Annotated in this window: 40 protein-coding genes (1 of these 40 cut by a window edge); 18 read left to right on the top strand and 22 right to left on the bottom strand. The window is 70.8% G+C overall.

Translation table 11 applies throughout. The annotated features are described in order from the left end of the window. Both BJY17_RS18260 and BJY17_RS18255 read right to left on the bottom strand, forming a co-directional pair. Positions 1–2,839, bottom strand: a 2,839-nt coding sequence (locus BJY17_RS18260; RefSeq protein WP_179552626.1) for a UPF0182 family membrane protein, incomplete at its 3' end; no start/stop codon positions are given. A gap of 70 nt (positions 2,840–2,909) precedes the next feature. Beyond that, positions 2,910–4,043, bottom strand: coding sequence for a YlbL family protein (locus BJY17_RS18255; RefSeq protein WP_246303769.1), 1,134 nt, complete (start codon positions 4,041–4,043; stop codon positions 2,910–2,912). Between the two features lie 151 nt (positions 4,044–4,194). On the opposite strand from BJY17_RS18255, the gene BJY17_RS18250 reads away from it, so the two are divergent. Continuing rightward, the gene (locus BJY17_RS18250) at positions 4,195–5,565 is read left to right on the top strand and encodes a zinc-dependent metalloprotease (RefSeq protein WP_322789893.1); all 1,371 of its coding nucleotides are present in this window, start codon (positions 4,195–4,197) and stop codon (positions 5,563–5,565) included. 833 nt (positions 5,566–6,398) lie between these two features. Here BJY17_RS18250 and BJY17_RS18245 read toward each other — a convergent pair. Next, on the bottom strand, positions 6,399–8,240 hold the full coding sequence (locus tag BJY17_RS18245) for an ATP-dependent helicase (RefSeq protein ID WP_179552625.1): 1,842 nt from the start codon (positions 8,238–8,240) through the stop codon (positions 6,399–6,401). Beyond that, positions 8,237–9,187 carry an NAD(+) diphosphatase gene (gene nudC, locus BJY17_RS18240; protein WP_322789892.1) on the bottom strand — a complete coding sequence of 317 codons (951 nt, stop codon included), beginning with the start codon at positions 9,185–9,187 and terminating at the stop codon, positions 8,237–8,239. Before nudC ends, BJY17_RS18245 begins: the two co-directional genes overlap by 4 nt. Before the next feature lie 92 nt (positions 9,188–9,279). On the opposite strand from nudC, the gene BJY17_RS18235 reads away from it, so the two are divergent. Then, on the top strand, positions 9,280–10,497 hold the full coding sequence (locus BJY17_RS18235; RefSeq protein ID WP_179552624.1) for a phosphotransferase: 1,218 nt from the start codon (positions 9,280–9,282) through the stop codon (positions 10,495–10,497). On the opposite strand, the gene BJY17_RS18230 is transcribed toward BJY17_RS18235, so the two are convergent. Next, positions 10,422–13,727: an ATP-dependent DNA helicase gene (locus tag BJY17_RS18230; RefSeq protein WP_179552623.1), complete on the bottom strand. Its 3,306-nt coding sequence runs from the start codon at positions 13,725–13,727 to the stop codon at positions 10,422–10,424. The two genes, BJY17_RS18235 and BJY17_RS18230, sit on opposite strands and share 76 nt — an antisense overlap. Beyond that, a complete protein-coding gene (locus tag BJY17_RS18225; RefSeq protein WP_179552622.1) occupies positions 13,724–16,831 on the bottom strand; it encodes a UrvD/REP family ATP-dependent DNA helicase in 3,108 nt (1,035 codons plus the stop codon). The genes BJY17_RS18230 and BJY17_RS18225 overlap by 4 nt, the downstream gene beginning before the upstream one ends. A gap of 93 nt (positions 16,832–16,924) precedes the next feature. Between BJY17_RS18225 and BJY17_RS18220 the strand changes: the two genes are divergently transcribed. Together BJY17_RS18220 and BJY17_RS18215 are read left to right on the top strand one after the other, a co-directional pair. Then, complete coding sequence (locus BJY17_RS18220; RefSeq protein ID WP_056014418.1) at positions 16,925–17,149, top strand: DUF3107 domain-containing protein; 225 nt, start codon at positions 16,925–16,927, stop codon at positions 17,147–17,149. 1 nt (position 17,150) lies between these two features. Next, positions 17,151–17,456: a hypothetical protein gene (locus BJY17_RS18215; protein ID WP_179552621.1), complete on the top strand. Its 306-nt coding sequence runs from the start codon at positions 17,151–17,153 to the stop codon at positions 17,454–17,456. Positions 17,457–17,538: 82 nt separating this feature from the next. Here BJY17_RS18215 and BJY17_RS18210 read toward each other — a convergent pair whose 3' ends face one another. Continuing rightward, positions 17,539–18,255, bottom strand: coding sequence for a ferritin-like fold-containing protein (locus BJY17_RS18210; protein WP_322789891.1), 717 nt, complete (start codon positions 18,253–18,255; stop codon positions 17,539–17,541). A gap of 193 nt (positions 18,256–18,448) precedes the next feature. On the opposite strand from BJY17_RS18210, the gene BJY17_RS18205 reads away from it, so the two are divergent. Continuing rightward, a complete protein-coding gene (locus tag BJY17_RS18205; protein ID WP_179552620.1) occupies positions 18,449–20,032 on the top strand; it encodes a DEAD/DEAH box helicase in 1,584 nt (527 codons plus the stop codon). A gap of 64 nt (positions 20,033–20,096) precedes the next feature. Here BJY17_RS18205 and BJY17_RS18200 read toward each other — a convergent pair whose 3' ends face one another. Both BJY17_RS18200 and BJY17_RS18195 read right to left on the bottom strand, forming a co-directional pair. After that, positions 20,097–20,615, bottom strand: coding sequence for a DUF6326 family protein (locus BJY17_RS18200; RefSeq protein WP_218889953.1), 519 nt, complete (start codon positions 20,613–20,615; stop codon positions 20,097–20,099). A gap of 96 nt (positions 20,616–20,711) precedes the next feature. Then, the gene (locus BJY17_RS18195; RefSeq protein ID WP_179552619.1) at positions 20,712–21,680 is read right to left on the bottom strand and encodes an NAD(P)-dependent alcohol dehydrogenase; all 969 of its coding nucleotides are present in this window, start codon (positions 21,678–21,680) and stop codon (positions 20,712–20,714) included. 266 nt (positions 21,681–21,946) lie between these two features. Between BJY17_RS18195 and BJY17_RS18190 the strand changes: the two genes are divergently transcribed. Further along, positions 21,947–22,561 carry a TetR/AcrR family transcriptional regulator gene (locus BJY17_RS18190; RefSeq protein WP_322789890.1) on the top strand — a complete coding sequence of 205 codons (615 nt, stop codon included), beginning with the start codon at positions 21,947–21,949 and terminating at the stop codon, positions 22,559–22,561. A 54-nt stretch (positions 22,562–22,615) separates the two neighbouring features. On the opposite strand, the gene BJY17_RS18185 is transcribed toward BJY17_RS18190, so the two are convergent. Then, positions 22,616–23,056: a hypothetical protein gene (locus BJY17_RS18185; RefSeq protein WP_179552617.1), complete on the bottom strand. Its 441-nt coding sequence runs from the start codon at positions 23,054–23,056 to the stop codon at positions 22,616–22,618. A 113-nt stretch (positions 23,057–23,169) separates the two neighbouring features. Between BJY17_RS18185 and BJY17_RS18180 the strand changes: the two genes are divergently transcribed. Further along, positions 23,170–23,604 (top strand): MarR family winged helix-turn-helix transcriptional regulator, encoded by a 435-nt coding sequence (locus BJY17_RS18180; RefSeq protein WP_179552616.1) that lies wholly within the window; start codon positions 23,170–23,172, stop codon positions 23,602–23,604. 335 nt (positions 23,605–23,939) lie between these two features. Here BJY17_RS18180 and BJY17_RS18175 read toward each other — a convergent pair whose 3' ends face one another. Next, positions 23,940–24,809, bottom strand: coding sequence for a PHP domain-containing protein (locus BJY17_RS18175; protein WP_179552615.1), 870 nt, complete (start codon positions 24,807–24,809; stop codon positions 23,940–23,942). Positions 24,810–24,929: 120 nt separating this feature from the next. On the opposite strand from BJY17_RS18175, the gene BJY17_RS18170 reads away from it, so the two are divergent. Then, positions 24,930–25,946, top strand: a complete 1,017-nt coding sequence (locus tag BJY17_RS18170; protein WP_179552614.1) for an endonuclease/exonuclease/phosphatase family protein — start codon at positions 24,930–24,932, stop codon at positions 25,944–25,946. A gap of 86 nt (positions 25,947–26,032) precedes the next feature. Then, entirely contained in the window at positions 26,033–27,610 is a 1,578-nt protein-coding gene (locus tag BJY17_RS18165) for an aminopeptidase P family protein (RefSeq protein ID WP_218889951.1), read from the top strand. A 167-nt stretch (positions 27,611–27,777) separates the two neighbouring features. Here BJY17_RS18165 and BJY17_RS18160 read toward each other — a convergent pair whose 3' ends face one another. Further along, on the bottom strand, positions 27,778–28,119 hold the full coding sequence (locus tag BJY17_RS18160; RefSeq protein ID WP_246303768.1) for a TIGR02611 family protein: 342 nt from the start codon (positions 28,117–28,119) through the stop codon (positions 27,778–27,780). A gap of 65 nt (positions 28,120–28,184) precedes the next feature. Then, positions 28,185–28,928, bottom strand: a complete 744-nt coding sequence (locus BJY17_RS18155) for a general stress protein (protein ID WP_179552612.1) — start codon at positions 28,926–28,928, stop codon at positions 28,185–28,187. Between the two features lie 79 nt (positions 28,929–29,007). Here BJY17_RS18155 and BJY17_RS18150 point away from each other — a divergent pair, with 79 nt between their 5' ends. The 6 genes from BJY17_RS18150 (at position 29,008) to BJY17_RS18125 (ending at position 33,750) form a co-directional block, all read left to right on the top strand. Then, the gene (locus tag BJY17_RS18150; RefSeq protein WP_179552611.1) at positions 29,008–30,336 is read left to right on the top strand and encodes a magnesium transporter MgtE N-terminal domain-containing protein; all 1,329 of its coding nucleotides are present in this window, start codon (positions 29,008–29,010) and stop codon (positions 30,334–30,336) included. Beyond that, entirely contained in the window at positions 30,323–30,844 is a 522-nt protein-coding gene (locus BJY17_RS18145; RefSeq protein ID WP_179552610.1) for a DUF1003 domain-containing protein, read from the top strand. Before BJY17_RS18150 ends, BJY17_RS18145 begins: the two co-directional genes overlap by 14 nt. Beyond that, entirely contained in the window at positions 30,831–32,033 is a 1,203-nt protein-coding gene (locus tag BJY17_RS18140; protein WP_179552609.1) for an Mrp/NBP35 family ATP-binding protein, read from the top strand. Before BJY17_RS18145 ends, BJY17_RS18140 begins: the two co-directional genes overlap by 14 nt. Positions 32,034–32,037: 4 nt before the next feature. Next, the gene (locus tag BJY17_RS18135; RefSeq protein ID WP_179552608.1) at positions 32,038–32,961 is read left to right on the top strand and encodes a hypothetical protein; all 924 of its coding nucleotides are present in this window, start codon (positions 32,038–32,040) and stop codon (positions 32,959–32,961) included. Between the two features lie 58 nt (positions 32,962–33,019). After that, on the top strand, positions 33,020–33,307 hold the full coding sequence (locus BJY17_RS18130; RefSeq protein ID WP_179552607.1) for a hypothetical protein: 288 nt from the start codon (positions 33,020–33,022) through the stop codon (positions 33,305–33,307). 65 nt (positions 33,308–33,372) lie between these two features. Next, positions 33,373–33,750 (top strand): hypothetical protein, encoded by a 378-nt coding sequence (locus tag BJY17_RS18125; RefSeq protein WP_179552606.1) that lies wholly within the window; start codon positions 33,373–33,375, stop codon positions 33,748–33,750. A 2-nt stretch (positions 33,751–33,752) separates the two neighbouring features. Here the strand turns inward: BJY17_RS18125 and BJY17_RS18120 are convergent, their stop codons facing one another. Continuing rightward, a complete protein-coding gene (locus tag BJY17_RS18120) occupies positions 33,753–35,306 on the bottom strand; it encodes a pyridoxal phosphate-dependent decarboxylase family protein (RefSeq protein WP_179552605.1) in 1,554 nt (517 codons plus the stop codon). After that, a complete protein-coding gene (locus tag BJY17_RS18115; protein WP_179552604.1) occupies positions 35,306–36,682 on the bottom strand; it encodes an MFS transporter in 1,377 nt (458 codons plus the stop codon). Before BJY17_RS18115 ends, BJY17_RS18120 begins: the two co-directional genes overlap by 1 nt. Before the next feature lie 89 nt (positions 36,683–36,771). Between BJY17_RS18115 and BJY17_RS18110 the strand changes: the two genes are divergently transcribed. Further along, the gene (locus tag BJY17_RS18110) at positions 36,772–38,322 is read left to right on the top strand and encodes a succinic semialdehyde dehydrogenase (RefSeq protein WP_179552603.1); all 1,551 of its coding nucleotides are present in this window, start codon (positions 36,772–36,774) and stop codon (positions 38,320–38,322) included. 18 nt (positions 38,323–38,340) lie between these two features. Here BJY17_RS18110 and BJY17_RS18105 read toward each other — a convergent pair whose 3' ends face one another. Beyond that, entirely contained in the window at positions 38,341–38,736 is a 396-nt protein-coding gene (locus tag BJY17_RS18105; RefSeq protein ID WP_179552602.1) for a twin-arginine translocase TatA/TatE family subunit, read from the bottom strand. Between the two features lie 91 nt (positions 38,737–38,827). Between BJY17_RS18105 and BJY17_RS18100 the strand changes: the two genes are divergently transcribed. Then, positions 38,828–39,460: an O-methyltransferase gene (locus BJY17_RS18100; protein WP_179552601.1), complete on the top strand. Its 633-nt coding sequence runs from the start codon at positions 38,828–38,830 to the stop codon at positions 39,458–39,460. Between the two features lie 158 nt (positions 39,461–39,618). On the opposite strand, the gene BJY17_RS18095 is transcribed toward BJY17_RS18100, so the two are convergent. The 4 genes from BJY17_RS18095 to BJY17_RS18080 all read right to left on the bottom strand — a co-directional run bounded on the left by BJY17_RS18095 (position 39,619) and on the right by BJY17_RS18080 (position 42,975). Continuing rightward, positions 39,619–39,792, bottom strand: coding sequence for a DUF3117 domain-containing protein (locus BJY17_RS18095; RefSeq protein WP_067875042.1), 174 nt, complete (start codon positions 39,790–39,792; stop codon positions 39,619–39,621). Between the two features lie 141 nt (positions 39,793–39,933). After that, positions 39,934–41,166 (bottom strand): hypothetical protein, encoded by a 1,233-nt coding sequence (locus BJY17_RS18090; RefSeq protein ID WP_246303766.1) that lies wholly within the window; start codon positions 41,164–41,166, stop codon positions 39,934–39,936. 25 nt (positions 41,167–41,191) lie between these two features. Then, positions 41,192–42,289 carry a succinyl-diaminopimelate desuccinylase gene (gene dapE / locus BJY17_RS18085; RefSeq protein WP_179552600.1) on the bottom strand — a complete coding sequence of 366 codons (1,098 nt, stop codon included), beginning with the start codon at positions 42,287–42,289 and terminating at the stop codon, positions 41,192–41,194. A gap of 92 nt (positions 42,290–42,381) precedes the next feature. Further along, complete coding sequence (locus BJY17_RS18080; RefSeq protein WP_179552599.1) at positions 42,382–42,975, bottom strand: DUF416 family protein; 594 nt, start codon at positions 42,973–42,975, stop codon at positions 42,382–42,384. An 84-nt stretch (positions 42,976–43,059) separates the two neighbouring features. Here BJY17_RS18080 and BJY17_RS18075 point away from each other — a divergent pair, with 84 nt between their 5' ends. Then, positions 43,060–44,655, top strand: coding sequence for a LacI family DNA-binding transcriptional regulator (locus BJY17_RS18075; protein WP_179552598.1), 1,596 nt, complete (start codon positions 43,060–43,062; stop codon positions 44,653–44,655). Here the strand turns inward: BJY17_RS18075 and BJY17_RS18070 are convergent. Both BJY17_RS18070 and BJY17_RS18065 read right to left on the bottom strand, forming a co-directional pair. Next, complete coding sequence (locus BJY17_RS18070; protein ID WP_218889950.1) at positions 44,632–45,531, bottom strand: ROK family protein; 900 nt, start codon at positions 45,529–45,531, stop codon at positions 44,632–44,634. The two genes, BJY17_RS18075 and BJY17_RS18070, sit on opposite strands and share 24 nt — an antisense overlap. 135 nt (positions 45,532–45,666) lie before the next feature. Further along, a protein-coding gene (locus BJY17_RS18065) for a GH92 family glycosyl hydrolase (protein WP_179552596.1) crosses the window boundary here: on the bottom strand, positions 45,667–46,751 show its final stretch. Its footprint extends 3,589 nt past the window's final position; 1,085 of the gene's 4,674 nt are visible here — the last part of the coding sequence; its start codon lies off the right edge, out of view — the gene reads right to left on this strand; it ends in the stop codon at positions 45,667–45,669.

The raw sequence follows: 46,751 nt of genomic DNA, 5'->3' as shown, positions 1-46,751 counted from the left end.
CGGCGGCGCCGTACGCCGCCCAGTCGCCGGCGGCGAGTGCGGCCTGCTTGTTCTTCAGCGCCTGCGACGCCTGGTTCAGCAGTGCCTGCACCTCGTCGCTCGGAGCCGCGGGAGTCTCCTCGCCCTCGCCGCCCTCCTCGGCCGGCGGCGGGGTCGCACCCGGATCCACCTCGTTGTCGCCCGCGTCGGCGCCGGAGTCGCCGCCGAAGAGCACATCGAGCGCGAGGTCGAGCGTGTCCTGGAAGGCGATCTGGTCGCCGAAGGCGACGAGCACCTTCTGCAGCAGCGGGTAGCTCGTATTACCGGTCGACTCGACGTAGACCGGCTGCACGTAGAGCAGGCCGCCGCCGACGGGCACAGTGAGCAGGTTGCCGTTGATCACGTTCGACTGGCCCTGCTTCAACAGGTTGAGCGATTGCGAGACCGTGGGATCGGAGTTGAACTTCGCCTGCACCTGGCCCGGGCCGGGCACGTTGTCGTCTTCGGGCAGCGTCAGCAGCCTGAGCTTGCCGTAGCCGTCGGCGCGCTCACCGTCGGTCGCGCCCGCGTCGGCGTCGACCGCCAGGTAGCCGCGAAGCACGTTGCGACTCTGCTCGCCTCGCGCCTCGGGGATGAAGGTCGAGTAGAGCGAGTAGCTCGGTTCGTCCTGACCCGGCATCTGCATCGTGAGGTAGTAGGGCGGCTGCAGCAGCGTGCTCCCGGTGTCGGCGGTCGGGTCCTTCGGCGTCGTCCACGCGTCTTCGCGCGAGTAGAACGGGATCGCTTCGGTCACGTGATAGCGACCGAGCACCTCGCGCTGCACCTTGAACAGGTCGGACGGGTAGCGCACGTGGGCCATGAGGTCGCCCGACATCTTGCTCATCGGCTCGATCGTCGTCGGGAAGACCTTCTGCCAGGTCTGCAGGATCGGATCCTCTTCATCCCACGCGTAGAGCGTGACCGTGCCGTCGTACGCGTCGACGGTGGCCTTCACCGAGTTGCGGATGTAGTTGACGTCGTCGAAGGCGAGCGTCGGGGCCTGGGTCTCGCTGTCGGCGATCGCCTCGCTCATGCTGACCTTGTTGGAGTAGGGGTACTGATCGGAGAGCGTGTATCCGTCGACGATCCACACGACCTTGCCGTCGACGACCGACGGGTAGGTGTCGGTGTCGAGCCTCAGGTACGGTGCGACCTTCTGCACGCGCTCGACGGGGTCACGGTCGTAGAGGATCTGCGAGTCGGTCGTGACCTGGTCGGAGAGGAAGATCTGCTCGGACTGGAACTTCAGTGCGTAGACGAGCTTCGTGAAGGCGTTGTCGAGCTTCGGACCGCCGTCGCCCTCGAAGGTCGTCTGCGTCTGGTCGGCACCCTCGGAGCCCGACGGGTAGTCGAGCTCGATCGGCTTCGCATCCTTCGGCGCACCGACGATCGAGTAGGCCGGCGAGTTCTCGCCGAAGTACACGCGCGGCTGGAAGTCCCCGAGCACGCCCGACGACGGGATGCCCGACTGGAGGAACACCGGCTGCCCGTCGACCGAGCGCTGGTTGCCCGCCGCGGCGACGAGACCGTAGCCGTGCGTGTAGACGAGGTGCGAGTTGAACCAGGTCTCGGCGTCGCCGAGGCCGGAGAGGTCCACATCGCGCACCGCCACGACGGTGTCTTGCGAGGCGCCGTCGATCTCGTAACGGTCGACGTCGAGGGCCGACGGGAACTGGTAGTACTGGCGGAACTGCTCGAGCTGCTGGAACGCGGGGCCGATCACGAGCGGGTCCATGAGGCGGATGCTCGCAGTCGTCGCGGCATCGGCACGCAGCGCGCCCTGCTCGGCATCGGTCTTCGCCTCGAACGGGATCTCCTCGACGTCGGCGATGCCGTACGCATCACGGGTGAGGTCGATGTTGCGCTGGATGTAGGGCTCTTCGAGCGAACGCGCGCTCGGGTCGACCTGGAAGCGCTGGATGACCCAGGGGTAGAGCGAACCGATGAGGAGGCTCGACACCACGAGCAGCGCCGTGCCGACGAGCGGCAGGCGCCAGCGCCCGATGATCGCCGTGATGAAGAAGAGCACGGCGACGACGGCCGCGATGGCCGCGAGGATGCCCCGGCCCGGAATCGTCGCGTTGACGTCGGTGTAGGAGGCGCCCGTGATGAGCGAGCCCGTCTCGGTCACGGTCGCGTACTGGTCGAGCCAGATGCTGACGGCCTGCAGGAGCAGGTAGATGCCGGCGGTGACGGCGATCTGGATGCGAGCCGACTTCGAGATGACGACCTCGCGGCCGCTCACCCGGAGGGCGCCGTAGAGGTAGTTCGTGGCGATCACGAGCAGCAGCGACAGCAGCACGACCGCCGAGGCGAAGCCCACGAGCGATCGGTAGAACGGCAGCTCGAACACGTAGAAGCCGACGTCGAATCCGAACTGCGGGTCGGTCGTGCCGAACGGCGTGCGGTTCAGCCACGCGAGCGTGCCCTCCCACCGCGTCGAGGCCGAGACGCCGGCGAAGATGCCGAGCACGATCGGGATGCCGTACATCGCGAGCCGCCGCAGCGGCTCGAAGACCTCTTGGTACCGGTCGAGCTGCGAGTTCAGCTTCGCGTAGACGGGCCGCGATCGGTAGGCGATCTGGATGGAGCCCCACACGGGCAGCGCCATGGCCACGAAACCGATGAGGAACAGCACGATGCGTGCGATCCACTCGGTGGTGAGCACCGAGAGGAAGCCGAGCTGGTCGTACCAGAGCACGTCGGCGTAGATGCCGGCGAAGGCGAAGAACGCGACGACGAGCACGGCGACGACGCCGATCGTGATCGCGATCGGAGCGCGCCTGCGCTGGATCCTCGGTTCTTGCGGCTGTGCTGACACTCTCGGCCTCGTGTTCGGTCGGGATGGGATCGGGATTCCATCCTAGGGTCGAGTTCCTTTGAATCGCCTGTCACGCAGGGCAGGAGGCGTACGACCCCGTCAGCTCGCCGTCGGCGACGTCTTCGACGATCGCACGGGCCTGGTCGAGGGTCTCCACCGCGAAGACGGTGACGCCGTCGGGCACGTTGCCGCTCACTTCGTCGCAGTTCGACTCGGGGGCCAGGAACCAGTCGGCGCCGGCGCCCTCCGCGCCCCAGAGCTTCTGACGGATGCCGCCGATCGGTCCGACACGGCCGGCCGAGTCGATCGTGCCCGTGCCGGCGATGATCTCGCCGCCCGTCATGGCCCCGGGCGTGAGCTTGTCGACGATGCCGAGCGCGAACATCATGCCCGCGCTCGGGCCTCCGACGTCGTCGAGCTGCAACTCGACGTCGATCGGGAACTCGTAGACCATGCGCACGCCGATGCCGAGTACGGCCCTGTCGTCGCGCACGGTGGGCGTCACCTCGACGGTGAGCGGTCCGCCGTCGCGAATGATCTCGATCTGCGCCGGTTCATCGGCACCGTGCTCCCGCACCGCCGTCTGCAGCTCGTTGATCGAGTGTACCTCGGTGCCCTCGAAGCTGACGATGACGTCGCCCTCTTCGAGGATGCCGTCGGCGGGCGACCCGTCGAGCAGGCCCGCGACGGTCACCTCGCGCGGGAAGTCGTAGCCGAGCTCGACGAGCGCCGCAGCGATGGCGTCCTGCTGGGAATCGACCATCGCGGCCTGGTTCTGGGCGTCGCGGTCTTCACTGCTGATGCCGGGCGGGAAGATCGCCTCGAGCGGGATGACCGAGCGGGTGCGGTCGAACCAGGCGGCGAGCACCTCGAGCCAGCTCGGCGTCTGCCCGGGGCGCCCCACGACAGAGACCGTGAGCAGGTTGAGTTCGCCATCGGTGGGATAGGTGGTCTCATCGGGGATCTCGATGAGCGGCACCTCTTCGGCGTCGGCGTTCTCGGCGACGCCGAGGGTGTCGTACACCGGCCCGGGCTGCTCGATCACGTACGGCGAGGGGAGGAACGCGAAGAGCACGGCGATCACGATCGCGACCGTGAGCGCAGCCCATCCGATGCGCTCCCGCAGGGGACGCCGACCCGTGGCCGGATCGGACGTCCAGCCGGAGTCCTCCGACACTGGGGTCTCGTCGTCGAAGATGCTCAACCGACATCCTTCCGGGCGGGTGTTGGAACTCGCGTGCCGGCCCTGTTCGCGAAGGGCGGACACCCGGAACGCCCAGCCTAGGCCATTTCCCAGACACTCCGCCGTGCCCCCGCGTTACGGTGGAACCAGACGCGACTGGGAGGTGGCGAAAGTGGCCGATCGGCAAGACGAGCCCGACGACCGGAGCCCCGAAGACGAGTTCCGCGAGATGCTCCGCGAGATGCTGTCCGGCGGCGGTGGCATCGATCCCTCGAGCCTCGCCGGAGCTGCCGGCCTGCCCAACGACCCCGCGAGCCTCGCCGCCCTGTTCGCGCAACTGCAGCAGGCGATGAACAAGGCCGACGACGGCATCGACTGGAGCGTCGCCGTGCGCCAGGGCGAAGAGCGCGCCGCGACCGGGCAGCGCCAGATCGCCGACGACGAGCGGGCACGGTTCGACCAGGCCTTCCAGGTCGCCTCGCTGTGGCTCGACGAGTCCGTCGACTTCGGCGCGCTGCCGACCACGCCCGAGCTGCTGACACGACGCGCTTGGGTCGCCGCCACGATGCCCATCTGGTCGCAGCTGGCCGAGCCGGTCGCGCTCTCGATCTCCGATGCCCTCACCCGGGTGATGAGCGAGCAGGCTCCCGAAGAGATGCGTTCGATGATCGAGGGCGCGAGCCGCATGATGCGCGGCATCGGCGGGGCGCTCTTCGCGATGCAACTGGGTCAGGTCGTCGGCCAGCTCGCCACCGAGGTCGTCTCCGGCGGCGACGTCGGCATCCCCCTCCTCGACGACGGCCGAGCCGCGATCCTGCCGCAGAACGTCGCCGAGTTCGGCAACGACCTCGACATCCCCACCGACCAGATCGAGCTCTACCTCGCCGTGCGCGAACTCGCCCACGCGCGCCTCTTCCGGCACGCGCGCTGGTTGCGCCTGCACCTCATCACGGCGATCACGGCATTCGCACGGGGCATCGACATCGACACCGAACGCCTCGAAGAGCTCGCAGAGGGCTTCGACCCGTCGAACACCGAAGAACTGCGCAACGCCGTCGTCAACGGCGCACTCATCCGTGCGAAGAGCGAGTCGCAGCAGGCGGCGCTCGCCCGCCTCGAGACGATGCTCGCGCTGGTCGAGGGCTGGGTCGACGCGGCGACAGCCGACGCCACGGCTCGACTGCCGAAGTCCGTCGCCATCGCCGAGACGATCCGTCGCCGCCGCGCTTCGGGCGGTCCCGCCGAGTCCGCCTTCGCGACCCTCGTCGGCCTCGAACTCCGCCCCCGTCGTCTCCGCGAGGCCACCGCCATGTGGCGCGCGGTCACCGATGCGGTCGGCATCGAGGCGCGCGATGCGCTCTGGTCGCACCCCGACCTGCTGCCGACTGCCGAAGACCTCGACGACCCCGCCGCCCTGATCGCCCGCCTCACCGGCACCGAGACGACCGAGGCCGACGACGAGTTCGACCAGGCGCTCGAGCAGCTGCTCCGCGGCGAGACGCCGGCGGCGCCCGGCGAAGACGGCGAAGAACCCGCGAGCTGACCCGCGGCACCCTGACGATCTGAACCCCGCCGCAGCGCACCGCACGGACCTGGTTCGCGCGCGCACGGTCGCCTGTGGAGGGATTCCGCGCCGTGCTGCGCGAATCCGGCATGCTCTCGGCATGTCACCGCGCATCGACCCGGTCCTCCCCATCGTGTGGCGCACCCCAGCCGAGTTGCAGTTCGGCGCGAGACCGCGCGTCGTGCTGCGCGATCCCGGCGAGTTCGAGACCGGACTCGTCTCGGCGCTCCGACACGGCGCTTCGACCTCGACTCTCGTGACCATCGGCACCGCGCTCGGCGGCACCGTTGAGGCCGTGCACGCACTCCTCGAGCTGCTCGCACCGGCCTTCGAGCCGGCGACGGATGCCGCGGCATCCGTTCGATCGCCGCGATGCGTCGCCGTCGACGCGCCGCCCGAGGTCGGCGACCGACTCGCCGAGCATCTCGCACTGCTCGGCTACGAACCGGTGCCCGCCGCCGAAGCCGCGGTCGAGAGCACGGCGCTCGCGATCGTCGCGGCGACCTGGGTGGTCTCCCCCGGGCGGCACCTGCCGTGGCTGCGCGCAGACGTGCCGCATCTCGCGATCGTGTTCGACGACGAGGGCACCCGCGTGGGTCCGCTCGTCGAGCCGGGAGACGGGCCGTGCCTGCGCTGCCTCGAGCTGGCGCGACGCGACGACGACCCCGCGTGGCCCGTGATCGCCGCGCAGCTCGCCGGTCGGCCGGCCGCGAGCTGCACGCCGAGAGCGGTGCACGACGCCGCCGCGTTCGCGGCGTCGCTCGTCGACGACCGCCTCGCGGGCGCGCGCACTCCCCTGCGGGGCGCCTCGATCAGGCTCGGGCGACCGGGCGAGACCGTGCCGGCGACGCTGCACCGCCGGCACCCCGAGTGCGGGTGCCGAGTTCCTGCAGGAATCGCGACGGCTCCCGTTCGCCTCGATAGCCGCCGCCCTGACGCGGCCAGCTCAGCTCGAGGCGCCGCCGTGCCCGCGTGATGCCGACGTAGAGCAGCCGCCGCTCCTCGTCGATCGCGTCGAAGCTCTTCGCGTAGGCGATGGGCAGCATGCCCTCGGTGAGCCCGACGATGTGCACCTGGTCCCACTCGAGGCCCTTGGCCGAGTGCAGGGTCGCAAGGGTCACCGCGGCCACCGTCGGCTCGTGCTGCGCCTCGGCGCGCGCACGGAGCTCGTCGGCGAACCCGCGGAACGTCGTGCCGGGCGGTGCGTCGTCGACGAGCCGGGCGATCGCGTTCAACGACTCCCATCGGGCGCGCACGGCGCCGGGGCCGTCGGGCGCCTGCGCGCCCCAGCCGAGGGCGCGCAGCACGTCGCTGACCGACTTGAAGAGCGGTTCACCGGCGACCGTCAGGGCGGCGGCGCGCAGGGCGTGCACCGCCTCGCGCACCTCGGGCTGGTCGAAGAAGCGCGAGGCGCCGCGCACCCGCGAGGCCACCCCGACCTCGTCGAGCGCGCGCTCGAGGATCGCCGTCTGCGAGTTCACGCGCATCAGCACCGCGATGGACTCGGGCGCAGTGCCGGCGTCGATGCTCGCGCGGATGCGGGTCGCGACACCGCGCGCCTCGGCGAGGTCGTCGGCGTACTCGGTGATCGTGGGCTCGGCGTTCGGTTTCGGCGCGCCCGACGACTTCGGCGCAGTCGGTGACGTCGCGGCGGCCGGCGCCGGTCTGCTGCTCGCCGACGTCGGCGCCGCGGCATCCGTCTCGTCGTTCGCGGTGACCGCCTCGAGGCGCAGCGCGCCGGCGCGACCCCGCATGAGCCGGTTCGCCGTGTCGACGATCTCGGTCGTCGAGCGGTAGTTGCGTTCGAGGCGCACGACCGTGGCGCCCTCGTAGCGACGCTCGAAGTCGAGCAGGTAGTCGGCGCTCGCACCCGCGAACGAGTAGATGGTCTGGCTGGCGTCGCCGACGACGCAGAGGTCGCGGCGGCCTCCGAGCCAGAGGTCGAGCAGCTGCTGCTGCGCGGGCGAGACGTCCTGATACTCGTCGACGATGAAGTGGCGGTAACTCTCGCGCACGTGCATGGCGACGGATGCCTCGGACTCGATCATGCCGGCCATGGCGAGCAGCACGTCTTCGAAGTCGAGCATGCGCCGCTCGTCCTTCAGCGACTCGTAGGCGTCGACGACGGCGAGGAACTGGTCGGCCGTGAGATTGCCCGGCGCGCCGCGCGTCGCCAGTCGTGTCGCGTAGGTCTCGGGCCCCGACCCCGAGACCTTGCGCCACTCGATCTCGGCCGCGACATCGCGCAGCGTCGCGGTGTCGACCCGCACCCGTGCACGCTCGGCGGCCTGGCCGAGCAGTCGCCCCTTGAACTCGAGCACGCGGGGCGCGCCGCCGCCGACGACGATCGGCCAGAAGTGGTTGAGCTGCGCGAGGGCCGCGGCGTGGAAGGTGCGCGCCTGCACGGCGCCGGCGCCGAGCACCCGCAGCCGCGCCCGCAGTTCGGCCGCGGCTCGCGAGGTGAATGTGAGGGCCATCACCCGCGCCGGGTCGTAGGTGCCCGACGCGACCCCGTAGGCGATGCGGTGGGTGATCGCCCGGGTCTTGCCGGTGCCGGCGCCCGCGAGCACGCACACGGGACCCAGCAGCGCCTCGGCCGCGACGCGCTGCTCGTCGTCGAGCGCGTCGAGCAGGGGGTCGGATGCCGCGGTCACGACGTCGACCAGGCGAGCCCCGTGCCCTCGGCGTCGAGGGGTCCGCCGAACCAGCGTTCGAGGAGCCAGCGCGCGATCGAGATGCCGCCCGGCAGGCCGATCTCGCCGTGCGCCGCCACGATCTCATCGCGCGAGAACCAGCGCAGCTCGAGGATCTCCTCACCGTCGGGCACCGCCGACGACGGATCGACGGATGCCGCGATGCGCGCCGTGAACCCCAGCATGAGGCTCGCCGGGAACGGCCACGGCTGCGAGGCGACGTACTCGACCCGATCGACGAGGATGCCCGCCTCCTCTTCGATCTCGCGCACCACTGCTGCCTCGAGCGCCTCGCCCGGCTCGACGAAGCCCGCGAGCAGCGAGTAGCGGTGCTGCGCCCAGAGGGCGTTCGAGCCGAGCAGCACGCGGTCGTCGTCGTCGGTGACGAGCACGATGACGGCGGGATCGGTGCGCGGGAAGTGCAGGCTGTCGTCGACGCTGCATCGCCGCGCCCACCCTGCCTGAACCGGAACCGTCTCGGCGCCGCAACGCGGGCAGTGGCCGTGACGCTCATGCCAGTTGGCGAGCGCGACGGCCTCGACGAGGAGGCTCGCGTCGCGATCGTCCAGCACTGCCGCCGCCTCGCGGAGTCCCTGCCACCTGGCCGTTTCGAGCTCGATCTCCGCCGCGGCATCCGCATCGAAGACCCGCAGCTCGAAGCGCGAGCCGTCGGCCCTGCCGAGGTAGCAGCGCAGCACCGGCGCGGGGAGTTCCTGCGGGTGCGTCAGCTGCAGTGCCGGGGCCGAGCCGTCGACGCGTTCTGCGATGAGCGCCTGCCCGCGATGCACCGCGACGACGCGGGTCTCGGGGTCGGCGTCGAGCGACGTCTCGAGCTCGAGATCGGCGCGCGACGCGGCATCCCGGTCGATCGTCGAACGCGCGAACACCGGCGATGTCGGTTCGATCACGTGCCACCCCTCGATGCCCGGGTCGGAGTCGGAGTCGGCCGGAAGGCGTGGCGGTCGCCCGCAGCCGCGATTGCCTGCTTAAGCTGAATGCCATGGCCAGACCTCCTCTCACTCTAGCCGCGTTGGCCACGGCGGCGGTGCCCGGACTCGAGGTGCGGGCGGTGCGTGCGCACACCCGCAAGAGCCACGGTGCATTCGACGCAGTGCTGCTGCGCACGACCGACGACCGCATGCTCGTGCTGCGGGTGCCCCGCTCCCAGTCCGCCGAATCCGAGCAGTCCGCCGACCTCGTGGCGCTCCGTGCGCTCACCCCGGGCATCCGCTCCCGCCTGCCGTTCGAGATCCCCGAGCTCGTCGGCCAGGCGCCCATCGACGGCACCCGTGCCGTCGTCACGACCTTCGTTCCCGGAGCCGTGCGGTCCGCCGACGAACTCACCGAGCACGACGGCATCGCGACGTCGGTCGGCCTCGCCCTCGCCGCGGTGCACGCACTGCCGACCGGGTTCATCGCCGACGCCGGCCTCTCACGCCAGACGGCCGACGAGTCGCACGAGGCCGTCGTCGAGCTCATCGGCCGTGCCGCCGACACCGGCCACCTGCCCGCCGCGCTGCTGCGTCGATGGGAGGAGGCGACCGACGACTCCGCGCTCTGGCGGTTCCGCCCGACCGTCGTGAACGGCGCCCTGGCGGCCGATTCGCTGCTCGTCGACGGCGATGCCGTGACCGGTCTGATCGGCTGGTCGGCACTCGCACAGGGCGACCCCGCCCGCGACCTGCACTGGCTGCTCACCTCGCGGGGCGCCGCTGCCGAGCGCGCGCTCGACGCCTACTTCGGGGCTCGCGCCGGCGAGGCCGACGGACACCTGCCGCAGCGCGCCCTGCTCTACGGCGAGCTCGAGCTCGCGAAATGGCTGCTGCACGGCGTCGAAGCCCGCGACGAGGCGATCATCGCCGATGCCGTCGGCCTGCTCGACGGCCTCGTCGAGAGCGTGCACGACCATTCGAGCGAGCCGCTCTCCCCCGACACCGGACCCGTGCTCACCGTCGGCGACGTCGAGCGAATGCTCGACGAGACGCCGCGCGACGCCCTGCCGCGGGAGGCCGGGGCGAGCCTGCTCACCGACAGCTACGACTTCTCCGACCTCGAGCGCCGTGAGGCCGGTGAACGCATGACCGCGCCGTTCGACGCGACCGCGTCGATCCCCCTCGATCTCTCGGACTGGGGCGACGCCGCTCAGAGCGACGACGACGGCACCGGCGCGGATGCCGCGACCGACGCCCAGGCCCGCCGCAACGCCGCTTCGTCGTAGATGGCGTCGGGTCTGATGACCTGGTCGTCTTCGACGAAGTAGAAGACCGCGTCGATCGCGTCAGGCTCGATGCCCGCCCAGTTCGCGTAGGCGAGGCGGTAGAGCGCGAGCTGCGTCTGCTTCAGTTCGAGGTCGTGCGCATCGCGCGGGGCCTTGCCGGTCTTCCAGTCGACGACCTGGTGGCGGATGCCGCGGCGCCCGAGCTCGCTCGACGGCTCGACGTCGAATACGGCGTCGAGCTTGCACACGAAGACGTTGTCGCCGATCGGCAGGTGCAGCTCGATCTCGACGGCCGATGGCTTGCGACCGCCCCACTCCGAGGCCTCGAACGTCGCCTGCAGCTGCCGCAGCCGCTCGGCGGTGGGGTCGGCGACCCGCTCGTCGAGCGGGATGTCGAGCTCGGCGTACACGTCGAGGCCGTCGAGCGCGTCGATGGCGGCGGCCTCGAGCTCACCGGTCGAGCGCTGCTCGACCCACTGGTGGAACAACGTGCCGATGCGGGTCGCCCGGTACGGCCGTTGCGGCATCGGCCGGCGCAACTGCGCGGCGACCGCTGCGGGATCGTCGACGTAGTCCTTGAACCGCGAGGCGGGCACGCGCACGGGTACCTCGGCGGTGCCCGGCCCCTCGGCGCGGCGCCGGCGCTCTTCGAGCAGCAGCCTGATGCGGTCGGCGAGCACCGGGCCGATGCCCTCGCCGCTCGGTCGTGCGGCCGCGGCGCGCACCGCCTCTGCGGCGGCGACGACAGCAGGTCGACGGATGCCGAGCGGGTCGAGTGGCCAGCGCACGCGTTCGGTCGAACCTGCGCGCGGGTTCTCGTCGTGCTCGGGAGCGCTGGGCAGCACCCCAGCCCCGATCACCCCGGCGGTCACGAGCTCGCGCAGGAAGGGGCTCGGCTTGCGCGGCGCCTTCTGGCTCGCCCACCACGACCCGGTCAGCAGCAGGTCGCTGCGTGTTCGGGTCAACGCCACGTAGGCGAGACGCCGCTCCTCTTCGGCGTGGCGCTGCTTGTTCTCCTCCGCGAAGTCGCCGACGGCACGATCGAAATCGGCCTGGCTCTGCACACCGCGCCACTGCAATTCGGGCAGCTCGTCGGCATCGCCCTTGAACTCGTTGGGCAGCTCGCCGAACGAGAGCCAGCCCTTCGACGAGCGCGGTTTCGAGGGCAGTTCGTCGTCGACCATGCGCGGAATCGCCACGACGTCCCACTCGAGGCCCTTCGATCCGTGGATCGAGAGCACCTGCACGGCGCCCGGCTCGGGCTCGTCTTGTCGAGGTGCGAGCCGGTCGCGCTGCTCGGCCTCGGTGAGCCAGCCGAGGAACGCGCCGAGCGTGGCGTGCTCGGAGACCTCGGCGAAGCCGGCGAGCAGCTCGTCGAACGCCTCGAGGCTCGGCGCCCCGAGCGGCTGGGAGGAGTTCGCGGCGACCTCGATGTCGAGCAGCAGTTCTTGCTGCACGAGGCTGACGAAGTCGACGAGGCCGAGACCGGCACGGCGCCGCAGCGATTGCAACTGCGCGCCGGCACGTCGCATACGGGAGAGGCCGATGTCGCTGAACGCGGCCAGCGCCGAGTGCGAGTCGGGGGCCACGAGCAGGAAGTCGAGGGCGTCGACGATCGAAGGCGACTCGTCGGGTGCGATCGACGCGCGGAGCCCGGCGCGCACCTCGTCACCGAGGCGCCGGGTCGAGAGATCGCGATCGGCGAGCCACTTCGCGAGCGAGTGCAGAGCGGCGAGGTCGGCCGGGCCGATGCGCCAGCGCGCACCGCCGAGCACCCGCACGAGCTCGGAGCCCGCGGTGGGGTCGTTCAGCACCCGCAGCACGCACACGAGGTCGGCGATGACCGGCTGGTCGAGCAGGCCCGCCATGCCGAGCACGTGCACGGGAACGCCCCGGGCACGGAGCGCCGCGGTGAAGATGCCGACGTTCGCGAACGTGCGGCAGAGCAGCGCGCCGCTGCGGGGCGCCGGCTCGCCCGGGGCGCCGCGGCCGGCCCGCCCGAGGCGCTCGGCGAACCACGTCGCGACGAGGTCGGCCTCGAGTTCGATGGTCTCGGCCCATGCCGCCTCGAGTCGGCCCGGCTGCGCGAACGGCGAGGCCCCGAGGGGCGCCTTCGGAATGCCGGCGTCGAGCGGCAGGATCAGCGTGTTCGCACCCTCGAGCACGATCTTCGGGTTGCGCCAGCTCGTCGACAGGTCGTAGACCGCCGCGTCGCCTCCGGGTGCGAAGTCGCGGCCGAAGCGCGCGAGGTTCGCCGCACTCGCGCCGCGCCATCCGTAGATCGACTGGTCGGGGTCGCCGACCGCCATGACCGACTGCTCGCCGAACAGGGCTGAGAGCAGGCGCGTCTGCACGACGCTCGTGTCTTGGTACTCGTCGAGCAGCACGGTGCGATAGCGCTCGCGGTGCGCGGCGACGACCTCGGGGTGGCGTTCGCAGATCGCGAGGGCGAGGGCGACCTGGTCGGAGAACTCGACGAAGCCCTGCTGCTGCTTCGCCTCGGCGTACGCGTCGGCGAGTTCGAGCAGCGGCGGCAGCGCACCGACGATGCCGAGGGCGTCGACGAACGACGCGAAGTCGGTGCGCTTGCGCGGCGCCTCGATGGGCAGCCCCTCCATCGCGAGGAAGTCGCGGGTCATCGCGCGCACGTCGCGGCTGTCGGCGACGTTCTCGGCGAGCGCGCGGCTGAGCGAGAGAACGGCGCCGGTGACCTTGTCGAGCGAGGCGTCGAGCTCGACGAGCCTCGGGTCGGCGGAGGCCGCGACGACCGAGCGGGCGAGCTGCCAAGCGGATGCCTCGCCGAGCACTGCCGCGTCGGGCTCGCGCCCGATGAGCATCGCGTGCTCGCGGTAGATGGCGCTCGCGAAGGCGTTGTAGGTGCCGACCGACGCGGACTCGAGCGGGTCGAGCGAGACCTCGGCGATGCCGAGCGAGACGAGCTGGGCGATGCGCTCGCGGATGCGCTCGGCGAGCTCGCCCGCGGCCTTGCGGGTGAAGGTGAGGCCGAGCACCTCGGGCACCGCGACATGCCCGTTCGCGAGCATCCAGACGACGCGGTTGGCCATCGTCTCGGTCTTGCCGCTGCCGGCCCCGGCGACGACGATGCTCTGGCCGTGCGGGTCGGCCTCGATCACGGCTCGCTGTTCGGCGGTGGGCGCGTGCAGGCCGAGCCTCGCAGCGATGTCGGCGGCGGCGATTCCTGTGGCGACGCGGCCCTCTGCGGCGCTCATGCCGACACCGCCGGCACGAGGTGCACGCGGTACTGCCAGCCGCCGAATCTCGAGCGGTAGCCGAGCTCTGCCGGCCCGTCGAACTCGCTGCCCGACATGGTGCGGGCGACGTCGCCGAGTCGTTCGCGGAACGCCGCCTCGGCCTCGTCGTCGAACGGCTGCTGGGCGCGCTCGGTGAAGGCGTTGCCGCGCGTGGGCTTGGCGAGGTACACGAGCTTCGCCCCGCCGAGCGTGCCCTCGTTCGGCACCTCCCCGGCCCGCGCTGCCAATTGGTACGCGGCGAGCTGCGGGTGCGCGGCCGTCTCGGCCGCCGACGGCGGGGTGCGCCCGGTCTTCAGGTCGACGATCACCGTGGTGCCGTCGGCCGAGGCCTCGACGCGGTCGATCGTGCCCGAGATGCGCACGCGCCCGATGACGAGGGTGAAGCGCCCTTCGGCTCCGAGCAGCACCTTGCCGTCGTCGACGAAGTTCGCGAGGTAGTCGGATGCCCCTTCGGCCATGCGCCGTGCGCCGCGACGCTCGCGCTCGGCCACCCAGCCCGCCTCGAAGCGCAGCTCGCGCCATCGCTCTTCGACGGCCGCCCACAGCGTCTCGATGCTCGTGTCGCCGTCGTCGCGGGCACCGGCCTCTTCGACCACGGCGTGCACGATCGTGCCGATCGAGGCCGCGAGGCCCGAGGGCGGCGATGCCACATGGTCGATGAACCAGCCGAGCGGCGACTCCTCTGCCCGATCGATCTGCGAGGGCGAGACCGAGACCAGCGCCTCAGGGTCGCCATCGAGGTCGACGAGCGGAGCCGTGGTCGACGGCTCGGCGAGGCCGTACCACTCGTCGGGGTGAGCGCCGGGCACGCCCTGCTCGGCGAGCAGGGCGAGGGCGGCGGGCGCCTCGCCGCCGCCGGAGCTCGTGGCCTCTTCGCGCAGGGCGCCGACGAGTCCGCGCAGGTGCAGCGGACGGCGGCGGGCGGTCTTGATGCGCTCGCTCGCGTAGCCCATGAGCATCGACGGCTGCTCGTCGTCGTTGGCCGTGCAGCTGAGCACGAGCTGCCGGCTCGCGCGCGAGGCCGCGAGCACGAAGAGCCTGAGCTCGTCGCCGCGCACGGAGGCACGTGCTTCGGCGACCGTCTCGGGCGCAGGAAGCGGTGCGCCGGCGCGGGCTGCGGCGACCACGCGAGGCAGGAGCGCCGCGTGCAGCAGGGTGCCGCGGGGGCGGAGGTTCGGCCAGACCCCGTCTTGCAGGCCCGCGATCACCACGACCTCGAACTCGCGGCCGATGACGGCGGGCGGGGTGGTCACCACGACGGTCTCGGCCGAGCGCTGCGGCGCGAGGGAGTCTTCGGGCAGCTCGCTCGCGAGCACCTCGTCGACGAAGCGCACGGGCGGCGCCTCGGGCTCACGCTCGACGAACCGCTGTGCGGCGGCGAACAGGGCCACGGCAGCGTCGAGTGCGCGGTTGGCCTCTTCTGCCAGCACGCCCGTGCCTGCGGCCTGCGCAGACCATTCGTTGGCGAGCCCGCTGCCCTCCCAGATCGACCAGAGCACCTCTTCGATCGTGCCGCCGCGAAGTGCGACGCCGCGAGCCGTCGCGAGCAGCTTCGCGAGCCGTGCAGCTCGACGCGCGGGCGCCGCGTCGATCGTCTCGAACCCGCCTGGCGCGCCGAGTGCCTCGACGAGCAGCTCGTCGGCCGTGCGCGAGCCCTCGTTCGCGAGCTCCTCGTGCCGCAGGGCGAGTCGGAGCCGCCGCAGGCCGACGCTGTCGAGCCGGCCGATCGGCCCGGTGAGCACGGTCACGGCGAGCTCGGGAGTGAGGGGATCGCGGTCGAGCACGAGCGAGGCTGCCGCGAGCAGCGCCGCAGCAGCGGGGGCGTCGCGCAGCGCGGTTCGGGCGGCGTTGCCGGCGGTCGGCACGTCGGCGAGCGCGAGGCCGCGTTCGAAGGCGGGCACATCGCCGCCCGAGCGCAGCACGACGGCCATCGATGCCCACGGCACGCCGTCGAGCAGGTGGCGCTCGCGCAGCACTGCCGCGACCGCCTGGCACTCGGCGGCATGCGAGGGAGCCTCGATACCGAGCACGGCGGCGAGCGGGTCGACCTCGGCGTCGGCCGGCATCTCGCGCACGGCCGAGCGGTGCGTGCCGCCGAGAGCCGTGCCGATGTGGCCGCTGACCGACTGCACGATCGAGCGCAGTTCGGGCCGGCCCCGGTGCACGACAGGCAGTTCGACGCGCTGCACGGCGCCGGCGCCGAGCACCGACCCGAGGGAGCCGAGCAGTTCGGCGCGCCCGCCGCGGAATCCGTTGGAGGCGACATCGGGATCGCCGAGCGCGATGACCGCGACGCCGCGAGCGGCGAATGCGCCGAGCAGCGCGGCGGTCGACTCGGTCGCCTCCTGCGCGTCGTCGACGACGATGAGCCGCACGCGAGCGAGCAGACCGAGGGCCGCCTCGGCCGAGGCATCCGTCGTGCTGTGTCGCACGATCGCGGCGGCGAAGGCGCCGAGTTCCGACGAGTCGTACTGGTTGGGGCGCAGCTGCGCCTTCACCTCGTCGTACTCCTCGAGGAATGCGGCCGCGGCGACCCACTCGGGGCGGCCGGTGCGCTCTCCGAGCGCGGCGAGCGTTGGCGCGTCGACCCCGTGCTCGACGGCCCGCATGAGCAGGTCGCGGAGCTCTGAGCGGAACCCTCGGAGCACGCGCACCTCGGGCGTCAGCGGGTCGGGCCAGACCGGCCCGAACCCATCGCGGATGCCGCCCTCGAGCAGCTCGCCGATGATCTGGTCGTGCTCGGCGCCCGTCAGCAGCGTCACCGGGGCACCCGTGAACGCGCGCACGAGCTGGAAGGCCAGCGAGTTCGCAGTTCGGGCGAGCGGCCCCCGCGTGGTCACCCCGAGTCGCACCGCGAGCCGGTCGCGCAGCGCGGTGGCCGCGACACGCGTCGCCGAGAGCACGAGCACCTCGTCGGTGGCGTGGCCGAGCCGCTCGATGCGGTCGGCGACCAGCTCGATCGCGAACGTCGTCTTGCCGCTGCCCGGCGCCCCGAAGACCGCCACGTGCTCGTCTGCCGCGAGCCTCGAAACGGGGGCGTCGGATGTCGCGGTGACCTGCATGTCGGCAACGCTAACGGGTTCCGCCGACAGTGAACCTGCACCGGCCCCGCGAGCCGGTGTCGTAGGGTTGGCGCAAGAGCAGAAAGGCGTACCGTGGACGTTCGCATCGGCATTCAGAACTCCCCCCGTGAACTCGGTTTCGAGACTTCGCAGTCAGCTGCGGAGGTCGAGCAGGCGGTCGCCGCGGCCCTCGCCGGCCAGTCGCCGCTGCTGACCCTCACCGACGACAAGGGCACCCGCTACGTCGTGCCCTCGGCCGCCCTCGCCTACGTCGAGATCGGTTCAGAGGAGTCGCGTCGCGTCGGATTCGTCGCCTGACATGGAGCTCATCTTCGTCGTCGTCGGCGGCGCCATCCTGGGCCTCGCAACGCAGTTCGTCGTGCCGCTCCGGCACCTCCGGGGCGTTGCTGTGGGCTCTGCGATCGGCGCCGGCGTCGCCGCCGTCGTGTGGGTCGCACTGACCTGGCTCGGCTGGGCATGGGACGGCGGATGGATCTGGGTCGCGGCCCTCGTGGCCTCGGCACTCGTGCCCGCTGCGGTGCTGTACGTCATCTCCCCGCGCCGTGAGCGAGAGGATGCCGCGCTCTTCGAGCGCCTCTCCCGCCCGGGCGTGGTTCGCGCCTGACGCGAACCACGACGCTCGGCCGTGGGTCGAGCGCGCACGGGCAGGCCTCTGCGTGCGTGCACGCCGATGATTCGTGGCGCGCTCAGGCCGTGAGGCCGAGCGCGTCCATGCGACGTGTGTGCGCCGCGATGAGCTCGGTGAAGACCGGCTCGACGTCGGCGCCGCGATCGCGCGAGTCCGACGCGCGCAGCGCCGACCGTGCGATCAGCAACGTGTCGCCGACAAGACTGCGCCCCCAGAGGGCGAGCCGGTCGGCGAGGCCGGGTTCCGCCGCGATCGCGGCGAACAGTTCGTCGTGCAGCACGCCCGCCGACGCCTCGTCTTCGGCGAGGATCGCGCGCACCCGCGTCGCGAGTTCGCCGGGCAGGCCCTCGGCGAGCCGGGAGAAGTAGTCGTCGAGCATGCCCGCGGTGACGTGGATGCCCAGCAGCAGCTCGTACCAGTCGGCGCCGGCGCTCGCCAGGCGGAATCGCTCCGCCGCGGGCGCGAACGGCGCCATCACCTCGACGGGCTCGACGCCGAGGCGACGCAACTCGGCGATCAGCGCATGGTGCTGGCGCAGCGCACCGCCTGCGGCGCGGCTGAGCCCCTCCTTCGCCGACAGCGTCGGCGCCGTCGCGACGGAGCGTGCGAGCGACTCGAAGAACTCGAGCTGGATGTAGGCGGCCTGGCCGAGGAACGGCACTGGCTCGGGAACGAGTTCGGTGAAATCCACCTTCGCGAGCGCGGTCGGCGCGACACGCGGGCGCAGCCGAGGCATCTCGGGGCGCGGAAGGCGCCGATTCGACCAGAAGACCACGCAGACAGCCTATCCGAGGCATTGCGGGAGTCTCGGCTCCAGAAGACCACGCAAACGGCCCATCCGGGGCGTTCAGGGAGTCTCGGATAGGGTAGAGGGTGCATGCGGGCGATGGATCCGCAGCCGTGCGCCTGGAGTTGAGAACGGGGCGCGCATCCGACCGCCACCTCGAGCAACACGAACAGGCAGACTTTTGACCACTTTCACCGACCTCGGCATCGCGTCCGACATCGTCGACGCCCTCGCCGGGAAGGGCATCATCGATGCCTTCCCCATCCAGGAACAGACCATCCCCCTCGCCCTCTCCGGGCAGGACATCATCGGCCAGGCCAAGACCGGCACCGGCAAGACCTTCGGGTTCGGCCTGCCGATCATCCAGCGCCTCGGCGACGACCCCGAGGGCGGCGTCAAGGCGCTCGTCGTCGTGCCGACCCGCGAACTCTGCGTGCAGGTCACCGAAGACCTCGAGCTCGCGACATCCAACCGCCCGACCAAGATCGTGTCGATCTACGGCGGCAAGGCGTACGAAGGCCAGATCGAGCAGCTCAAGGCCGGCGCGCAGATCGTCGTCGGCACCCCCGGGCGTCTCCTCGACCTCGCCTCGCAGCGCCTCCTCTCGCTGAAGAACGTTCAAGAGATGGTGCTCGACGAGGCCGACAAGATGCTCGACCTCGGCTTCCTCGCCGACATCGAGAAGCTCATGGCGCAGACGCCGGCGACCCGCCACACGATGCTGTTCTCGGCCACCATGCCGGGCCCGATCGTGGCTCTCGCCCGCCGCTTCATGGTGCGCCCCATCCACATCCGCGCGACCGACCCCGACGAGGGCCTCACGCAGGCGAACATCAAGCACCTCGTCTACCGGGCGCACTCGCTCGACAAGGACGAGGTCATCTCGCGCATCCTCCAGGCCGAGGGCCGCGGCAAGACCGTCATCTTCACGCGCACGAAGCGCGCGGCGGCCAAGCTCGTCGAAGAGCTCAACGACCGCGGCTTCAACGCCGCCGCCGTGCACGGCGACCTGAACCAGGACCAGCGCGAGCGCGCCATGGCCGCGTTCAAGGCCGGCAAGAAAGACGTGCTCATCGCCACGGATGTCGCGGCGCGCGGCATCGACGTCGACGACGTGACGCACGTCATCAACCACACCATCCCCGACGACGACAAGGCGTACCTGCACCGCGTGGGCCGCACCGGCCGTGCCGGCAAGACCGGCATCGCGGTGACGTTCGTCGACTGGGACGACCTGCACAAGTGGGCGCTCATCAACCGCGCCCTCGAGTTCGGCCAGCCCGAGCCGACCGAGACGTACTCGTCGAGCCCGCACCTCTTCTCCGACCTCGACATCCCCGCCGGTACCAAGGGCCGCCTGAAGCCGTCGTCCGCGGTCGCCGCGCCGACCCGCTCGGCGACGGCCGGTCGCAGCGAGGGTCGCTCGGGCGGTCGCTCAGAGGGCCGCTCCGGCGGTCGCTCCGAGGGCGGGTCCGAGCGAGCGGATGCCGGCGCGGAGCGCGCCCCGCGTACCCGCAGCCGCAACCGCACGCGCGGCGGCAAGCCGGCCGGCGAGACCTCGACGGTCGCCACCGAGTCGGCGTCGACCGAGTCGGCTGGAGCCCCCGCTGCGCACGCTGCCCCGGCCGAAGCCGTCGCCGTCAAGGAGCCCGGCACGGGCACGCACGACGGCAAGGGCCACGAGCACCACGACGGCAACGCCGCTCCCCCGCGTCGCCGCCGTCGCCGCGGCCCCCGCACCGGTGGCACCACGCCCCAGGTGTAACCAGGCAGATACGTCTCAGCGCCCGCTCGGCTTCGGCCGGACGGGCGCTGTGCGTTCGGCTGCTTCACGCCGGAGGACTTTGCACGGATACCTCCCGTCGAAGGTCCTGTCGCAGTCGGTCGGCCGTCGCGACATCTGCGGCGTCGTGGTGCGTTCGAGGCCAGGTCCAGGCGGAGCGCAGGATGAAGGCCAGGAGCAGCACCTCGATTCCGATGGAGAGGCCGTAGAAGAAGGCCCACTCCCAGGTCGCCCCTGCCGCGTTGAACACCGAGTACGGGATGTAGAGCGATGCCACGATGAGGTTCGTGGCGCGGTTCACCCGGGCGGGCAGCGTCATGGAGAGCATCACCATCAGGGCCGGGATCGCCACGGACGCGAGCATGACGGTCAACAACGTCGGGCTGACGTCGAACCTCCAGACGAGGCCATTGAGGATGCCGTCGACGACGCCGGGCTTGTAGAGGTTGAAGAAGTCGACGTAGATGTACAGGAACATGAAGCTGGTCCATGCGGCGGCGAGCTTGGCTCGCACGGAGATCGGCGGGTCGGCGAGCACGTGCGGGGTGTTCGTTCGGATGGTCATCGGTTCTTCTTTCGAGAGGAGCGGTCCGTCCGCCGGAGTGGCGGCAGGTCTTGGCGTGCGAGCGCACGGGTCGGGTCGTTCTGGTCGGGGCGCTCGTCAGACGGTGATCACGACCTTCCCTCGGGTGTGGCCGGCCGCGACATGGCGGAGGGCGTCGGCTGCGTCATCGAGGGGGTAGGTGCGGTCGATGACGGGCGTGACCTGCCCGGTCGCGAGCAGGTCGGCCAGGGTGAGCAGGTCCTGGCGCTCCTCGACCGACGTGAAGGGCTTCAGGTGCTGACGGGTGAACCCGGACCGCACGCGCGCTGTGATGATGCGCCCGATGGGGCCGATCCAGCGGCCGCCGTGTCCGCTGTTGGGGATCAGGGTGCCGGTGGGCGTCAGCGCTCGGCGGACAGCCGCGAGCGGCTGGGCTTCCACGTTGTCGAGGATGACGTCGTAGCGCTGCTCGGCGCGGGTGAAGTCGGTCTCCGTGTAGTCGACGACGTGATCGGCACCGAGTGAGCGGACCAACTCGACGTTGCGGGTGCTGCACACCCCCGTCACCTCGGCGCCGAGGGCCTTGGCGATCTGTACGGCGAAGGACCCCACACCGCCCGACGCGCCCGTGACCAGCACCGTCTGGCCCGGTTGAACGTTCGCGATCTTGCGCAGTGCCTGCAACGCCGTCAGGGCTGACGTGGCCACCGCTGCCGCGTGCACGACCGACACGTTGGCGGGCACGGGCACGAGGTTGTCCGCCGGGACGCAGGCGTACTCCGCGAGCGTTCCAGCGGTGCTCCAGCCGAACACCTCGTCGCCGGGGCGGAGCGCGGTGACGTCCTTCCCGACCGCTGCCACCACGCCTGCGAGATCCCTGCCGGGGATGCCGTGGCGCGGCCGGCGGAGCCCGAACACCAGGCGCACCACGTACGGCTCCCCGGTCATGACGAAGTAGTCGCCAGGATGCACCGCGGCGGCACCCACCTGAACGAGCACATCGCCTCTACCGGGCGACGGGATCCCGACCTCGGACGACGCGAGCACCGACGGCGGGCCGTAGCGGTGCTGGACGGCGGCCCGCATCGTCGCCGCCCCAGCCCCACCCGACCCCGACACCAGGCGTTGTCCTGCATTCGATGGCTGTTCGATTCCCACAGAAGACTCCTCACATCCGAGTGGCGACGTCGCCGGTCGTACGCTGTACTTCGTACGCTGTACCACGAGTAGTACACCGTACTATTGTCGTACGCTGGACGATTGTCAAGCCGTTTGAGCGAGCGAGGGGACCCGTGTCCGCGAAGGAACGACGCCAGGTCGCATCAGACGCCGGGCTGAGCAAGCAGCGAGTGGTGGCCGAGGCGGTCCGGCTCGCCGACCGCGAGGGGGTCGACGGGCTGAGCATGCGCCGACTCGCTGGCGAGCTCGGCGCGGGAGCGATGTCGCTCTACTACTACGTGGCGAGCAAAGACGAGCTGCTGGACGCCATGATCGACATCGTGTTCGAGGAGATCGAACTCCCGCCCGAAGACACCGACTGGCAGTCGGCCATGCGACAGGAGGCGGTATCCACCCGACAGGTGCTCGCACGCCACCCGTGGGCGATCAGCCTGATGGAGTCGCGGACGACCCCGGGCCCCGCGAACCTCCGCCACCGCGAAGCGGTCACCGCCTGCCTGCGAAAGGCCGGCTTCTCGGTCCTGACGGCGACGCACGCCAACTGGACACTCAACAGCTATGTCTACGGTTACGCCCTGCAGGCGTCCAGCCTGCCGTTCGAAACCGCCGACGAGCTCGCGGACATGACCGAGGACGTCTACCTGCCCCAGCTTCCTCCTGACGAGTTCCCCTACCTCAACGAGTCCGCCGCGGCGCTCGTCGCTGCCGGCTACGACCCGACGGAGGAGTTCATCTTCGGTCTCGACCTCGTCTTGGCCGCCCTCGAGCCCCTGAGAGTCTCCGCATAGCGACGCTCAGTCACGGGCAGGCAGACCCATGTCCTGCTGAAGTTCGTTTCGCGTTCAGTGTGCAATGGTCGACGTCGGCACGTCGATTCGTTCGCCGACATCAGTTGCGGGGCCGCCACGCTCGGAGACGGTGCCCGCTGTTGACGTCGACACGTACCGCCAGGCCCACATGGTCAGCACGGCCGTGAGCAGGATCATGATCACCGCGAGTGGAACATGCAGAGCGGTCAGGCCGCGGAATCCCGCGAACGCCAGCAACGACATGAACGCGAGCAAGGCGACAGTCGCCCAGATCGGCCAGCGAGGCGCCTGCCCGAGCCGCCGTGCGAGCACCGCGGCGATGATGCTGACGATCAGTGCGATGCCCGCCACCGTCGCCATTTCGCGATGCCACGCGAACGCCGATGACAGCCCGCCCATGAACAGGCCGGCCAGCACCGCCTGACCGAACATGAGGAGCGCGGTCACCGTCAGCGAGGCCCGCAGGAACCGCATCGGCCACCGGCGGGATTCGCGAGCCGGGTCATTGATCGAGGACATGATCGGAGCCTATCCATTAGATCCAAATGGATCAATTGCAATTGGATCGAATTTGAGAGAATCGAACCATGAGCGATGACAGCGGGCAGGTCTCGATCGAGGTGGGGCTGCTGCTCCATCAGGTCTACACACTGGCGACGCACCGGTTGAACGACGCGCTGCGGCCCATGGACCTCGCCAGTCGGCATGTCACGGTGATGTTCCTGATCCGCGACGGCGTGCAGACCCAACGCGACCTCGTCGCGCGACTCAACACCGACAAGACTGGCATGGTGCGCGTGATCGACGACCTCGAACGACTCGGCTACGTCACGCGAACGCCCTCGACGCTCGACCGCAGGGTGACAATCCTCGCCCTCACGAGCGACGGAGAAGACGCCCTCCGAACCGCGCAGCAGCACACCAAGCGCGTGTCAGCGGAGCTCTTCCACGCGGTCAGCCCGCACGAACTCGGCACGCTGAAGTCGATCCTGGAACGCACGCTCGCCCCGATGGGTGAGTGACGACAATCACCGGCGCCGTTGGTCGGCGCCGGCCGCCGCCCCGCGGGCAATGGTCGCGATCCGTTGCTCGAGCCGTGCCTTTCGCTGCGGGCCCTTCGTTCGCGAGGATCGAGTACACGGCGGTGTCACGCCAGCTGCCGTCCGCTCTCTTCTGCTCGCGCCGCAGGACCCCCTCGAACCCGGCGCCCAGTCGTTCGATCGCACACCCCGAAGCACGAACATCAGGAACATTCCGACATAGTTCATCTCGTGCCACAGACCGCGTCGGCACAGGTCAACCACCTGCGGGCGTGATCTCCGTACTTCATGATTCGGCCGCACGCTTCATGGCCCGGCTACGGCAGCACCGGCGCCGAGCCACGCCCCTCGGCGATGATCGCCTCGACGACGTCGGGCGCGGTGCGGCACTCGCCGAGCCGGTTCGGTTTGCCGGTGCCGTGATAGTCGCTGGAGCCCGTGATGCGCAGCCCGAAGCGCGAGGCGAGCGCACGCAGTCGCGGCTTCGCATCCTCGCGGTTCTCGGGGTGATCGATCTCGAGCCCGAAGAGACCGGCCTCGACGAGCTGCTCGAGGCGTTCGGGCGGGATCACGCGCTCGGCGCCGCGCGTGCCGGGGTGCGCGAGCACGGGCACCCCGCCGGCTTCGCGGATGAGTCGCACGCCCGTGAGCGGATCGGGTGCGTAGTGCGGGCGCGCATAGCCCGCGCGCGGGTGCAGGATGCCGTCGAACGCGGCCGAGCGCGTGGCGGCGTGGCCGCGGGCGACGAGCGCGTCGGCGATGTGCGGGCGACCGATGGTCGTGCCCTCGACCGTCTGGGCGAGCACGTCGTCCCAGGTGAGGGGGTAGTCGCGTCCGATGCTGCGCACGATCGCCTCGGCGCGGGTGAACCGCGATTCGCGGATGTGCGCCGTCTCGGCGATGAGCGCCTCGTCGAGCGGGTCGATCAAGTAGGCCAGCATGTGCACGCTCGTGTAGCCCTCGCGGGTCGAGAGCTCCATGCCGGGAATGAGGGCGACGCCGGTCTCGGGCACAGCGGCAGCGGCCTCGGCCCATCCGCTCGTCGAGTCGTGGTCGGTGAGCGCGACTCCCCAAAGGCCGGCGCGCGCGGCCTGCCGCATGAGCTCGGCGGGGGCCTCGGTGCCGTCGGAGACCGTCGAGTGCGTGTGCAGGTCGGCTTGGCCCGCGACGACGGTGGCTTCTGGCATCCTGCAATGCTATCCGGGGCCGCCCCGGGACGACCCCGAAGCGACTTCACCGGGGACTCCCAGCCGATCGGCAGCGCATCGACCGGCATCCTCGCTGCGCCCTCGCCTAGGGTTGGTGGAATGCTCCCCCGCATCCTCGGCTGGGTCTTCGTGCTCGGCACCGCCGCCATCGCGCTCGTGCTCGTGTGGCCGCAGGCCTTCGGGCTGCAGAACCAGTGGGTGGCCGCGCACGTCGTCGCCCTGCGCGGCACGGCGGCCGCCTGCGCAGTCGTGGCGGTCATCGTCTTCCTGCTGCTCGCGCTCGTGCGCCCCATCCGAGTCTTCGCCTTCGCGATGGCCGCCGTGTTCGCGCTGTTCGCGGTCGGCAACGTCGCGGTGCTGACGGCACGCGGGTTCGGGGCTTCCACCGCCGAGGTGGGGCCCGACTCCGTGACGGTGCTCTCGTGGAACACCCTCGGCGAGGTGCCCGAGGCGTCGACGATCGCCGACCTCGCGATCGAGCGCGGCGCCGACATCGTCGTGCTCCCCGAGACGACCGAGCCGCTCGGCGAGGAGGTCGCGATCGCGATGCGCGAGGGCGGCAGCCCGATGTGGGTGCACACCGCCGCCTACGACGACATCGCGAAGGCCCGCTCCACGACGATCCTGATCAGCCCCGACCTCGGCGACTACGACGTGATCACGCCCGAGGTGCCGGGCCCGCCCGGCAACACGAACACGGTGCCGAGCGTCGTGGCCGACCCGTCCGACGGCGACGGCCCCCGCATCGTCGCCGTGCACGCGGTCGCGCCCATCCGCTGGGAGCTGCGCAACTGGCGCAGCGACCTCGACTGGCTGGCCGAGCAGTGCGCCGGCGACGACGTGATCATGGCAGGCGACTTCAACGCCACGGTCGATCACTTCGCCGGTCACGGCATCGACGGCGGTGACATGGGACAGTGCACGGATGCTGCGGCGCAGGCCGGTGCCGCCGGTCTCGGCACCTGGCCCACCGACGTGCCGCCGTTCTTCGGCAGCCCGATCGACCATGTGATGGCGACCCCGAATTGGAAGGTCGAGGCGTTCGAGGTGCTCGAGGGCTACGACGATGCGGGCAGCGATCACCGCCCGATCTTGTCGACGCTCGTCGCTCGCTGAGAGCGCCTCTGCTCGCTGAGCCTGTCGAAGCCCGCCCTTCGACAGGCACAGGGAACAGTGCGGCGTGAAGTGGGAGAATGGTCGGCATGGCCAACACCAGCGACACCTCCACGACCGAGACGGCGGCTCCGGCCACGACCGCGACCGCGAGCGAGGAGACGGTGCGCGATGCGAACCGCTCGACCACGCCCGGCTCGGAGGGTTTCAAGAACTTCATCGGCAGCGGTTGGGCCGAGCGCGACGAGACGCTGCCGCAGGCTCGTGAGCAGGCGTCCTTCGCAGCTGCACGCCGGGCGAAGGTCTCGGCGGCGTTCACGGGCCAGCGCCTCATCGTGCCCGCGGGCGACGTGAAGCAGCGCGCCAACGACACCGACTACCCGTTCCGCGCGCACTCGGCGTTCGCGCACCTGACCGGTTGGGGCTCCGACTCCGAGCCCGGCGCCGTGCTCGTCTTCGAGCCGACGACCGACGGTCACGAGGCGACCGTCTACTTCCGTGAGCGCGCCGGCCGCGACTCCGAGGAGTTCTACGCGAACCCCGCGATCGGCGAGTTCTGGATCGGCCCGCGCCCCTCGCTCGCGCACGTCGCCGCCGACCTCGACATCGCGACCCGCGGCCTCGAGGAGTTCGACCGGGTCGTCGACGCCGTCGACACGGCGACGCTCGTGCTGCGCGAGGCCGATGCATCCGTCACCGAGCGCGTCGACCACGCCCGCATCCGCTTCGCCGCAGAGCAGGCGCTGTCGACGAACGCCTCCGACGCTCCGTTCTCGCTCGAGGTCGGCGGCTCGCACGAGCCCGACGCCGAGCTCGCCCGCGTGCTCTCCGAACTGCGCCTCGTGAAGGACGCGTTCGAGATCGCCGAGATGCGCGCCGCGATCGACGCGACGCAGCGCGGCTTCACCGAGGTCATCGGCGAGCTCCCCCGCATCACGTCAGAGGTGCGCGGTGAGCGCGTCATCGAGGGCGTCTTCGCGACCCGCGCCCGCCTCGACGGCAACGACGTCGGCTACGACTCGATCGCCGCCGCCGGCCCGCACGCGACGATCCTGCACTGGACCCGCAACGACGGCCCCGTCGTGCCCGGCGACCTCGTGCTGCTCGACGCCGGCGTCGAGATGGACAGCTACTACACCGCCGACATCACCCGCACGTTCCCGGTGAACGGCACGTTCTCCGAGGTGCAGCGCAAGATCTACGAGGCCGTGCGCGAGGCCGCCGACGCCGCGTTCGCGATCGTGAAGCCCGGCATCGTGTTCCGCGAGGTGCACGCCGCGGCGATGCAGGTCATCGCCCGCAAGACCGCCGAGTGGGGCTTCCTGCCGGTCTCGGCCGAGGAGTCGCTCGAGCCCGACAACCAGTTCCACCGCCGCTACATGGTGCACGGCACGAGCCACCACCTCGGCCTCGACGTGCACGACTGCGCGCAGGCGCGGCGCGAGATGTACATGGACGGCGTGGTCGAGGCCGGCATGGTCTTCACGATCGAGCCGGGCCTCTACTTCCAGCCCGACGACCTCACGGTGCCCGAGGAATTCCGCGGCATCGGCGTGCGCATCGAAGACGACATCCTGGTCACCGAGGGCGGCGCCGAGAACCTCTCGGCAGGCATCCCCCGCACGGCCGACGAGGTCGAGGCCTGGGTGCGCGGCGGCGCTCGGTAGCTCTCCCTCCCACGACGCACGACCGGGGCGGACGTCCCGGCTCGCGCAACTGCGGATATACGATCCGACACTCCGGGCACTGGGCGCCGACCACGGCGCGCCAGATCGTATATCCGCAGTTGTGCCCGCGGTGGCTGTCGGTAGCAGGGATCGACGCCTGGGAGCCGTCAGGCGACGGGACGAGCGGCCCGGCGCGACTGCCACCACGCCCAGAAGCGGGCGAGCTGGCGCTTGGTGAACGCGGCGACCCGTTTGGCCCACGCGAACTCGGTGCCGAGAATGGCGAGGCCGAGGAAGACGATGAGCCATCCGGGGCCCGGCAGCGGCACGAGCAGCAGACCCACGGTCGCGATCATGCCGCCGAGCACGGCGACGGCAACGCGGTAGGCGCGGCGCAGGCCGGGCCTGCGTTCGATGCGGCGACGGATGGCGCGGAGCATCCGCATGATCGGCCGATCAGGTCGCTCGCCCTCGGCGATCTCCCGATCGATCTCGTCCCTCGTCACCATCCGGTCACGATATATCGCGAGTCTGGGAAGTCGCCTCGACCTCGGAAGGTCGCAAGCGGTGAGGGTCAGCGCTCCGAAGCGGGCGGCTCGGCGGCCGTCGACGTCTCGGCGTCGTCGCCGTCGGCCTGCGGCGCAGCGGATGCCGCATCGCCGGCGTCGGCCGTCGGCGCGAGCTCCCCGTAGCGGGGGCGAGTGGGAGGCTGCGAGGCCCGGGTCGCCTCGGCTGCGGCGCGCTTCGCGGCATCCGTCGCCTCGCCGTAGCTGAGCGGTCGCCCGCCGTTCTCGACCGGGAGGGTCGCCGCGGGCCGCTCGGGCGCCGGCGCATCGACGCCGAGCACGCTGCGTGCGCGATCGACGTGCGCACTCTCGGCGATGATCGCGTACCGGGTCGCGAGCACCTGCCCGACCGAGGTGAAGTCTCGGCGGCGGCGGTTCACCGAATACGAGACGACGCTGAAGATCATGCCGAACCCGGCGCCGATGAGCACCGCCGAGATGAGGATGCCCAGCGAGGCGCCCGTCGGAGCGAAGATGAAGAAGAGCAGCCCGAGGAAGGTGCCGAACCAGGCACCCGACAGGGCGCCGGCGCCGGCGGCGCGGCTCCAGGTGAGCTTGCCGGTGATGCGCTCGACGCTCGTGAGGTCGGTGCCGACGATCGCGAGCTCCTTCACGGGGAACTCGGCCTTGGCGAGTGCGTCGACCGCGGACTGCGCCTCGGCGTAGGTCTCGAAGCTCGCCACCGTCTCCCCCTTGGGCAGGATCGGGTAGGCGCGGCCGACACGGCCGCCGAACGGCGATTGAGTGCTCACCCGGCCATTCTCCCATGATGCGCGCGCCGCGGGCCGGGAAGCGGGCCGCGCTCGAGGCATCCGGGACTAAGTTGGAACCGTGAGCGCCACGAGAGTCTTCGTCGCCCGACTCGCCGGGTGCGCCGTCTTCGACCCCGCCGGTGATCGGGTCGGCAAGGTGCGCGACGTCCTCGTCGTGTACCGCAAGAACGACCCTCCGCGCGTCGTCGGCCTGATCGTCGAGATCCCCGGCAAGCGCCGCGTGTTCCTCTCCATCGGCCGGGTGACCTCGATCGGCGGCGGTCAGATCATCACGACGGGCCTCATCAACCTGCGCCGCTTCGAGCAGCGCGGCGGCGAGGTGCGCGTGATCGCCGAGATGCTCGGGCGCAAGGTGGCCTTCACCGACGGTTCGGGCGACGCCACGATCGAGGATGTCGCGATCGAGGAGCTCGAGCCCGGCGAATGGCAGGTCGATCAGCTCTTCGTGCGCCGGCCGAAGGGCGCTTCCCCGTTCTCGAAGGGCCAGTCGGCCTACGTCACCTGGCGCGAGGTGCGCGAGGTGAACCCGCCCGGTGAGGCGCAGTCCGCCGAGCACCTCATCGCGTCGTACTCCGAGCTGAAGCCGGCCGACCTCGCGAACACGCTCCTCGACCTGCCCGCGCAGCGCCGTCAGGAGGTCGCCGAAGAGCTCTCCGACGACCGTCTCGCCGACGTGCTCGAAGAGATGCCCGAGTCCGACCAGGTCGTGATCCTCGCGGGCCTCGGCGACGACCGCGCCGCCGACGTGCTCGACCACATGCAGCCCGACGACGCCGCCGACCTCATCGCGCAGCTCCCCGAAGAGCGCGGCGAGCACCTGCTCGAGCTCATGGAGCCCGAAGAGGCCGACGACGTGCGCTTCCTGCTCTCCTACGGCCCCGACACCGCCGGTGGTCTCATGACCCCCGAGCCGATCATCGTCTCTGCCGACGCGACCGTCGCCGAGGGCCTCGCGCTCATCCGCCGTCACGACCTGCCGCCCGCCCTCGGGGCCGCGGTCTGCGTGACACTGCCGCCGTACGAGCCGCCGACCGGGCGATTCCTCGGCATCGTGCACTTCCAGCGGATGCTCCGCTATCCCCCGCACGAACGGCTCGGCACCCTCATCGACCAGGGCCTCGAACCCGTGCGCGCCGACACGTCGGCCGCCGAGGTGAGCCGCATCCTCGCGAGTTACGACCTCGTGTCGGTGCCGGTCGTCGACGAGAAGCATCGACTCGTCGGGGTGGTGACGATTGACGACGTGCTCGACTACCTCCTGCCCGATGACTGGCGAAGTCATCCCGAAGATGCCGAGGTCGGGCGCCGCGCAGCCGCGCGAGCCCAGCTGACGACGGGGAGCATCCCCATCTCGCACGGAAGGAGGGCAGGAGATGGCACGCGCTGACGCCGATGAGCGGCGATTCGACACCCCGAAGGGCACCCGCCGCGCCCCGTCCTTCCGCGGCTCGGGCGACAGCGACCGTTTCGGCCGCTTCACCGAGTGGGTGGCGCGGGGCATGGGCACGCCCGGCTTCCTGCTCGGCCTGTCGGTGTTCGCGATCGGCTGGATGGTGTGGAACACCTTCGCACCCGAGGAGTGGCGTTTCGACTCGATCGCGATCGGGTTCACCGCGCTCACGCTCGTGCTCTCGCTGCAGGCCTCGTACGCCGCACCGCTGATCCTGCTCGCGCAGAACCGCCAGGACGACCGCGACCGCGTGCAGATCGAGCAGGATCGGCAGCGCGCCGAGCGCAACCTCGCCGACACCGAGTACCTCGCCCGCGAGGTCGTGGCGCTGCGCCTGGCCATGAAAGACCTGGCGTCGCGCGAGTTCATCCGCGCAGAGCTGCGCTCGATCATCGAAGAGCTCGACCGACGCGACGAGGAGGATGCGGAGCATGCCGGCCGCTGACCCCACCAGGCCCGCCGCGGCCGACCCTGCCACGATCGAGACGGCCGTTCGTGCGGCGCTCACGGGCGTCATCGACCCCGAGATCCGCAAGCCCGTCACCGAACTCGACATGGTCGATCGCGTCGTCGTGCGCGATGACGGCAGTGTCGAGGTCGGCATCCGCCTGACGATCGTCGGATGCCCCGCCTCCGACCGCATCGAACGCGACGTGCGGCAGGCGGCCGAGACGGTCGTCGGCGACGGCAACGCCGAGGTCGTGCTCTCGGTCATGACGCCCGAGCAGCGCGCCGCACTCACGGAGCGCCTCCGCGGGGGCAAGGCGGCCCGCGGCAACCCGTTCGGACCCGGCAGCCTCACCCGCGTGATCGCGGTCACGAGCGGCAAGGGCGGCGTCGGCAAGTCGACGATCACCGCGAACCTCGCGGTGGCGCTCGCCGCCCGCGGCCTCACGGTCGGGCTCGTCGACGCCGACGTGCACGGCTTCTCGATTCCCGGCCTGCTGGGGCTCGTCGACGAGTCGGGGCTCGCCGCCCGGCCCACGCGGGTCGACGAGATGATCCTGCCTCCCGTCGCGCACGGCGTGAAGGTCATCTCCATCGGCATGTTCGTCGAACCATCCGAAGCGGGCGGGCGCGCGTCATCCGTCGCTGTCGCCTGGCGCGGGCCGATGCTGCACCGCACGCTCTCGCAGTTCCTCACGGACGTGTACTTCGGCGACCTCGACGTGCTGCTCGTCGACCTGCCGCCGGGCACGGGCGACGTCGCGATCTCGCTGGGGCAACTGCTGCCGAACGCCGAGGTCGTCGTCGTGACAACTCCGCAGCCTGCGGCGGCCGATGTCGCCGAGCGCTCGGGCGTCGTCGCGCGTCAGACCGGGCAGAAGATCGTGGGCGTCGTCGAGAACATGGCCGGCTTCGCACAGCCCGGCGGAGAGATCTTCGACCTCTTCGGCGCGGGTGGCGGCGCGATCGTCGCCGAGCGCCTCTCGGCTGGTCAGCCCGCGCCGGTGCCGCTGCTCGCGAGCGTGCCGCTCAGCGTGGCGCTCCGCCGTGGCGGCGACGACGGCATGCCGGTCGTGCTCGCCGAACCCGACGACCCCGCCGCCCGCGCGATCGAGCAGGTCGCCGCACAGCTCGCCGCCGTGCCCCGATCGCTGGCAGGCCGACGACTCGACGTCACGGTCCGGTGAGCGGATGTCGCGCGCCCGCCTGACCCGCCGGCACGCGATGCCCCTCGCCGCCCTCGTCGCGATCACCGCGACCACGCTCGGGCTCGCCGCCTGCGCTCCGCTGGCCCGGATTCCCGCCGCCGAGCTGCCCGAGGGCCTCTTCGCCCGCGTGCAGCAGGGCCGCCTCGACATCGAGGCGCACCGGCTCGTGGTGCGCATCGAGAACGACGGAGACGCCCCCGTCACCGTCGAACGGCTCGAGGTCCTCTCGCCGTCCCTCGCACCCGGCATGGTGCGGGGCGAATCGTTCGAGATCGCGCCGGGCGACGCCCTGCAGATCCGCCTGCCGCTGTCGGCGAGCGTCTGCGACACCGACACCGACGACGACAGCGACACCGAGTCGTCGGTGCCCGAGGCGACGATCCTGCTCGACGTCGAGACCCGAGCAGGGGCGTCCACCGGCGAACTCACGGCCGACGACCCGCACGGCACCCTCGCCCGGGTGGCGAACTCGGAGTGCCTCGCGGAATCGGTCGAGCAGGTCGCCGCCATCACGATGCCCGAGCACCTGCGCTCGACCGGCAGCGGCACCCAACGGCGCGCGTTCATCGACGTCGAGGTCGTGCCCGCGGCATCCGCTGCCGGTGACGCCGCCGGCTCGTTCGTGATCGACCGCGTGTACGGCACGACCCTGTTGAACGCCGAGGGCGGCGTCGACTGGCCGCTCGACACCGAGGTGGCCGTCGGCGGCGACCCCGTGACGATCACGCTGCCGGTGCGTCCGGCCCGCTGCGACGCGCACGCGATCGCCGACGACAAGCGCGGCACGATCCTGCCATTCGAGATCCGCACGAGCGATGGACGCGAGGGCAGGCTCGACCGATCGTCGGACGACGCGCTGAAGGCCGAGCTCTACGCGTACTACGGCGAGCGCTGCGGGCTGGAGTGACGGCGGTCCGCAGGTGCTGCACAGGTGCACCCGGGTCGACGCTCGATAGAATCCGGGCATGACCACACCGAACCCGGCACCCGCGGCGCTCTCCGACGAGTCGCGCGCACAACTGCTCAACGCCGAGGTGGCGAAGTACGCGCAGCGCGGCTGGACGGTGCAGTCCGTCGCCGCAGGCCAGGCCGTGGTCTCGAAGAACAAGCGCATCGGCTGGTTCTGGAACCTGATCCTCGTGCTGCTCACCGGCGGCCTCTGGCTGATCTACGTGGTCTACCGTGCACTCAACCGCAAGGTGCAGACCGTCGTGATCACGGTCGACCCGGCCGGCCGGATCCCCACGACCTGAGTCACGACGCGAAGCGGCCTCGTGCACGACCCTTCGCGACCGCCGCCTTCGGTAGCCTCGAAGGCATGACGGTACCTGCTGACTGGATCGCGCATCGTCGCGGCGACGGTGAACTGCTCGGGTGGATGCGCCCCGAGGGTGAGGGCTTCGTCGTCATCGACCTGCTCGGTCGCCCACTGACCGACTCGCTCGACTGGCTGCGCGCCGAGGAGACGCTCGAGGCGACGGGTATCGGCTACCTCGCCGACCTGTACGAGCTGCGACTCGACGACGGCAGCTGGCTTCGCGTACGCATCACCGAGGTCTCGTCAGCGGTGCTCACGCTGAAGAAGGACGACTTCGGGGCCATCGACGCACCTGTGGTCGAGTACGAGGTGCCGTTCCCGATCGACGACCGGCTCCGCCCGCTGACCGGTGAGCGGGCGTTCATCCTCGATCTCTGACGTCAGCCGCGATCAGGCGTCGACGGCGGCTCCACGACCCGCGCGAGCAACTCGACGAGCAACCGCTCGGTGAGCTGCGGCGGCAGCGCACCCACGAGCGCGAGCACCGGCGCGAGCCGGTCGGGCAGCGCTCCATCCGCCCCTGCGGCGTCGTCATGGGGCGCAGCACCGCCCAGCAGCCCGAATGCGCGCAGCAGCCCCGCAGCCCCCTCCGAGTCGAGACCGGCGGATGCCCCGGCCAGCGCGTCGAGACCGCCGGGCAGCGTCTCGGCGAGCCCGGCGACCAGCATCTGCCCATCGACGGGCGGCACGCCGCGCACGGCATCGGCCGCGGCGACGAGCGCCGTCGACAGCTCGCCGACCACGGCCTCGGTCACCGGCGTCACCGTGAGGTGGGTCGTGTGAGGCAGGCGGGTGCCGTCGGCCTGGGTGAGCGCGGGCTGCAGTTGCAGGTGCCAGCCGGCCGAGCGCGCGGCATCCGCCCAGTGGTGCGGGTCGACGCGGCGATCGACCGCGACCGACTCGTCGGTGGCGACCGCGAAGAGCGGGCCGGTCGGCGTGCCGACGATCTTCAGCCCCTCGATGCCCGCGACGACCTCGCGGAGCGCCGCGGTGGCGCGAGCGGCCTGAGCGGTGAGCTCGGAGAATCCGTGTTCGCCGAGCGCCTCGATGATCGCCCAGGCTGCGGCGAGCGGCCCTGCGGGCTTCGAGCCCGTGAGGGTGGGGTTCACGACCGGGTAACCAGGCCAGGCGGTCGTGGCGAAGTACTGGAACCGCTGTCGGTCACGACCACGCGTGAGCAGCACCGAGACGCCCTTCGGCGCGTACCCGTACTTGTGCAGGTCGGCCGAGAGGCTCGTGACGCCGGGAATCGAGAGGTTCCACGCCGGCAGCTCGTCGGGCCAGAAGGCGAGCGCGAAGCCGCCGATGCAGGCGTCGACGTGCAGCGCGATGCCGCGCGGGCCGGTGACCGCCGCGACATCCGCGATCGGGTCGAGCGCCGCGAACGGGTACGACGGCGCACTCACGACCACGAGCGCGACGTCGTCGCCGAGGCGTTCCTCGATCGCCGAGACCGACACGACGCCCGTGACCGGGTCGACGGGCACGAGGTCGAGCTCGAGCCCGAAGTACTCGGCGGCCTTGTGGAACGCGGCGTGCACGGTGACCGGGGCCACGATGCGCGGCACGCGCGGGCTGCCGGCACGCACCGACCGCCACAGGTCGCGCGCGGACTTCACCGCGAGCAGGCAGCTCTCGGTGCCGCCCGAGGTGACCGAGCCGACGATCTCGTCGTCGCCGGCGCCACCGAGCACGCGCCGGGCGAAGCCGACGACGCCGGCCTCCATCGCAGCGACCGAGGTGAACGTCGTCGGGTCGAGGCCGTTCACGGGCTGCACGAGGCGGGCTGCCCCGGCTGCGAGCTCGTCGAGCTCTGCGAGTCCGGAGTCGTAGACGTACGAGAGCACCCGGCCGCCGTGGGTCGGGGCGTCGAGTGCGCGCATCGCCTCGAGTTCGGCGAGGATCTCGGATGCCTCGCGGCGGAAGTCGGTCATCATGCCACCGTCTCTGCGGTCGTGGCGGCGGCATCGGCCTCGATGTCGCTGCGCCGGAGGGGGTACTTGCGCAGCGCCACGAGGCTCGCTGCCACGAGCAGCGCGGGGATCGCGCTGAAACTGATCGCGATGCCCGCGACCGCGGCCGGCGACTGGGTCACCGTCTCGGAACCGATCGACTCCACGTACCCGGTGAGGGCGAGCACGATCGTGAGCACCGTGGCGCCGAGCGCCATGCCCGCGGTCTCCCCCGCGGTCCAGACGCCGCCGAAGCTGCCGGCGCGGCCGATGCCGTGGGTGCGGGCGTCGTGCGAGATCACGTCGGGCAGCATGGCCATCGGCAGCGACTGCATGCCCGCGTAGCCGGCGCCCGCGAGTGCGACGGGCACGTACACCCACGCACCCGGCGCCCAGATCATGCCGACGAGGCTGAGCGCCGCGATGCCGAAGAGGGTGCTCGCGAGGGCGAACCCGCGCTCCTTGCCGACGCGGCGGGCGACGGCCTGCCAGACCGGCGCGAAGAGCACGGCCGGGCCGATGAGCGCCACGAAGAGGAACGTCACCGCACGCTCGTCGCGAAGCACCCAGGTCGCGACGAACTGCGCCCCGGCGAGCATGAGGCCCGTTGCGAGGCCCTGCAGCACGAAGGCGGCGAGCAGGGCGCGGAACGCCGCACTGCGCTTCAACGCGGCGAAGCCCTCGGCGTAGCCGGCACGGATGTCGCGGCGCGGCGCGGCATCCGTCGATGCGCTGCCCTTCGCCGCCGTCGTGGTGGCGACGAGCATGCCCGCACCGATCACGACACCCGCGACGATCGCCATCACCAGGTATCCCGTGTGCTCGTCGGCGAACATCGCGCGCACCTCGGGACCACCGGCACCGAACAGCAGGATCGCGACCGTGAGCACCACGACGCGCCAGGTGAGGAGTCGCGTGCGCGCGTCGTAATCTGCCGTGAGCTCTGCCGGCAGCGCGATGTAGGGCACCTGGAAGAGGCTGAAGGCCGTCGCCGTGGCAAGGAACGCCAGGAACACCCAGATGCCGGATGCCCCGGGCTCGAGCCCCGTCGGCACCGCGAACGTGAGGATGAACCCGACGGGCAGCGCGATGGCGCCCACGATCATCCAGGTGCGGCGCGTGCCGGTGCGTGCGAGTGCGCGGTCGCTGCGTTCGCCGATCCACGGATCGATCACGACGTCCCACACCTTGGCCGCGGTGACGACGAGACCCGCGACGAGCGCGGTCACGCCGAGGGTGTCGGTCAGGTAGTACACGAGCACGAGGCCGGGCAGCGTGGCGAAGCCGCCGGTGCCGATGGATCCGATCGCATAGCGGGCCACGACACCGCGGGACAGGGTTCGCACCGATGCGGTCATGGAGGCAGTGTACTCACCCCGCGGCAGCCATCCGACCGCGAACTGGGTCAACTGACCTAGAACTGGGTCGACTGTCCTAGACTGTGCGCATGCGCGCCCCCACGGCCTCCCCCGACCTGTACGCGAGCCTGTCCGACGATGTCGTCGCCTCCGGCTCCGAAACCATCTCCGTCCCGACTCCGTCGACCGGCGAGACGCTGCACGAGCTGCCGCGATCGAGCGCCGACGACGTGCACGACGCGTTCGCCCGCGCGAAGCTCGCCCAGCTCGCCTGGGCCCGCGCAGGCTTCGCCGAACGCCGACGCGTGCTGCTCCGGGCGCACGACCTCATCCTCGAACGGCGCGACATGCTGCTCGACCTCATCCAGCTCGAGAGCGGCAAGACGCGCGGCCAGGCCTTCGAGGAGATCTTCGAAGCGGTCTCCGTCACCCGCTACAACGCCCTCGCCGCCCGCAAGGTGCTGCACGGTCGGCCCGTGCGTTCCGGCCTGCCCACCGTCGCGACGAGCCGCGTGCAGTTCCGCCCGAAGGGCGTCGTCGGCGTCATCACCCCGTGGAACTTCGCCCTCAGCCTCGCCGCGATGGACGTGGTGCCCGCCCTCGCCGCCGGCTGCGGCGTCGTGCAGAAGGCCGACGACCAGGGCGCCCTGTCGATCCTCGCGCTGCGCCGAGCCTTCATCGACGCGGGCGTGCCCGCGGCGCTCTGGGCGGTCGTCGCCGGCCCTGCGGCCGAGGTCGGCGAGGCACTGACGGATGTCGCGGACTACGTGTGCTTCACCGGTTCGACCGCGACCGGGCGCAAGATCGGCGAGAAGGCCGGGCGCCGCCTCATCGGCTCGTCGCTCGAACTCGGCGGCAAGAACGCGCTGCTCGTGCTCGACGACGTCGACCCCGCCACTGCTGCCGCGAACACCGCCCACGCCGCCTTCTCGGCGATGGGGCAGCTCTGCGTCTCGATCGAGCGCATCTACGTGCACCAGAAGGTCGCCGGTCCCTTCCAGCTCGCCCTCGTCGAGCGACTCCGGGCGGCCAAGCTCGGCTCCGGACTCGGCTTCGGTGCGGACTTCGGGTCGCTCGCGAGCGCCGCGCAGCTCGCCCGGGTGCAGGCGCACCTCGATGACGCCGTCGCGAAGGGCGCTGTCGTGCTCGTCGGAGGCAAGCACCGGCCCGACATCGGCCCCTGGTTCTTCGAGCCGACCGTGCTCACGGGCGTCACGCCCGACATGCTCGTGTACGCCGAGGAGACCTTCGGCGCGATCGCCTCGCTCTACCTCATCGGCAGCGATGAAGAGGGCGTGCTCGCGGCGAACTCCAGCGAGTACGGCCTGAACGCCGCCGTCTTCACCGCATCGCCGGGGCGCGCACGACGCGTCGCCGACGCCCTCGAGGCCGGCAGCGTCAACATCAACGAGGGGTACCGCGGCTCCTTCGCCTCGGTGGCGGCTCCGATGGGCGGCGTCAAGCAGTCGGGCCTCGGTCGCCGCAACGGCGAGGCCGGGCTGCTGCGCTTCGTCGAGCCCGTCACGATCTCGTCGGTGACGGGACTCCTGCAACTGCCGCGCACGGCGCAGGAGTACGAGCAGAAGGCACCGCTCCTCGTGCTGCTCGCGCAGGCGTTGAAGGTGCTGCGCCTGCGCTGAGCGGCGCCCGCGACCCGATCAGGTCGCTTCGGAGTCGAACGGCGCGGGCTCGTCGGCACCGAGGCCGTCGCGCTTGCGCTTGCGCTGCAGGTAGGCCGAGTTCTCGTTGACCGAGGCGCGCGCCACCACGGGCGCCGGCGCCTCTTCGGCGAAGGGGTCGATGTCGGTGAGCGCCTCGCGGATGATGCGTCGCGGGTCGTACTGCCGCGGGTCGAGCTTCTTCCAGTCGACGTCGTCGAAGTCGGGGCCCATCTCGTCGCGCATGCGATCCTTGGCACCGTTGGCCATGTCGCGCAGCGATCGCACCAGCCGCCCGAGCTGCGCGGCGTAGTGCGGCAGTCGCTCCGGGCCCAGCAGGAAGACCGCGATGACACCCACGATGAGGAGCTTGTCGAACGTCAGTCCACCGAACATCCCTACAGGATAGTCGGCGGCGAGGCGTACGAACGACACGCCGCCGGCGCAATAGGCTTAGTGGCTGAGAGATGCATCCGGGAGCCGCCACGTGTCCGAACACGACTTGAACTGGAAGTACGTCGACGACGCGGTCGCCGTGACCGAGTCGATCGCCAAGGCTCGTCAGGTTTCACTCGAGCTCGGCGTCGAGCCGGTCTCGCCCGCCGTCGGTGCGCAGCTGGCCGTGCTCGCCGCCGCATCGCGCGCCCAGTCGATCATCGAGGTCGGCACCGGAGTCGGAGTCTCCGGCCTCTGGATGCTGCAGGCTGCGCGCCGTGCCCTGCTCACCTCGATCGACACCGAGAACGAGTACCAGCAGCACGCCCGCCAGCATTTCGCCGACGCCGGCATCGCCGCCGCCCGTGTGCGACTCATCGCCGGACGAGCGAGCGAAGTGCTGCCGCGCATGAACGAGAACTCGTACGACATCGTCTTCATCGACGCCGACGCCCCGTCGGTCATCGAATACGCCGAGCACGGCCTGCGCCTGGCCAAGCCCGGCGGCATCGTGCTCGTGGCGCGTGCGCTCTGGAAGGGTCGCGTGGCCGATCCCGCACGACGCGACGAATCGGCGAGCGCGTACCGCACCCTCGTCTCGGAGCTGTCGACGTCGTCCGCTGTGGCGACGGCGATCTCGCCCGCCGGCGACGGACTGCTGCAGATCGTGAAGCTCGGCGTCTGACGCTCGCTGGTTGAGCCTCTGCGGGTTGAGCCTGTGCGGGTTGAGCCTGTCGAAACCAGTCGACGTGCATCGACACGCTCGAGGTTTCGACACGCTCACCCAGCACAAACGACTCGAGCCCCGAGAGATCTCGGGGCTCGATTCGAGTGACGTGTGACTCAGGCGGGATTCACGACGCCGCCGAGGACGTCGTACAGCTCCTTGGCCTCAGCATCGTTCACCGAGACGACGAGGCGCCCACCACCCTCGAGTGGAACTCGAACGATGATGAGTCGACCTTCCTTCACAGCCTCCATCGGCCCGTCTCCGGTGCGTGGCTTCATGGCCGCCATTGAGCTCCCCTTTCGTGGCTGAGATTCCATTATCTGCTAACACAGGCGGTGCTGAGAAATCGCCGCACGCCTGTGGACAACCCGATTGAGGACTTCCCACAGGCGGAGGGCATCCTCCGATAGCCCGGATTCATGCTCCCATCAGGGAGGCGTCCAGTCCCGGCCGTCGATCCCCCATGCGATCAGCAGCCATCCGAGTTGCAGTACGAGAGAGAGCGCGACCATCCCCCATCGGTACCAGGGCGACCGTGGCACCGCCATCGCCCCCACGAGCGGGTACATCGGCGCGAGCAGCCGGAACGTGCTCGACTGCGGGAAGAACACCGCGAGCAGGTACAGCGCGTAGCTCGCGAGCCACAACCGAAGGTCGACGCCGAGGCGGCGCACCGCGGGCAGGAACAGCGTCACCGCGAACCCGGCGATGAGTGCGACCACCACGATCGGGCCGATCGGCTGGCCGAGCCACCAGTCGGCCGACTGGAACCACGCCGTGAACGGCACGAGCTCCTGGTAGCCGATGTACGCGGAGCGCCAGGCGAGTTCGGTCGCCGTGTAGCCGTGCAGCTCCCCGGTCGCCGCCCAGACGACCCCCGGCCACGCGAGACCCACGAGTCCCGCGAACACGGCGACGGATGCCGCGAGCACCCGTTGCCGCATCGGGAACGGGTCGCTCCGCCGGGTGTACCAGCGCCACACCCAGTGCAGGCCGAGCGTGAGCGCGAAGGCGAGCGCCCCGGGCCGTGTGAACGCCCACACGGCGAGCACGGGCACGAGCCATCCGTATCGTCGATCGACGAGCAGGAGCAGCGCGAGCGCGAGCCACAGCAGACCGAGTGATTCGGCGTAGCCGAACTGCATGATCGGCGAGACCGGTGCGACGCAGAAGAGCACGACGGCGAAGAGCGCCCGGTCGGGCTCGAGGAACCGCGACATGAGCCGGTACGTCACGAGCGCGGCTCCGAGACCGGCGGCGAGCGACACGATGACGGATGCCGCGTTCCACGGCACCCCGAACCAGGTCACGATGCCGACGAGCGTCGGGTAGACCGGCAGGAACGCCCACGCGTTCTCGGCGACCTGGCCCGTCTCGGTCAGCGGCAGTTCCCGCGGATACCCGCCGAGCCAGATGATCTGGTACCACCGGGCATCCCAGAGATTCGCGTACTCGAAGTAGCCCGGTCGAGCCCGGGTCCACGGGTTCGAGCCCTGCAGGCTCGCCATGACGAGCACCATGACCGTGGTGATCACCCGGGCGCCGAGGAAGACCGCGACGACCTTCGCCCACCACGGAGCGAGCCGCCAGCGCACACGCGGAGACCAGCGCGTCGCGCGGAACGGATCGGGTTCGCGCAGAGCGGCCGACGACGTGGTCATGCGATCCTCGCTCGGTCGCGGCCGCTCAGGCGGACGTGCCGGTCAGCCATGCGCGGAGCGCGACCTCGGTGTGCACGATCTGGGCGATGTCGACCCGCTCGTCGTCGGCGTGCGCCTTGAGCGGATCCCCGGGGCCGAAGTTCACGGCCGGGATGCCGAGTGCGCTGAAGCGCGCGACATCCGTCCAGCCGTACTTGGGGCGCGCCTCGGCGCCGACCGCGCGCACGAACTGCTGTGCGAGCGGGTCGTCGAGCCCCGGCCTCGCGCCTTCGGCGCTGTCGACGATCGCCACCTCGAAGCCGTCGAAGAACTCGGTCACGAACGCGGATGCCTCGGCGACGCTGCGGCTCGGCGCGAAGCGGTAGTTGACGGTGAGCACGGCTTCGTCTGGGATCACGTTGCCCGCGATGCCGCCCGAGACGAGCACGGCGTTCAGCCCTTCACGGTAGGCGAGGCCGTCGACCTCGACGGTCTCCGCCTGGTACTCGGCGAGCTTGGCGAGCGCCGGGGCGAGCTTGTGGATGGCGTTCTCGCCGACCCAGCTGCGCGCCGAGTGGGCCCGCAGCCCGGTCGTCCACACCTCGGCGCGGAGCGTGCCGTTGCAGCCGCCCTCGACCTGGCCGTTCGAGGGTTCGCCGAGGATGGCGAAGTCGCCGACGAAGAGGTCGGGTCGGTTGCGGGAGAGCCGGCCGAGGCCGTTGAGCGACGAGGCGACCTCCTCGTTGTCGTACCACATCCAGGTGAGGTCGACGATGGGGTCGGTGAGCTCGAGCGCGAGCTTCAGCTGCACGGCCACGCCCGCCTTCATGTCGACCGTGCCGCGGCCCCACAGGTATTCGACACCGTCTTCGGTCTCGAAGCGGGTCGGCAGGTTCTCGTTGATCGGCACGGTGTCGAGGTGTCCGGCGATCACGACCCGGCGCTCTCGGCCGAGGTTCGTGCGCGCGACGATCGTGTCGCCGTCGCGGATCACCTCGAGGTGGGATGCCCCGGCGAGCGTCTGCTCGACGAGGTCGGCGAGCAGCGACTCATCGCCCGATACGCTCGGCACGTCGCAGATCACCTGCGTGATGGCGACGGAATCGGCGGTCAGGTCGAGCGTGAGCGGTGATTCGGCGGGCATTCCCCGAGTCTATTCGGGGCATCGGGTCCGCGAGTGGCACGCTCGACGGTCGGATGCCCCGCTCCCCCGCGCTTCGCCGACGCTCGCGGGCGCTACGGCAACGACCGAGCCCACGCTGCACCACCCTGTCGGGCTCGGTGCTGCACGCTGGCCCACCCACCGGCCGTGTGTGACTCGACCGCAGCGAGGTCATCCGACAGGCCGGAGAGGGCTCCCTGCACGACTGCAGTCCGAAGGAGCTCCCGTTCGGCATTCGGCGCGTTCACGTCGAGGTCGGGATGCAGTCGTCGGGCGGCGTAGTCGGCCACCTCATAGACCTGACGTGCAGCCCATACGGCCTCCTGAGGGCTACCGGTGAGCCAGACCCGGATCGCGTACGCCACGGACGCAGCAGCGTTCTGCAGGTAGCCCATCTCGAAGACCCATTCGTCGTCATCCGATGGGACCATCGCCTCGGCGACGCCCTGCAACTGCGCGATACCTGAGACGTCGGCACCATTCACGGCACGCCAGAGGTCGTCCAGCACTCCGCGCACGACCGTGGCATCCGCGTGTTCCGCGACCTCGGCGCACCGTGTGAACAACGGCCACAGCCGCTCCGCACACGCCGCGGCGAATGCGGTCCTCTCAACCCGACCCAAGCGGGTGAGCCTTGCTGCGATCTCCGCCTCCTCGTACCTCGCCATCGGTCCTCCGTGTCGGAATCCCATGACCGACGCGTCCCGAAGGAGCCGTTCGAGGAGATCTCGACAGGCCGCTGCCTCGGTTCCGTGCCCTCGTTCGTCGTTGCGGTTGCCTCGCTCGCTGTAGAAGACGCGGAATCCGCCGGCTGCAGCGACGACACAGTACGACTCGTCGCGGTCGACCCCGATGCTGTAGGCGCCCTCGGGAATACGTCGGACATCGAGCTCGACACGCAGGTCCAGGAGGTTCAATCAGGCCCCCTCACGAGCATCGGCGCGGTCGGTGTCGTCGAAGTACTGGGCGACGTCACGGTTGCCGATCATTCCGGCCGGTCCTCTCGGCGTCCGGGAAGCAACCGGCGGCGACGAGTTCGGCGACGGTCGTGGCGTCGTCGTCGAACGCGGCAGAGCGGAGGGCAGTTCGTCCAGCGGGATCCATGCTCACCTCACCTCGGCTCGTCGTCGAGTGGGATCATATTCCAGCACTGGTCTTGGATCCGGCGCGAGCGTCGAGTCGGTTCGATCTCTCGCGCACGCCCGGGAGACCCGAGAACTCGACGCCCACCGCGGGGCGCAACCGGGACGACGGCTGCAGGAGCTATCGTGTCGTTGCTCCACCGCGCGCCAAGGAGGGTCATGCAGGACGCACGCGAACACGCGCAGAGGGTCACCCTCGCCCAGGTGGCCGATCGCGCCGGGGTGAGCCTGAAGACGGCGTCACGGGCTCTCGGCGGAGAGCAGTACGTGAGCAAGGACACCCTCGCGAAAGTGCTTGCCGCGGCGACGGCGCTGGGCTACCAGCGAAATGCCGCGGCGAGCATGCTGGCGAGCGGGCAGCTCGCCGAGTCGATCGGGCTCATCGGCGGCGACTTCACCAACCCGTTCTACTCCGTGCTGGCACAGAGCATGGAGAACGAGATCCGGCGGCAGGGGATGCACCTGACCGTCGCCACCTCAGGAGAGTCCGAGGAGCAGGAGCGGCGCATCGTCGATGACCTCGCGAGCCGGCAGGCGAAGGCGCTCGTCGTGGTCTCGGCGATGTCGGATCATGCCCACTACGCGCAGGTGCAGGCGCGCGGAGTCCCGGTCGTGTTCGTCGATCGTCCCCCGGTCCATCTCGATGCCGACTCCGTCGTGTTCGACAATCGCCTGGGCGGTCGCCTCGCCGCCCGGCACCTCCTCGACACCGGTCACACCCGTATCGCGTTCGTCGGCGACTACGCCTGGCTTCCCACCTATCGAGAGCGGCTCGAGGGCATGGCCGCAGTCCTCGACGGAGCCCCGTCAACGTCGTGGCGCGATCTGCTGCGCGATGACGCGCACGACGTCGCGTCATCACGCGCACGAACCCGCGAACTCCTGGCGCTCCCGGCGCCGCCGACAGCCATCGTGGCGGGAAACAACCGGATCCTCCTCGGCGTCCTCGAGGAACTGTCGGCGACGAGCATGGGCGATGTCCCTGCCGTGATCGGCATCGACGAACCCGAATGGGCGCGCGTCATGGGGATCACCACCGTGGCGGGAGATGTCGAAGAGGTCGGGCACCACGCCGCCCGCTTGGCCCTCTCGCGACTGACCGATCGCACTCGTCCCGCCGAACACGTCGTGCTCCCGATGCGTCTCACGCCCCGCCGGTCGACGGCGGGACGCGATCCGGATTCAGAAGACCTGCGAATCGAGTAGCGCCCCTTCGGCAGCGCAGGCGGCACCGATCATCGGTGCTTCGTGGGAGAGCTCGGCCCGGATGACCGGGAGGCCGGGTCGACCGAGCCCGGCGGAGAGGGGTGGTTCGAGGAGGTCCCACGAGCGGGCGATGGTCCCGCCGACGATGAGCGCCTCCGCTTCGAACCGGGAAAGCGGGTCGGCGAGCGCTCGGCCGAGATACGAGAACGCGTCCTCCAACACCTCGCGCGCGACCGGGTCGCCGCTGCGAGCGAGGTCGGCGATCTCCCGGACATCGGGCACCGCCGCCGCGAGCCGCGTCCGCCGCGCATACGCTGCCCGGATCGCTCGACGCGACATCCGCGCCTCGATGCGCTGCCCTTCGAACTCGAGCAGGTGCAACTCACCGCCCGGCGCGGCGCCATCGGTGCGCTCGCCGTCGACCACCCACCCGGAGCCGACGCCGGTGCCGAGTGTGACGCAGCAGAACCTCGACAGGCCGCGCGCCGCGCCTGCTGCGTGCTCACCGAGGGCGAACGCGTCGGCGTCGTTGACGAAGGTGAACGAGACCGCGTTCGCAGCGAGGGCAGCGGCGAGTCGCGCGCGGAGATCGATCCCGTAGAGCGCGTCGAACTTGCCCACATCGGAGTACTGCGCGATGCCCTCGACGAAGTCGAAGGGGCCCGGAACCGCAACCGCCCACTGCCGGCCGTGGTCGGTGCCGAGTGCGCGAGCCGCAGCGGTGATGCCCTCGAGGATGTCATCGGCGTCGCCGCCCGAATTCAGTGGTCGGGTCCGATACGTGCCGTCGACGATGGCGCGGGCGCTGGTGTCGATGACGGCCACTGCAACGTGGGTCCCGCCGAGTTCGATCGTCGGTATCCGGTTTCGTGTCACGGTGCCCTTTCAGTCTGGTCGCCGGTGAATCGGCGAGCTGCCGTGCCGCAGCATGATGGAACCGGTCGACGGTGCGACCGGTTCCGGTACGAGGGCCGTTCGGCGGGTCGGCGCGTGAGCCGACCCGCCGAACGGTCACTTCGCGTCGACCAGGCGTTCGTACGCCCAGACGAGACGCGCCAGCGCCGCCGTGTACTCGTCGTGGGTGCTCGTCGCATCGAGCGCGTCGGCCGCGGCGATCGCATTCTGGAGCTTGCGATACGACACCGCAGTGACGTCGTCCGCCTGGACGGCCTCGGCCTTCGCATTCCAGTCGGCGACCTGCTTGATCACCTTCCACTGCAGGTGGCCGGCGGCGGAGTTCAGCACGCGCAACGCCTCCGCGACTCCGCCGGTGGTGGCGGCGGGGTCGGCGTCGACGCTCTGCGCCGCGTCGAGCGCCCGCGTGAAGACCGCGAAGTCGGTCACGAGGTACAGGCCCGCGTCAGCGGGAAGCGCCGAGTACTTCGTGATCGCCGTCTGCAACGCCGTCTTGTCGACGACGTACTCGAGCGAGAACCAGTCGAGGTTGCCGACATAGGGCTGGGTGGCCGTCGGCGTGCTCTGCAGCGCGAAGTAGAGCGTGTTCTCGCCGGTGAGCCCGGACGGGAGCGTGACCGTCGCCGTGCCGTAGGTGCCCCAGCTCGAGCCCGTGGGCTTGAGCGGGACGGTGACGAACGGGTCGCCGGACATCTCGTCCACGTAAACGGCGAGGCGACCGTCGGCCACCTTGGTCGTCGGCGCGTCATAGCGCACGCTGAGCGTGTGCGCGCTGCGATCGCCGAGATCGACATCGCCGTACCGGATCCAGGCGCCGTTCTTCGTACCGGCGAGCTGGCCGCCCACCGATCCGGCTTCGGTCTTGAGGTCGGCACCTGAGAAGTCCGTGCCCTCGGTGAGCCCCGTGCCGGCGGCGTTCAACATGCCGTAGCCCGTGCGGATCGACTCGAACTGAACCGTCTTCGACGTTGCCGCGGCCTCCGCCGCAGACGTGAACCGGAGCGAGTCGACGTTCGCGACCCAGCTCTGGCCCGCGGCGAGTGCGCCGGTGAACACGAAGTACACGTCGTTGACGCCGGCGAGCTTCGCGATCTCGTCCGCCGTGAGCTCGCGCGTGAGCGCCGTGTAGTTCGCCCAGCCGTTCGTGGTGGGCAGCGGGATCTTGGCCACCAGCGCACCGG

The sequence above is a fragment of the Agromyces hippuratus genome, from assembly GCF_013410355.1.
GTDB lineage: Bacteria > Actinomycetota > Actinomycetes > Actinomycetales > Microbacteriaceae > Agromyces > Agromyces hippuratus.
This window is presented reverse-complemented; position numbering and strand designations above follow the sequence as displayed.

Coding starts and splice junctions, on each gene's coding strand:
- BJY17_RS18165 (WP_218889951.1), top strand. CDS start 26,033: ATGGCCAACACCAGCGACACCTCCACGACCGAGACGGCGGCTCCGGCC.
- BJY17_RS18120 (WP_179552605.1), bottom strand. CDS start 35,306: ATGACCGACTTCCGCCGCGAGGCATCCGAGATCCTCGCCGAACTCGAG.
- BJY17_RS18105 (WP_179552602.1), bottom strand. CDS start 38,736: ATGTTCGGTGGACTGACGTTCGACAAGCTCCTCATCGTGGGTGTCATC.
- BJY17_RS18095 (WP_067875042.1), bottom strand. CDS start 39,792: ATGGCGGCCATGAAGCCACGCACCGGAGACGGGCCGATGGAGGCTGTG.
- BJY17_RS18200 (WP_218889953.1), bottom strand. CDS start 20,615: ATGACCATCCGAACGAACACCCCGCACGTGCTCGCCGACCCGCCGATC.
- BJY17_RS18115 (WP_179552604.1), bottom strand. CDS start 36,682: ATGACCGCATCGGTGCGAACCCTGTCCCGCGGTGTCGTGGCCCGCTAT.
- BJY17_RS18230 (WP_179552623.1), bottom strand. CDS start 13,727: ATGAGCGCCGCAGAGGGCCGCGTCGCCACAGGAATCGCCGCCGCCGAC.
- BJY17_RS18080 (WP_179552599.1), bottom strand. CDS start 42,975: ATGGCGAGGTACGAGGAGGCGGAGATCGCAGCAAGGCTCACCCGCTTG.
- BJY17_RS18185 (WP_179552617.1), bottom strand. CDS start 23,056: ATGCGGTTCCTGCGGGCCTCGCTGACGGTGACCGCGCTCCTCATGTTC.
- BJY17_RS18130 (WP_179552607.1), top strand. CDS start 33,020: ATGACCACACCGAACCCGGCACCCGCGGCGCTCTCCGACGAGTCGCGC.
- BJY17_RS18215 (WP_179552621.1), top strand. CDS start 17,151: ATGGAGCTCATCTTCGTCGTCGTCGGCGGCGCCATCCTGGGCCTCGCA.
- BJY17_RS18235 (WP_179552624.1), top strand. CDS start 9,280: ATGGCCAGACCTCCTCTCACTCTAGCCGCGTTGGCCACGGCGGCGGTG.
- BJY17_RS18135 (WP_179552608.1), top strand. CDS start 32,038: ATGTCGCGCGCCCGCCTGACCCGCCGGCACGCGATGCCCCTCGCCGCC.
- BJY17_RS18175 (WP_179552615.1), bottom strand. CDS start 24,809: ATGCCAGAAGCCACCGTCGTCGCGGGCCAAGCCGACCTGCACACGCAC.
- BJY17_RS18125 (WP_179552606.1), top strand. CDS start 33,373: ATGACGGTACCTGCTGACTGGATCGCGCATCGTCGCGGCGACGGTGAA.
- BJY17_RS18140 (WP_179552609.1), top strand. CDS start 30,831: ATGCCGGCCGCTGACCCCACCAGGCCCGCCGCGGCCGACCCTGCCACG.
- BJY17_RS18170 (WP_179552614.1), top strand. CDS start 24,930: ATGCTCCCCCGCATCCTCGGCTGGGTCTTCGTGCTCGGCACCGCCGCC.
- BJY17_RS18180 (WP_179552616.1), top strand. CDS start 23,170: ATGAGCGATGACAGCGGGCAGGTCTCGATCGAGGTGGGGCTGCTGCTC.
- BJY17_RS18225 (WP_179552622.1), bottom strand. CDS start 16,831: ATGCAGGTCACCGCGACATCCGACGCCCCCGTTTCGAGGCTCGCGGCA.
- BJY17_RS18090 (WP_246303766.1), bottom strand. CDS start 41,166: ATGACCACGTCGTCGGCCGCTCTGCGCGAACCCGATCCGTTCCGCGCG.
- BJY17_RS18195 (WP_179552619.1), bottom strand. CDS start 21,680: ATGCGGGCCGCCGTCCAGCACCGCTACGGCCCGCCGTCGGTGCTCGCG.
- dapE (WP_179552600.1), bottom strand. CDS start 42,289: ATGCCCGCCGAATCACCGCTCACGCTCGACCTGACCGCCGATTCCGTC.
- BJY17_RS18110 (WP_179552603.1), top strand. CDS start 36,772: ATGCGCGCCCCCACGGCCTCCCCCGACCTGTACGCGAGCCTGTCCGAC.
- BJY17_RS18160 (WP_246303768.1), bottom strand. CDS start 28,119: ATGGTGACGAGGGACGAGATCGATCGGGAGATCGCCGAGGGCGAGCGA.
- BJY17_RS18145 (WP_179552610.1), top strand. CDS start 30,323: ATGGCACGCGCTGACGCCGATGAGCGGCGATTCGACACCCCGAAGGGC.